The 57,671-nt window shown below is 30.0% G+C and carries 58 protein-coding genes (2 of these 58 running past the window's edge); 19 read left to right on the top strand and 39 right to left on the bottom strand.

Features of this window, described 5'->3' with window-relative positions; all coding sequences use genetic code 11:
• Positions 1-582, top strand: the end of a protein-coding gene (dnaK, locus tag UXY25_RS09070; protein WP_320815687.1) for a molecular chaperone DnaK. 1,305 nt of this gene lie to the left of the window's left edge; the window shows 582 of its 1,887 coding nt (coding positions 1,306-1,887); its start codon lies off the left edge, out of view; it ends in the stop codon at positions 580-582.
• A gap of 115 nt (positions 583-697) precedes the next feature.
• The gene (locus tag UXY25_RS09075) at positions 698-1,321 is read left to right on the top strand and encodes a hypothetical protein (protein ID WP_320815688.1); all 624 of its coding nucleotides are present in this window, start codon (positions 698-700) and stop codon (positions 1,319-1,321) included.
• A gap of 55 nt (positions 1,322-1,376) precedes the next feature.
• Here the strand turns inward: UXY25_RS09075 and UXY25_RS09080 are convergent, their stop codons facing one another.
• The 11 genes from UXY25_RS09080 to recG all read right to left on the bottom strand — a co-directional run bounded on the left by UXY25_RS09080 (position 1,377) and on the right by recG (position 15,192).
• The gene (locus UXY25_RS09080) at positions 1,377-1,706 is read right to left on the bottom strand and encodes a hypothetical protein (protein WP_320815689.1); all 330 of its coding nucleotides are present in this window, start codon (positions 1,704-1,706) and stop codon (positions 1,377-1,379) included.
• Positions 1,707-1,905: 199 nt separating this feature from the next.
• Positions 1,906-3,591, bottom strand: a complete 1,686-nt coding sequence (locus UXY25_RS09085) for a sodium:solute symporter (RefSeq protein ID WP_320815690.1) — start codon at positions 3,589-3,591, stop codon at positions 1,906-1,908.
• 109 nt (positions 3,592-3,700) lie between these two features.
• Positions 3,701-6,145, bottom strand: coding sequence for a PIG-L family deacetylase (locus UXY25_RS09090; protein ID WP_320815691.1), 2,445 nt, complete (start codon positions 6,143-6,145; stop codon positions 3,701-3,703).
• A gap of 88 nt (positions 6,146-6,233) precedes the next feature.
• Positions 6,234-6,770: a mechanosensitive ion channel domain-containing protein gene (locus tag UXY25_RS09095; RefSeq protein WP_320815692.1), complete on the bottom strand. Its 537-nt coding sequence runs from the start codon at positions 6,768-6,770 to the stop codon at positions 6,234-6,236.
• Positions 6,763-7,344 (bottom strand): Maf-like protein, encoded by a 582-nt coding sequence (locus UXY25_RS09100; RefSeq protein WP_320815693.1) that lies wholly within the window; start codon positions 7,342-7,344, stop codon positions 6,763-6,765. The genes UXY25_RS09095 and UXY25_RS09100 overlap by 8 nt, the downstream gene beginning before the upstream one ends.
• Positions 7,337-8,257: a geranylgeranylglycerol-phosphate geranylgeranyltransferase gene (locus UXY25_RS09105; protein WP_320815694.1), complete on the bottom strand. Its 921-nt coding sequence runs from the start codon at positions 8,255-8,257 to the stop codon at positions 7,337-7,339. Before UXY25_RS09105 ends, UXY25_RS09100 begins: the two co-directional genes overlap by 8 nt.
• Positions 8,258-8,310: 53 nt before the next feature.
• Positions 8,311-8,838, bottom strand: coding sequence for an HAD-IIIA family hydrolase (locus UXY25_RS09110; RefSeq protein ID WP_320815695.1), 528 nt, complete (start codon positions 8,836-8,838; stop codon positions 8,311-8,313).
• Entirely contained in the window at positions 8,822-9,580 is a 759-nt protein-coding gene (locus tag UXY25_RS09115) for a Rossmann-like and DUF2520 domain-containing protein (protein ID WP_320815696.1), read from the bottom strand. Before UXY25_RS09115 ends, UXY25_RS09110 begins: the two co-directional genes overlap by 17 nt.
• An 84-nt stretch (positions 9,581-9,664) precedes the next feature.
• A complete protein-coding gene (gene pheT / locus UXY25_RS09120) occupies positions 9,665-12,091 on the bottom strand; it encodes a phenylalanine--tRNA ligase subunit beta (RefSeq protein WP_320815697.1) in 2,427 nt (808 codons plus the stop codon).
• Between the two features lie 86 nt (positions 12,092-12,177).
• A complete protein-coding gene (locus tag UXY25_RS09125) occupies positions 12,178-13,041 on the bottom strand; it encodes a bestrophin family protein (RefSeq protein ID WP_320815698.1) in 864 nt (287 codons plus the stop codon).
• 45 nt (positions 13,042-13,086) lie between these two features.
• Positions 13,087-15,192, bottom strand: coding sequence for an ATP-dependent DNA helicase RecG (recG, locus tag UXY25_RS09130; RefSeq protein ID WP_320815699.1), 2,106 nt, complete (start codon positions 15,190-15,192; stop codon positions 13,087-13,089).
• Between the two features lie 112 nt (positions 15,193-15,304).
• Between recG and UXY25_RS09135 the strand changes: the two genes are divergently transcribed.
• Both UXY25_RS09135 and UXY25_RS09140 read left to right on the top strand, forming a co-directional pair.
• Positions 15,305-17,383 carry a M1 family metallopeptidase gene (locus UXY25_RS09135; protein ID WP_320815700.1) on the top strand — a complete coding sequence of 693 codons (2,079 nt, stop codon included), beginning with the start codon at positions 15,305-15,307 and terminating at the stop codon, positions 17,381-17,383.
• Complete coding sequence (locus UXY25_RS09140; protein WP_320815701.1) at positions 17,384-18,292, top strand: patatin-like phospholipase family protein; 909 nt, start codon at positions 17,384-17,386, stop codon at positions 18,290-18,292. It begins immediately after the preceding gene.
• Here UXY25_RS09140 and UXY25_RS09145 read toward each other — a convergent pair whose 3' ends face one another.
• Positions 18,293-18,814: a hypothetical protein gene (locus UXY25_RS09145; protein WP_320815702.1), complete on the bottom strand. Its 522-nt coding sequence runs from the start codon at positions 18,812-18,814 to the stop codon at positions 18,293-18,295.
• Positions 18,815-19,001: 187 nt separating this feature from the next.
• Between UXY25_RS09145 and UXY25_RS09150 the strand changes: the two genes are divergently transcribed.
• From UXY25_RS09150 to UXY25_RS09165, 4 genes are read left to right on the top strand one after another with little or no spacing between them, the layout of a single operon-like run.
• On the top strand, positions 19,002-21,335 hold the full coding sequence (locus UXY25_RS09150) for an ATP-dependent helicase (protein ID WP_320815703.1): 2,334 nt from the start codon (positions 19,002-19,004) through the stop codon (positions 21,333-21,335).
• Between the two features lie 20 nt (positions 21,336-21,355).
• A complete protein-coding gene (locus UXY25_RS09155; RefSeq protein ID WP_320815704.1) occupies positions 21,356-21,976 on the top strand; it encodes an L-threonylcarbamoyladenylate synthase in 621 nt (206 codons plus the stop codon).
• Between the two features lie 32 nt (positions 21,977-22,008).
• Positions 22,009-22,512, top strand: a complete 504-nt coding sequence (locus UXY25_RS09160) for a hypothetical protein (RefSeq protein WP_320815705.1) — start codon at positions 22,009-22,011, stop codon at positions 22,510-22,512.
• A gap of 10 nt (positions 22,513-22,522) precedes the next feature.
• A complete protein-coding gene (locus UXY25_RS09165; RefSeq protein ID WP_320815706.1) occupies positions 22,523-23,542 on the top strand; it encodes a carboxypeptidase-like regulatory domain-containing protein in 1,020 nt (339 codons plus the stop codon).
• Positions 23,543-23,591: 49 nt separating this feature from the next.
• On the opposite strand, the gene UXY25_RS09170 is transcribed toward UXY25_RS09165, so the two are convergent.
• Together UXY25_RS09170 and gcvT are read right to left on the bottom strand one after the other, a co-directional pair.
• The gene (locus UXY25_RS09170; protein ID WP_320815707.1) at positions 23,592-24,314 is read right to left on the bottom strand and encodes a YebC/PmpR family DNA-binding transcriptional regulator; all 723 of its coding nucleotides are present in this window, start codon (positions 24,312-24,314) and stop codon (positions 23,592-23,594) included.
• A 94-nt stretch (positions 24,315-24,408) separates the two neighbouring features.
• Positions 24,409-25,491: a glycine cleavage system aminomethyltransferase GcvT gene (gcvT, locus tag UXY25_RS09175; protein ID WP_320815708.1), complete on the bottom strand. Its 1,083-nt coding sequence runs from the start codon at positions 25,489-25,491 to the stop codon at positions 24,409-24,411.
• Between the two features lie 165 nt (positions 25,492-25,656).
• On the opposite strand from gcvT, the gene hutH reads away from it, so the two are divergent.
• The 3 genes from hutH to UXY25_RS09190 all read left to right on the top strand — a co-directional run bounded on the left by hutH (position 25,657) and on the right by UXY25_RS09190 (position 29,009).
• The gene (gene hutH, locus UXY25_RS09180; protein WP_320815709.1) at positions 25,657-27,159 is read left to right on the top strand and encodes a histidine ammonia-lyase; all 1,503 of its coding nucleotides are present in this window, start codon (positions 25,657-25,659) and stop codon (positions 27,157-27,159) included.
• 59 nt (positions 27,160-27,218) lie between these two features.
• Positions 27,219-27,713 carry a hypothetical protein gene (locus UXY25_RS09185; protein ID WP_320815710.1) on the top strand — a complete coding sequence of 165 codons (495 nt, stop codon included), beginning with the start codon at positions 27,219-27,221 and terminating at the stop codon, positions 27,711-27,713.
• Between the two features lie 213 nt (positions 27,714-27,926).
• Positions 27,927-29,009: an ice-binding family protein gene (locus tag UXY25_RS09190; protein ID WP_320815711.1), complete on the top strand. Its 1,083-nt coding sequence runs from the start codon at positions 27,927-27,929 to the stop codon at positions 29,007-29,009.
• A 93-nt stretch (positions 29,010-29,102) separates the two neighbouring features.
• Here the strand turns inward: UXY25_RS09190 and UXY25_RS09195 are convergent, their stop codons facing one another.
• The 6 genes from UXY25_RS09195 to UXY25_RS09220 form a co-directional block, all read right to left on the bottom strand.
• Entirely contained in the window at positions 29,103-29,468 is a 366-nt protein-coding gene (locus UXY25_RS09195; RefSeq protein WP_320815712.1) for a DUF1304 domain-containing protein, read from the bottom strand.
• A 12-nt stretch (positions 29,469-29,480) separates the two neighbouring features.
• On the bottom strand, positions 29,481-29,870 hold the full coding sequence (locus tag UXY25_RS09200) for a hypothetical protein (RefSeq protein WP_320815713.1): 390 nt from the start codon (positions 29,868-29,870) through the stop codon (positions 29,481-29,483).
• A complete protein-coding gene (tpiA, locus tag UXY25_RS09205; RefSeq protein ID WP_320815714.1) occupies positions 29,871-30,620 on the bottom strand; it encodes a triose-phosphate isomerase in 750 nt (249 codons plus the stop codon). It lies immediately after the preceding gene.
• Positions 30,620-31,117, bottom strand: a complete 498-nt coding sequence (locus tag UXY25_RS09210) for a TlpA disulfide reductase family protein (protein ID WP_320815715.1) — start codon at positions 31,115-31,117, stop codon at positions 30,620-30,622. Before UXY25_RS09210 ends, tpiA begins: the two co-directional genes overlap by 1 nt.
• A gap of 98 nt (positions 31,118-31,215) precedes the next feature.
• Positions 31,216-32,331: a BT_3928 family protein gene (locus UXY25_RS09215; RefSeq protein WP_320815716.1), complete on the bottom strand. Its 1,116-nt coding sequence runs from the start codon at positions 32,329-32,331 to the stop codon at positions 31,216-31,218.
• Between the two features lie 25 nt (positions 32,332-32,356).
• Positions 32,357-32,899 carry a DUF1599 domain-containing protein gene (locus tag UXY25_RS09220; RefSeq protein WP_320815717.1) on the bottom strand — a complete coding sequence of 181 codons (543 nt, stop codon included), beginning with the start codon at positions 32,897-32,899 and terminating at the stop codon, positions 32,357-32,359.
• Positions 32,900-32,989: 90 nt separating this feature from the next.
• Between UXY25_RS09220 and folP the strand changes: the two genes are divergently transcribed.
• Together folP and UXY25_RS09230 are read left to right on the top strand one after the other, a co-directional pair.
• Positions 32,990-33,811: a dihydropteroate synthase gene (folP, locus tag UXY25_RS09225; protein ID WP_320815718.1), complete on the top strand. Its 822-nt coding sequence runs from the start codon at positions 32,990-32,992 to the stop codon at positions 33,809-33,811.
• The gene (locus UXY25_RS09230; RefSeq protein ID WP_320815719.1) at positions 33,808-34,518 is read left to right on the top strand and encodes a hypothetical protein; all 711 of its coding nucleotides are present in this window, start codon (positions 33,808-33,810) and stop codon (positions 34,516-34,518) included. The genes folP and UXY25_RS09230 overlap by 4 nt, the downstream gene beginning before the upstream one ends.
• Positions 34,519-34,565: 47 nt before the next feature.
• Here UXY25_RS09230 and UXY25_RS09235 read toward each other — a convergent pair whose 3' ends face one another.
• The 5 genes from UXY25_RS09235 to uvrA all read right to left on the bottom strand — a co-directional run bounded on the left by UXY25_RS09235 (position 34,566) and on the right by uvrA (position 39,696).
• Positions 34,566-35,048, bottom strand: a complete 483-nt coding sequence (locus tag UXY25_RS09235) for a hypothetical protein (protein ID WP_320815720.1) — start codon at positions 35,046-35,048, stop codon at positions 34,566-34,568.
• Between the two features lie 80 nt (positions 35,049-35,128).
• A complete protein-coding gene (locus tag UXY25_RS09240; protein ID WP_320815721.1) occupies positions 35,129-35,557 on the bottom strand; it encodes a hypothetical protein in 429 nt (142 codons plus the stop codon).
• 3 nt (positions 35,558-35,560) lie between these two features.
• Positions 35,561-36,034, bottom strand: a complete 474-nt coding sequence (gene rlmH, locus UXY25_RS09245; RefSeq protein WP_320815722.1) for a 23S rRNA (pseudouridine(1915)-N(3))-methyltransferase RlmH — start codon at positions 36,032-36,034, stop codon at positions 35,561-35,563.
• A gap of 33 nt (positions 36,035-36,067) precedes the next feature.
• Entirely contained in the window at positions 36,068-36,661 is a 594-nt protein-coding gene (locus UXY25_RS09250; RefSeq protein WP_320815723.1) for a hypothetical protein, read from the bottom strand.
• 245 nt (positions 36,662-36,906) lie between these two features.
• Entirely contained in the window at positions 36,907-39,696 is a 2,790-nt protein-coding gene (gene uvrA, locus UXY25_RS09255; RefSeq protein WP_320815724.1) for an excinuclease ABC subunit UvrA, read from the bottom strand.
• A 324-nt stretch (positions 39,697-40,020) separates the two neighbouring features.
• On the opposite strand from uvrA, the gene UXY25_RS09260 reads away from it, so the two are divergent.
• Positions 40,021-40,605: an RNA polymerase sigma factor gene (locus UXY25_RS09260; protein ID WP_320815725.1), complete on the top strand. Its 585-nt coding sequence runs from the start codon at positions 40,021-40,023 to the stop codon at positions 40,603-40,605.
• A gap of 49 nt (positions 40,606-40,654) precedes the next feature.
• Positions 40,655-40,798, top strand: a complete 144-nt coding sequence (locus UXY25_RS09265) for a hypothetical protein (protein WP_320815726.1) — start codon at positions 40,655-40,657, stop codon at positions 40,796-40,798.
• 20 nt (positions 40,799-40,818) lie between these two features.
• Here UXY25_RS09265 and UXY25_RS09270 read toward each other — a convergent pair whose 3' ends face one another.
• The gene (locus tag UXY25_RS09270) at positions 40,819-41,475 is read right to left on the bottom strand and encodes an endonuclease III (RefSeq protein ID WP_320815727.1); all 657 of its coding nucleotides are present in this window, start codon (positions 41,473-41,475) and stop codon (positions 40,819-40,821) included.
• A gap of 70 nt (positions 41,476-41,545) precedes the next feature.
• Here UXY25_RS09270 and bcp point away from each other — a divergent pair, with 70 nt between their 5' ends.
• On the top strand, positions 41,546-41,998 hold the full coding sequence (bcp, locus tag UXY25_RS09275; protein ID WP_320815728.1) for a thioredoxin-dependent thiol peroxidase: 453 nt from the start codon (positions 41,546-41,548) through the stop codon (positions 41,996-41,998).
• Between the two features lie 28 nt (positions 41,999-42,026).
• On the opposite strand, the gene UXY25_RS09280 is transcribed toward bcp, so the two are convergent.
• Positions 42,027-43,490, bottom strand: coding sequence for a TonB-dependent receptor (locus UXY25_RS09280; RefSeq protein WP_320815783.1), 1,464 nt, complete (start codon positions 43,488-43,490; stop codon positions 42,027-42,029).
• Between the two features lie 115 nt (positions 43,491-43,605).
• Between UXY25_RS09280 and UXY25_RS09285 the strand changes: the two genes are divergently transcribed.
• The 3 genes from UXY25_RS09285 to yaaA all read left to right on the top strand — a co-directional run bounded on the left by UXY25_RS09285 (position 43,606) and on the right by yaaA (position 45,757).
• Positions 43,606-44,370 carry an MBL fold metallo-hydrolase gene (locus UXY25_RS09285; RefSeq protein ID WP_320815729.1) on the top strand — a complete coding sequence of 255 codons (765 nt, stop codon included), beginning with the start codon at positions 43,606-43,608 and terminating at the stop codon, positions 44,368-44,370.
• 12 nt (positions 44,371-44,382) lie between these two features.
• Positions 44,383-44,877: a hydrolase gene (locus UXY25_RS09290; protein WP_320815730.1), complete on the top strand. Its 495-nt coding sequence runs from the start codon at positions 44,383-44,385 to the stop codon at positions 44,875-44,877.
• A gap of 121 nt (positions 44,878-44,998) precedes the next feature.
• Positions 44,999-45,757, top strand: coding sequence for a peroxide stress protein YaaA (gene yaaA / locus UXY25_RS09295; protein ID WP_320815731.1), 759 nt, complete (start codon positions 44,999-45,001; stop codon positions 45,755-45,757).
• Positions 45,758-45,765: 8 nt separating this feature from the next.
• On the opposite strand, the gene UXY25_RS09300 is transcribed toward yaaA, so the two are convergent.
• The 12 genes from UXY25_RS09300 to UXY25_RS09355 form a co-directional block, all read right to left on the bottom strand.
• Positions 45,766-46,251, bottom strand: coding sequence for a GNAT family N-acetyltransferase (locus UXY25_RS09300; protein ID WP_320815732.1), 486 nt, complete (start codon positions 46,249-46,251; stop codon positions 45,766-45,768).
• A gap of 666 nt (positions 46,252-46,917) precedes the next feature.
• Positions 46,918-47,442: a CIA30 family protein gene (locus UXY25_RS09305; protein ID WP_320815733.1), complete on the bottom strand. Its 525-nt coding sequence runs from the start codon at positions 47,440-47,442 to the stop codon at positions 46,918-46,920.
• Positions 47,443-47,519: 77 nt separating this feature from the next.
• A complete protein-coding gene (gene fumC, locus UXY25_RS09310) occupies positions 47,520-48,917 on the bottom strand; it encodes a class II fumarate hydratase (protein ID WP_320815734.1) in 1,398 nt (465 codons plus the stop codon).
• 166 nt (positions 48,918-49,083) lie between these two features.
• Complete coding sequence (locus tag UXY25_RS09315) at positions 49,084-49,500, bottom strand: PaaI family thioesterase (RefSeq protein ID WP_320815735.1); 417 nt, start codon at positions 49,498-49,500, stop codon at positions 49,084-49,086.
• A 135-nt stretch (positions 49,501-49,635) separates the two neighbouring features.
• Positions 49,636-51,009: an FAD-binding oxidoreductase gene (locus tag UXY25_RS09320; protein ID WP_320815736.1), complete on the bottom strand. Its 1,374-nt coding sequence runs from the start codon at positions 51,007-51,009 to the stop codon at positions 49,636-49,638.
• A gap of 752 nt (positions 51,010-51,761) precedes the next feature.
• Positions 51,762-52,526 (bottom strand): tryptophan synthase subunit alpha, encoded by a 765-nt coding sequence (gene trpA / locus UXY25_RS09325; RefSeq protein ID WP_320815737.1) that lies wholly within the window; start codon positions 52,524-52,526, stop codon positions 51,762-51,764.
• An 18-nt stretch (positions 52,527-52,544) separates the two neighbouring features.
• Positions 52,545-53,732, bottom strand: coding sequence for a tryptophan synthase subunit beta (trpB, locus tag UXY25_RS09330; RefSeq protein ID WP_320815738.1), 1,188 nt, complete (start codon positions 53,730-53,732; stop codon positions 52,545-52,547).
• On the bottom strand, positions 53,716-54,327 hold the full coding sequence (locus UXY25_RS09335; RefSeq protein WP_320815739.1) for a phosphoribosylanthranilate isomerase: 612 nt from the start codon (positions 54,325-54,327) through the stop codon (positions 53,716-53,718). Before UXY25_RS09335 ends, trpB begins: the two co-directional genes overlap by 17 nt.
• Before the next feature lie 26 nt (positions 54,328-54,353).
• Complete coding sequence (gene trpC / locus UXY25_RS09340; RefSeq protein ID WP_320815740.1) at positions 54,354-55,142, bottom strand: indole-3-glycerol phosphate synthase TrpC; 789 nt, start codon at positions 55,140-55,142, stop codon at positions 54,354-54,356.
• 2 nt (positions 55,143-55,144) lie between these two features.
• Positions 55,145-56,137: an anthranilate phosphoribosyltransferase gene (trpD, locus tag UXY25_RS09345; RefSeq protein ID WP_320815741.1), complete on the bottom strand. Its 993-nt coding sequence runs from the start codon at positions 56,135-56,137 to the stop codon at positions 55,145-55,147.
• Between the two features lie 49 nt (positions 56,138-56,186).
• Entirely contained in the window at positions 56,187-56,750 is a 564-nt protein-coding gene (locus UXY25_RS09350; protein ID WP_320815742.1) for an aminodeoxychorismate/anthranilate synthase component II, read from the bottom strand.
• Positions 56,751-56,768: 18 nt separating this feature from the next.
• On the bottom strand, positions 56,769-57,671 hold the 3' portion of the coding sequence (locus tag UXY25_RS09355; protein WP_320815743.1) for an anthranilate synthase component I family protein. The gene runs 498 nt beyond the window's last position; 903 of the gene's 1,401 nt are visible here — the last part of the coding sequence; its start codon lies off the right edge, out of view — the gene reads right to left on this strand; the stop codon is at positions 56,769-56,771.

Here is a 57,671-nt window from a genome sequence, read left to right on the forward strand (position 1 = left end):
CAAGGTGCTAGACCAATGGCTGCTGACAATAAAACAATCGGTCGTTTTAACTTAGATGGTATTCCACCAGCAGGTAGAGGAGTTCCTCAAATTGAAGTTACTTTCGATATCGATGCAAACGGAATCATTAAAGTTTCTGCTACTGATAAAGGAACTGGAAAATCTCACGATATTCGTATCGAAGCTTCTTCTGGTTTAACAGCTGAAGAAATTGAAAGAATGAAAAAAGATGCTGAAGCAAATGCTGGAGCTGATAAAATTGCAAAAGAAAGAGTTGAGAAATTAAACGAAGCTGATGCAATGGTTTTTCAAACTGAAAGCCAATTGAAAGAATTAGGTGAGAAATTATCTGACGAACACAAAACAGCTATTGAATACGCTTTAACAGAATTAAAAATGGCTCACGAATCACAAGATTTACCAGCTATTGATACTGCTTTAGCAAATGTAAACGCTGCTTGGAAAACTGCAACTGAAGCTATGTATGCTCAAGGTGAGCAAGGACAAGCTCAAGACGCACAACCACAAGGTGATGCATCAGGGGATCAAACACAAGATGTTGATTTTGAAGAAGTAAAATAATTTACAACTTACAAATAGTTTAAAAAACCGAATCAGAAATGATTCGGTTTTTTTATTTTTAAAAGGTTAATCACTTTAGTTTTTTTGTATATTAGAACCATAAATTTAAACTATTATGAAAAACTTTGTGTTTCTATTTTTGCTATTATTTTTTTCAACTCTGTCATTTGCTCAGAAAGGGAAATCAAAATCTGCTTCAAAAAGTGTTGTACTATCAAAAGCGGATAATATTTCTGCTGAAATTATAACAGTAAATAAAGATAAAAAACTGGTTCTTTTTATTAAAGGTGTCTCAATAGACACTTTAGAAGTAAAGAAAGCTATTCCAAGTAATTTTAAACCTGAAAATTTTATAATTAAAGGTTTTACTGCTAATGGAAAGAAGTTTTATCATGTAACATGGAAAGAAAAAATCAATTCAGTTACTAAGTTGAAAACAGAAACTGGTCTTGTATCTGAAGATCAAATTTGGGATGTAGAAACAAAAACATTATTATTAGGTAACACGCATAAAGCTTTGAATATTAAAGAAAAAGTATTTTTAGATAAAAATAAAACGGCCTCTCACGATGTTGAAAAAAACAGAAAAGAAGGTTTTGATTTTGTTTTAAATACTGACGGTTCTTTTAATTTAAGTACAAAAACTCAAAACAGTATTTATGTTTACAATACCGAATCTAATAAGTATGTTCTTAAATCAGCACCAAGTTCAAAATCAACTTCTAAAAAGAGAAGATAAAATATTTTTTTTTATAAAAGGAAACCCTGCAATTGCAGGGTTTATTGTTTTACTTCTATTCAATTTGCCACTCAAAATATTCTTCTTCATTTGAAAGAACTATTCTTTCTGACTTTCCATTTATAATTTTCCAATGTGCAGAATATGTTCCGGCACCATCTGAAAAATATGCGAATAAAATATAATAATCTTTCTTTTTTTTGAGTTTGAATTGAGTTTCAAAAAGTTCTCCAGAAAAGCTTGGGTTGAACATTTTTGAAGTTTCTAATTTGATTACATTATTATTTATAATTACTTCTAATTTTGTTAATTCATTTTTTGGAAATTCTATTCCTCTATCTGAACCATACCATTCTTGATTATCAATTTTACATAAATATTTCAATTTATTTTGTAGACAAAATTTATACGTATGGTTCTCTTTTATAAAATTTTGAATTTCCCAATTTAGGAAAGCTTTTTGGTCGAGCTCTATACTACCATTATTTTGACCAAATATATTTGAGATAATGAAAGTAAAAAAAATAAATATTTGCTTTTTCATAGATTTTAATTAAAGAATTTTCATCTATTCATCTATTCATCTATTCATCTCTTTTATTCAGTACCTTTTGAATACTTAATGACAAAATGATTGTCAATAAAGCGCCGATAAAGTTCAACCATAAGAAACTTACTATGTCTAAATAGAAAATATAGAATATAGTAAGTTGACTGATACAAGCCGATATAAAAATAGCTTTTGCTTTTACATACTTTATATAAAACCCAACTAAGAATATTCCTAAAACTGTTCCGTAAAATACAGAACCAATAATGTTTACCAATTGTATAAGGTTTTCAAACAAAGAACTAATACATGCAAAACCAATTGCAACTAATCCCCAAAAAAGAGTGAATAATTGCGTTGCATACACATAATGTTTATCTGATTTTGTATCGTTATTTCGTTTGTAAATATCAATTGTCGTTGTGGCTGCTAATGAATTTAATCCGGAAGCACTTGAAGACATTGCTGCACTAAAAATTACCGCTAATAAAAGGCCAAGTAATCCTTTTGGTAAATAATTAATGATGAAATAAAGAAATACATAATCTTTATCATTTGTTTCTGAACTACTATCTGCTTTATTAATTAGTACTTTGGCATCTTCTCTTAATTCTTTTTCTTTCTGATTTAAAACAACTATTTGCTTTTTTAATGTTGGGTTATCAAACTCATTGTATTTGTATTGCTCAATATATATTTGATTGACTACTTTTTTCTCTTCATTAATAAATTCTAATTTCTTTTCTAAAGCTTGATATGATTCTTTATATTCTGAATTGTTTACTTTAGTAACATTATTTGGATTAAAATGTAGAGGTGTACTGTTGAATTGGAAAAAGACAAAAACTAAAACACCAGTCAGTAAAATAAAAAACTGCATAGGAACTTTTAGAAAACCATTCATGATTAATCCCATTTGGCTTTCTTTTACTGACTTTCCTGATAAATATCGACCAACCTGCGATTGATCGGTACCAAAATAAGAAAGCATTAAGAAAAATCCACCAGTTATTCCACTCCAAAAAGTATAACGTGTTTCTGGATTATAAGAAAAATCTAAGATGTCCATTTTTCCATTCGCACCCGCTATATGTAATGCTGTTGTAAAATCTAATTCTGCAGGCAAGTAATTTAGTATAAGAAAAAAGGTAATGAACATTCCACTGATAATTACAAACATTTGTTGTTTTTGTGTCATGTTTACTGCCTTTGTTCCACCAGTTACTGTGTAAACAATAACCAATAATCCTATAACTACATTTAGTAGTGTTAGATTCCAACCTAATAATGCCGATAGAATAATTGATGGCGCATAAATGGTTAAACCAGTACCTAAACCTCTTTGAATAAGAAATAAAATAGCTGCTAATGAACGCGTTTTAACATCAAAGCGTTGTTCTAAATATTCATAAGCGGTATATACTTTAAGTTTATGGTAAATAGGAATAAATGTATAGGCAATAACAACCATTGCAAGGGGTAGTCCAAAATAAAACTGCACAAAACCCATTCCGTCATGGTAAGCCTGACCAGGAGTTGATAAAAATGTAATTGCACTGGCTTGCGTTGCCATTACAGAAATTCCAACAGTATGCCAAGGCGTTTCGTTATTGTCTAAGATATAGTCTTTTACATTAGCACTTCCTTTGGTTTTATAGGCTCCATAAATAACAATAAAAAGTAGGGTAGAGGATAAAACAATCCAATCTAAATATTCCATTTAAGAGAAAATTTCCATTAATAAATAAAAAACTAAAATATATAATGCATTTAAGAGTAAAACTAAACTATAGCTTTTTTTCCACTTATGTTTTTGATTTTCCATACTTTTATTCTAATGCTATTATGTTTGCCAATAAGCGATAAGCTCCACTAACTCCTTCTGGAAGTTCTCTAAAAAAACTTAAACCTGTATAAATATAATTTCCTTTCCCATATTTTGCAATAAGTAAAGCACCTTTTTTATTAGATTCGCCATCATCATGTGAGGCTAAAATAGGAATAAATTTGTTACTCCATTCAGATGGATAATATAAACCTTGTTCTTGAACCCAATTTTTAAAATCTTCATCTGTAATTTTATTTGGTTTATTAAGTACTTGATGATTTTTACTTAAAAAAGTAACAGGCGCATTTTCATTGGTAACTCTATCTCTCGAAATTTTCAAGTCATACGGAGCTATTTCAGTAGTTACCATATTATTAGTTGTGTTGTATTGGACAATTAAATTTCCTCCATTTTGAACATAATCAAATAAGATTTTGTTCTTGTATTTCAACTCTTCAATTACATTAAAAGCCCTAATTCCAAGAATTACCGCGTCAAATTTTTGTAAATTTTCAGGTGTAAGTTCATTAACATTTAAAATCGTTACATTATAATTTAAATTTTCTAAATTTTTAGCTACTTCATCACCAGCGCCCATTAGGTAACCAATGTTTTTTCCTTTTGTTTGAATATTTAGTCGGACTATTTTAGCTTCAGAATTTTCAAGAATAGTTTGTTTAGGAATGTGGGCGTAATCAATTTGCACCAATTCATTTGTAAATTCTTTACCTTCAATATTTGCTATAATATTAAGAGTTGAAGTTATTTCTTTTTCAGATGGCGTAATCTTAAAAACAATTGTTTGTTCTTCGTTTTTAGAATTTATTGAAAAAGGAATTTGTTTTGGAAAAATAGTCCAATTGCCATTCGCTTGGAGATTTACAAAACCCGATACATTGTCTTTATGCGCTTTAATTTTTACTTTGAACTCTTTCGCTTGGTTGGTGTTGAAAATAGTTACTTTAGACAAAGCTTCTGTTGTAACTTCAGGTAGAATTGTAAAAGGCATATAGGTTTCACCATTTTCAGGCATGTTCTTTTTGTACATTAAGTTTTTAACGAATTCTATAACTTCACCTTCGATTTCTAGTTTAAAAACAATTGGATATTGCAATTCTTCTTGTGGTAAAATTCGAATAGATTTATTGCTAACACTATACATTCCAATCGTCGCTTTTTCTTTCAGCCAAAATAAATTAGAATAATCAAAAGTGCTTGGTACAGTATTCTTGTCAACAGTAAAACTAAAGTTGGTATTGAATTTTAATACTTCATTCTTTAAAATTTCATTCGAATTAAAAACGTTTACAGAAATTAATTTTGCATTCGAATTACTTCTGTTTGTAGCTTCAAAATTTATGGTGAAATTTTCTGATTTCGTAACTGATTCATGATTACTTACTGCTTCTAAATATAAACCACTACAAGCTTCTATAATTAATAAAAGCTGATTCTGCTTTATTGTTTTCCAATGATTATCTTTCAAATTTGAAATTAATCGATAGGCTTTTATAAGTTCTGGAATATGAACTGAAGGATTATTAAAGTTGAAATTTGTTTGTACTTTATTCAAAATTGCTCCAATTTCTTTTCCGCCTTCAACACGATTCCACGAAGTGTCTATACCTTCAAAAATATTTCCAGAAGTTGGCATTGTTCCTTTTAAAAGTTCTAGATATTCAGTTTCACTTCCTCTAGAGCCAGTTGTTCCAAAACCCTGACATTTATGTTGACTTCTACTTAAAGCGGCTATTTCATAATTGCTTAATCCTTTAGGAGCGAAATAAACATTCGCATCTATAGCTACTAAATTTGATTTATCGGCTTTTTCAAAATTTTCTTGACTTCCGTAAAACCACCATGAAGTATTGAAGAAAACTCTTTTAGGCTTTGTTTTTAAGACTTCGTAAGCTTCTAAGCTTAAAATTGCTGATGCAGTATGATGACCGTGAGTTGTTCCAGGGGTTTTATGATTAAATCGATTGATGATAATGTCGGGTTGAAAAGTTTCAATAGTTTGTATTACATCTTCTAAAACTTGTTCTTTATTCCAAATGGTAAAGGTTTCATTTGGTTCTTTAGAATAACCAAAATCATTTGCTCTTGTAAAAAATTGCTTACCACCATCAATTCTTCTGGCAGCTAATAATTCTTGGGTTCGTATTGCTCCTAATTTCTCTCTTAATTCGTTACCAATTAAATTTTGTCCGCCATCGCCTCTTGTCAATGACAAATAAGCCGTTTCAGCATGATAATGATTAGAAAAATAAGATATTAAACGAGTGTTCTCATCATCAGGATGAGCTGCTACATATAATACTTTACCTAGAAAATTAAGTTTTTCAATTTGATGGTGTATTTCATTTGAACTCAGTTTTTTTGGAGCTTGAGAAAAGCTTTTAAAACCAATAAGTAAAAGTAAAATTAGCGTAAATTTTTTAATCATAGTATTTGTATTGTATCCAAAAATAACGAAATAAAAAAAAGGAAGCTTTTTCAACCTCCTTTTTAACATTATTTTAGATATTGATTACTTAATCTGTATGTTCCTCAAGGTTTCTTTCTAATTTAATTACAGAAATTCCCTTTTGCATCAATAAATTATTAGGATAAGTAATTATACCTCTTTCTTTGGTTTTCAATAAAATATAAAATGCTTTTATATCTTCAATTTCACCTCGGATTGGATAATCTTTATCATGAATTTCTATAATGTCTCCAATTTTGAATGGATAGGAGAAAAATATTATGATTCCGGAAGTTATGTTACTTAGAATTGACCATTGAGCAAATGAAGCAACTCCAACAACCGTAAAAATTGATGAAATAAAAAGGAATATTTGGTCTTTTTTCACTCCCCAAATAATAATAATCGAAATGAAACTTAAAATGCCTAAAAGGATATTTATGTATTTAATTACTAGATTGGTTCTATGTTCTAGAGTATCATTTAAAGAAGCATATTTTTTTATTGATTTAGCTACTATAAATTTTAAAAGTAAAAAGAAAACAATTACTCCTATTGAAAGTAATTCTTCATGCAAATATTGATTTTCAATAATTTTAAACATATTCTATTAATTTATCATATACTTTATCTACAGGCATTCCTACAACATTTGCATAAGAACCTTCAATTTTTGAAATGGCAATTAAACCTATCCATTCTTGAATTCCGTACGAACCTGCTTTGTCAAATGGTTTGTAATTGTCTAAATAATAGGTAATAGCTTCGTCAGAAATCTCTTTGAAAGTAACTTTAGTAACTTCAAAAACAGTTTCTGTTTTTACACTTGTTTTAAAACAAACAGAAGTAATTACTTCATGTGTTTTACCTGACATTGATTGTAACATTTCAAATGCATCTTGATAATTTTTTGGTTTACCCAATGCTTTTTCTTTATGCCAAACAATTGTATCACTAGTAATTAGGACATCATTTACATTTAAATGAGTAAAAGCAGCAGCTTTTAATTCGGCTAAAAAATTAGTGATTTCTTCAGCTCTTAAATGCTTTGGATAGACTTCTTCAACTTCTTTTAATTGAATTGTAAAATCAATGTCTAATTCCTTAAAATATTGTTGCCTTCTGGGTGAACCTGAAGCTAATATTATATTTTTATGTTGTAATTTTTTTCTAAGCATTTGTCAAACAATAATTTACCACAAGAATTGAAATGATTCCGAAAAACAAAATTACTTTTAAAACTGTACTTAAATGATGAAATTCTGCTTTTGTTTTTGCAGCTATTATTTTAATTGCGAAATAGAGTAGTGGTCCAACAATTAAAAGCAAAGCATAATATAAAACATAATCAAATTGCAATAAATTCTGATTCAAATAATAAAGAAACAAACCAATTGATAATAAGACAATTACAAAAAGAAGTTTTGTTGTTTTATTAACTCCTAAAAGAATTGCTAACGAATTAACACCAGAAGCTTTATCGCCATCCATGTCTTCTAAATCCTTAACAATTTCTCTCATAAAGTTAATTATAAAAGCAAAAATAGCATAGTCTAATAAAATACTGAATATTTTACTCATTTGCTCTTGATTTCCATCGTGAATTGCCGGAAACAAATCGAACATTCCTAGAATTAATAAACTCAGTGATAGAATGACTGAAACTACTATATTTCCAACAATAACAATATGTTTTAAACTGGTAGAATAAATATATAATAATGCTGCAATTAAGATAAAAATGGTAGCAAAGCTTGGTTTTCCAATGATATTTGAAAGATAAAAACCAATTCCAACACCAATTAAATTAAACACAACATATAAATTATAAGCCATAGCTTCTGAAATAGAAACACCTACAATTCTAGACTCTGGTTTTGCAATTTCATCATTTTCTTGATCTATAATATTATTGATAATATAACCTGCTGCCGCAATACAAACAGTCGATAATACTAAAAGGGCAAATTGAAAATCACTTAATGATAAATAGTTTTCGGTAATTTTTTTTAAAAAACCATACCTGAAAATAATTTGCATAAATGCAATCATTAGTAGGTTTTGTATGCGTATAAGTTTTAATATTTTCATTTTTTATATTCTAATTTTCTTGAAGCTTATTTTCATTTTTTCCTAATCACTAATTAATCATACTTAGCATCAAAGTGCGACATCCACTTACCTTGTACTTTCATTACTTGTTCTATTACGTCTCTTACGCAACCTTTTCCGCCATCAATATGAGAAATGTAAGTACTTATTTCTTTAATTTCTGGAGCAGCGTTTTGCGGGCAAGTTGGTAAACCTACTAATTTCATCACATGAAAATCAGGAATATCATCGCCCATGTATAAAACTTGTTCTCGTTTAATGTTATACACATCAATGAATTCTTCAAACGTTTCTACTTTATTTGGAACACCAAGATGAATATCGGTAATTCCTAAATTGCGTAAACGCACACGAACACCTTCATTACTTCCGCCAGAAATAATACAAACGGTATATCCATTTTCTACAGCTGCTTTCATCGCATAGCCATCACGTATATTCATATGACGAAGCATTTCTCCAGTTCCTGTTACGTGAATTGTCCCATCGGTTAAAACGCCATCTACATCTAAAATAAATGTAGTGATATTATTCATTAATTCTTTATAGCTTTTTGACATTTTGTATCGATTGTGTTAATAGTTTATAAAGCTCTTGATAATTTGTTTCTTGTAAAAATTCAAGATGCTTGTTAATTGTTTTGGTATCGTTTCTTAAAGCCGGACCCGTTTGCGCTGCTTCAGGTTTTAATGTTGTTATTTTATTTGCCGTTTCAATGATTAAAGGTTGTAAAACTTCAAAAGGAACTTTATTGTCTTCACAAATTTGGTTTCCAATGGTGTACATGTGATTCACAAAATTACAGACAAAAACGGCTGCAACATGAAGGCTTTTACGTTGTTTTGAAGAAATAGCAAATACTTTTTTTGAAATATTTTGAGATAAGTTTTCCAAAGTTTTAAAATCTTCATCATTTTCAGCTTCTAAACAAATGGGAATAGATGAGAATTCAACTTCTTTGTCTTTTGAAAAAGTTTGAAGTGGATAAAAAACACCTTTTCTATTTTTAGCATCTAAAACAGAAAGCTCAGATGATCCAGATGTATGCACAACTAATCTATTGGTAAAAGGAATATTATTTGAAACTTCTGCAATTGCATTATCTGAAACCGAAATGATATAAACATCAGCTTCTATAATATCGTTATAACTAGATGTTATTTTGGATACTGGAAGTAAATGTTCTAATGAAGTCTTATTACGTGCAAATACTTGAACCAAAGAAACTTTTTCAGCGTCTTGTAACACTTTTATCAAATGCTGAGCTACATTTCCACTTCCTATTAGGACAACTTTAATCATAAGGCTAAAATAGTAAATACTAATGAAATTAAACAAAAAATCCCTAACTAAAGCTAGGGATTTATATTTATGAATCAATTGTGTTTATCTTAAGCTTGCTCCAAGTTGTTTTTCGAAATTTCCTTGTAGTTTACTCATTATTTTTTCAATTTGAGTATCAGTTAAGGTTTTTGAATTATCTTGAATAGTAAAGCTTACTGCGTACGATTTTTTACCTTCTGGTAAGTTTTTACCTTGGTAAACATCAAATAAGCTTACTTCTTTTAAAAGTGTTTTTTCAGTTTGTTTTGAGATTGCATATATGTTTTCAAAAGTAACCGATTGATCTAATAAAAGCGATAAATCTCTTCTCACTTCTGGATATTTTGGAATATCGGTAAACTTAATTTTATTCGAAACATATTTTTGAATTCTATTCCAATCAAAATCGGCATAAAAAACTTCTTGTTTAATATCGAAATGTTTTGAAATATTTTTCTTAACCGTTCCAAATTCCACAAGAATATCTTTTCCAATTGCTAATGAAATTCCTTCAGAAAACAAATCCATTTCTAACGGCAACGTTTTTATTTTAGCATCTAAACCAAGTCTTGAAAGAACAGTATTAACGTAACCTTTAAATAAGAAAAAATCAGATTTTACTGAAGACTGACTCCAACTTTCATTATTAGAATTTCCAGTAACAAACATGGTTAAGTGCTTATCTTCTTCATAACCGGAAGGAAGTTTGTGATATGTTTTTCCAAATTCAAAGAACTTTAAATCACTACTTCTTCTGTTGATGTTATATGATATTGCCTCTAAGCCAGAAAACAGCATTGATTGTCTCATTGCTGATAAATCGTTACTCAAAGGATTAAGCATCATTACATTAAACTCACATTTAATTAAATCTGAAAGCTTTGTGTATTCTGGTGATGTTAATGAATTAGCCATCATTTCGTTAAAACCTAATGCACAAAGTTGGTCTGCAATTATGTTTTGAACTTTATATTCTTCAGTTCTTGAAGAATTTGAAATTGTAGCATTTAATTTTTGTGAAAATTTAATGTTATTATAACCGTATACACGAAGAATTTCTTCAATAACATCAATTTCTCTTTGAACATCAACTCTATATGGAGGAATAGAAAGTCCAATTCCGATTTGTGAAATATTATTAATTTTAATGTCTAATGAAACAAGTATTTTTTTAATGGTATCTTGAGGTATTTCTTCACCAATAATTTTAGTTGCTTTATCAAAGTTTAAGAAAACCTGAAAATCTTCAATTTTCTTTGGATAAAAATCTACTATATCTGAAGTGATTTCTCCACCAGCAACCTCTTGTATTAATAGAGCAGCTCTTTTTAAAGCATATTCAGTAATACTTGGGTCAACACCTCTTTCAAATCTAAAAGAAGCATCTGTACTTAAAGTATGTCTTTTTGCTGTTTTTCGAACAGAAACCGGATTGAAATAAGCACTTTCTAAAAAGATAGATTGCGTATTTTCAGTTACTCCAGAATCTTTTCCACCAAAAACACCAGCGATACACATTGGTTCTTCAGCATTACAAATCATTAAATCTTCTTCATGCAAAGTTCTTTCCACATCATCAAGAGTTGTGAATTTTGTTCCTGCTGGTAATGTTTTAACAATGATTTTATTTCCTTTAATTTTACTAACATCAAAAGCATGTAATGGTTGTCCTAATTCATGTAAAACATAGTTTGTTACATCAACAATATTGTTTTTTGGAGTTAATCCAATTGCTTTTAATCTATTTTGTAACCAACTTGGAGATGGTTGAACTTTTATGTCAGAAATGGTAACACCACAATACCTTGGAGTTATTTTATCGTTTTCAACTGTAATATCAATTTTTACAGTTCTTTTGTCAACCTTAAAGCTACTTACTGATGGTGTAATTAATTCGATGTTTTTTCCTTTTAAAACCATTCCTGCTTTTAAATCTCTAGCAACACCATAATGACTCATTGCATCAGCTCTATTGGGAGTTAATCCAATTTCAAAGACTTCGTCTGTTTCAATTTTGAAAACGTCTTTTGCTAAAGTTCCAGGTTTAATTAATTCATCAAGAATCATAATTCCATCGTGACCTTGACCTATTCCAAGTTCATCTTCGGCACAAATCATTCCGTGAGATTCTTCTCCTCTTATTTTTCCTTTTTTGATTTCAAAAGAATTTCCTTCTTTATCGTATAATTTTGTTCCAATTGTTGCAACAGGAACTTTTTGACCTGCAGCTACGTTTGGTGCACCACAAACAATTTGAATAGGATTTCCATCACCTAAGTCAACTGTTGTAATTTTTAATTTATCAGCATTTGGATGTTGAACGCAAGTTAAAACATGACCTACGACAACTCCTTGAAGTCCGCCTTTTAAGCTTTCATATTTATCAATTCCTTCTACTTCTAATCCTAAGTCGGTTAATAAAATTTCCGTTTCTTCTGATTTCCAATCAGTTTTGATAAATTGTTTAAGCCAATTATATGAAATACGCATTTTTGTTCGAATTTTAAGGTTGCAAAGATAGACTAAAGTTTAAAAGTTTAAAAGTTTAAAAGAACCAAAGTTCATGAGTAATTTAGCTATAGAATTTCTTCTACATGTTTTTTAATATTAATCGCTAATTTCTCAGTTGGTAAATCGTTAGCGTCATTGCCAAAAGGATCTTCTATTTCTTCAGCAATTAATTCTAAACTTGCTAAAACATAAAATATAAAAACTACAACTGGAATTACGTAATAGCCTAAACTAAATACATATCCAAAAGGTAGTGTCATTACGTAAAAGAATATAAATTTTTTAATAAATGAACTGTAAGAGTAGGGAATAGGTGTGTTCTTAATTCGTTCACAAGCTCCACAAATATCAGTAAACGATTGAATTTCACTATTTAAAATAATTAACTGATCTCCTGAAATTTTCCTGCTGATATGCAAGTCATGTATTTTTTGAAATAACATTTTCGCAATTTGATTAGGTCTGTGTTTTTGGTGATCTATGTCTAAATTTAAATCTTCAAAAAGCATTTTCCCTGTTTCTTCATTAGATAAATGTTTTTGTAAAATAGATGCATATCCCGGAATTACTTTTCTGAAATAATTTTTATCGTGTTCGTCGTTTAATATTACCGATAATTTAATGGCTAAATTACGGCTGTTATTTACTAATGCTCCCCAATGTTTTCTGCCTTCCCACCATCTATCGTAAGCGGTGTTTGTTCTAAAAACCAATAATAATGATATTACAAAACCAAGCATTCCGTGCATGATGGTGATGTTTTTAACATGACTATCTTCTGAAAGTTTCCAATATTCGATCTCTAAATAAGCAACTCCGTATGAATATAAACCTATAGTAATCATCATAGGAATTAATTGTCTAAATGTATCTGCTTTATGAAATCTGAAAATAAAAGTAATCCAGTCTTTTGGGTTGTATTGAACCATTTTTTTGTGTTAAAAAGTTTATGTATTTAAAATGTCTTATGTTTATTAACTTATATAATTCCAGATGTTTTTTTTCTTGCTCAATTCTATAAAAGCTTTTCTTAAAGATGCATGTTCTGGTTTTTCCATAGGAGCATCTTCTTTTAATAATTTCACAGCTTCGTGTCGAGCTACTTGAAGTATTTCTTTATCTCTTACTATATCAGCAATTTGAAGATTGAGAACGCCACTTTGTTGTTTTCCCATTAGATCTCCAGGACCACGTAATTTTAAATCGACTTCTGCAATTTCAAAACCATCATTTGTGCGAACCATTGTTTCCATTCGAATTTTGCTGTCTTCACTTAATTTATGGCTCGTCATTAAAATACAATAACTTTGTTCAGCTCCACGACCCACCCTTCCTCTTAATTGATGCAATTGCGATAAACCAAAACGCTCGGCACTTTCAATTATCATTACCGAAGCATTTGGAATATTAACCCCAACTTCAATAACGGTTGTTGCTACCATTATATTGGTTTTTCCTGCAGCAAAACGACGCATTTCTTCCTCTTTATCTGCGGGTTTCATTTGTCCGTGTAAAATAGATATAGAGTAATCTGGTAATGGGAAATCACGGGAAATACTTTCGTAACCGTCCATTAAATCTTTATAATCTAATTTCTCTGATTCTTGAATCAACGGATAAACAATATAAATTTGACGGCCTTTTTTAATTTCATCTTTAATGAATTTCCAAACTTTTAGTCGGTTGTTGTCATAACGATGAACGGTTTCAATAGGTTTTCTTCCTGGAGGAAGTTCGTCAATAACCGAAATATCTAAATCGCCATATAAACTCATAGCTAAAGTTCTTGGAATAGGTGTTGCCGTCATTACTAAAATGTGTGGCGGAACTGTATTTTTCTTCCACAATTTACTTCTTTGTTCCACTCCAAAACGATGTTGCTCATCAATAACAGCTAATCCTAAATTTTTAAACTTTACTTTATCTTCAAGCAAGGCATGTGTTCCAATAAGTATGTCTAAAGTTCCATTTTCTAATGCCTCATGAATAAGTCTTCGCTCTTTAGTTTTACTTGAACCTGTAAGTATTTGTATGTTGATATTTAAATCTTTAGCAAGTTCGGTTAAACCAATGAAATGCTGATTGGCTAGAATTTCAGTTGGAGCCATTAAGCAACTTTGGTAACCATTATCTTTAGCTATTAACATGCTCATTAAGGCGACAATTGTTTTACCAGAACCAACATCACCTTGTAATAAACGATTCATTTGGGCATTACTTCCCATATCGTTTCTTATTTCTTTTATAACTCTTTTTTGAGCGTTTGTCAATTCAAAAGGCAAATGGTTTTTATAAAAATCATTAAAGTTTTCGCCTACTATTTCAAACTGATGTCCTTTAATTTTATGCTTTCGAATTAGATTTTTAGTAATTAATTGCAATTGAATAAAAAACAATTCTTCAAACTTTAATCGGAATTGAGCTTTGTTTAATAAATCTTGATTTTTAGGGAAATGAATATTAAATAAAGCTTCCTTCTTGGTAATGAGTTTTAAACTCTCAATTAAATACAAAGGTAAAGTCTCACTAAATAAATTTTGCGTTTCAATAAATAATTGTTGCATTAACTTATTTATGGTTCTGCTTGTAATCCCTTTATTATTTAGTTTTTCGGTACTAGGATAAACAGGTTGCATTGCCGAACGAAGACTTGCTTTGTGTTCTGCTAAAAGTTCCATTTCTGGATGCGCCATGTTAAAAGTGCTTCCAAACTGGGCTACTTTTCCAAAAATCACATAAACCTCATTGATTTTTAAGCCTTCACGAATCCATTTATGTCCTTGAAACCAAACCAATTCCATTTGCCCAGTATCATCTACAAAAGTAGCGACTAATCGTTTTCCTCGTTTTTGCTCAATCGTTTTAATATTGATTATTTTTCCAATAATTTGAACTTCAGAACTGGTATTTTGTAACTGATTGATTTTAAAGTAATGAGTTCTATCGATATAACGATTGGGAAATAAATGAATTAAATCTCCATATTTATGAATGCCTAATTCTTTACGTAATAAGTCGCCTCGTTGTGGACCAACGCCTTTTAAGTATTCAATTGGAGTTTCTAAGAGATTATTGGACATTTAAATTATTAGGCTTATTAAAACTTATATAGCGAAGATAGTTGATAAATTATTAATTTGGAAATGACTTATTCTGAAAATGCCTTATATTCGTGACATAAATCAAATTTACATGATGTTTCGATTTCTTTTTATCTATTTTTTTACCATTACAGCTTCTGCTCAGCAATTTAAAACGGTTGATTTTATTCAATGCAATGCTTTTTTAGAACCAAATCAGTTTGAGAAAATTATTTCAGGAACAATTCAATATGAGTTTAAGGTTTTAAGTACAATTGATACCATTAAAATTGATGCTAAAAACATGAATTTCACTAATGTAATGATTAATGGGAAAACGGTCAATTTTAAAAATTCGGATACAACTTTAGACTTGTTTGAAGGTTTTCAAACTGGAAAAAACAATTTGGTTTTTAATTATTCAGCTAAGCCCAAACAAACTTTATATTTTATTGGCGAAGATGATGATTTACAAATTTGGACACAAGGTCAAGGTAAATACACAAGTCACTGGTTGCCTAGTTTTGATGACGTAAATGAGAAAGTTGTTTTTAATTTATCTGTTGATTTTAGAAACGATTTTGAAGTACTTTCAAATGGGGTTTTAACAGATAAAAAATACAACTCAAAAGGAAATATCATTACTTGGAATTATTCAATGCAAAAACCAATGCCTTCTTATTTGGTAATGTTAGCAATTGGAAAATTCATAAAACAAGCCGATGTCACAAAATCAGGAACACAGTTGGAATATTATTTAGATAGAAACGATACTGATAAATTTGAACCAACTTATCGCTATTCTAAGCAAATGTTTAATTTCCTGGAAAAAGAAATAGGAGTGAAGTATCCTTGGGTAATTTATCGTCAAGTTCCTGTTCGTGATTTTTTATATGCTGGAATGGAAAATACAACTTCTACGATTTTTGCACAAGATTTTGTAGTAGATAATATAGGTTTCAACGATAAAAACTATTTAAATGTAAATGCGCATGAATTGGCTCATCAATGGTTTGGAGATTTGATTACGGCTAAAGAAAGTAAACATCATTGGCTTCAAGAAGGTTTTGCAACCTATTATGCACTATTAGCTGAAAAGGAAATATTTGGCGATGATTATTTTAATTACGAATTGTTTCAAATGGCTGAGCAATTACAGATAGCAGCAAAAAATGATACTTTTCCAATTTTGAATGAAAAGGCAAGTTCACTTACTTTTTATAAAAAAGGAGCTTGGGCTTTACATTATTTACGCACTCAAATTGGTGAGCGAAAATTTAAAAAAGCAGTTAAATGTTATTTAGAAGAATACGCTTTTAAAAATGTTGATACTGACGAGTTTTTGGCTAAAATTAAAAAAGTATCCAATTTTGATACGGATAAGTTTAAAAAAGAATGGCTTGAATCGGCCGATTTTAGATGGAACGACGCCATTTCAATTTTAAATAGAAATGCATTTATTGTCGATTTACAAAAAGTAAAAGAATTAGAAATTTTGTCTTTTGATGATAAGAAAGATCAATTACTGACTTTAATGAAAAAGAACAGTTATTTTCCTGTTCAACAAGAAATTCTTTTACAAACCTCAGTTGTAGATTTTGAACATAAAAAAGAATTAGTTGATTTAGCATTTGAAAGTAATAATTTAAAAATTCGTCAGGCTTTAGCACAATCGTTTATTAAGATTCCTTCTGATTATAGAGAAAAGTTTGAAGGATTATTAAATGATAAATCTTATGTTACTAAAGAAATAGCTTTATTTAGACTTTGGTCTAATTTCCCGGAAGAAAGAAATAGATATATTAACTTCTTTCAAAACCAAAACGGTTTAAATTATAATTTAAAAATTGCTAACTTAACATTGCAGTTAGTTTCACAACAAGTTGTCGTTGAAAACAAGCAAAAAGCGATTCTTGAATTGGAACAACTAACAAAAACTCCATATGAATCGGGAGTTAGACAAAATGCCTTAGAAACTTTGATTAACTTTAAGCTTATTTCAAATGCTGTACTTATTTCATTAATTGATGCCTCAATGCATCATAAATGGCGTTTTGTAAGTTATGCGAAAGCAGAAATTAGAAAACTAGTTTCAATTGAAGAATCAAATCAGCAATTAAAAGAATTATTACCTTTATTGAATGAAAATCAACAAAATAGATTGAATTCTTTTTTTAACGAGACAAAATAAATGAAAGCATTAGTAATATCAGGTGGAGGAAGTAAGGGAGCATTTGCAGGAGGAGTTGCTCAATATCTTATTCAAGATTTAAAACATGATTATGATTTATATTTAGGTACTTCAACCGGGAGTTTACTAGTTTCTCATTTAGCTTTGGGTAAAGTAGACAAAGTAAAAGAAATGTATACTTCGGTTAACCAAAAAAGTATTTTTAGTAATTGTCCGTTTGTTGTTAAAAAGAGGTTTGGAGAAGAAATAATTGTAATTAACCATTGGAATGTTTTAAAAAATTTTTTAAATGGCTCTAAAACATTTGGAGAAAGTGAAAATTTAAAAAAATTAATCAAAAAAGAATTTACGCCATCTGAATTTGAAATTTTAAAAGCTTCAAATAAAGAAATCATTATTACCGTTTCAAATTTATCATTAAATACTGTTGAATATAAATCTATAAACGAATGTAGTTACGAAGATTTTTGCGAATGGATTTGGATTTCCTGCAATTATATTCCGTTTATGTCATTAGCTAGAAAAAACGGTTGTGATTATGCCGATGGAGGTTTTGCGGCAATGATTCCTATTGAAGAAGCTATTAGAAATGGCGCAACGCATGTAGATGCTATTATTCTTCACACAGAAAGCACTTTGTTTAATAGAATGCCAGCAAGAAGTGTTTTTGCATCTTTAACCAATTTATTTGCTTTTATGATGGATAGAATTGAGTTCCAGAACATTAAAATAGGTAAATATGAAGCAATTATTCATGGAGCAACTATAAATTTTTATTATACACCCACAATGTTAACCACAAATTCTTTAGTTTTTAATAAAGAACAAATGAAAAGGTGGTGGCAAATAGGTTATGAATATGCTAAATCTAAAGATGTTGATGTACAAGAAATAATTACCGAAGAATAATTAAAAAATCGTTTTTAAATCTTCTTTTAAATAGCTAATTGCAATTACACTTGGCGATTCAGTTTCTGTCATTTCAATTAAAATAGCTTCACGCAATTTTTCTGCAGAAACAATTTCTTTTTCAATAGATTTTCTTCTAATTAATTGAATAGTAGAATTTTTAGCTTTATTAATAATATCCCAAGTATTTGAAGTTAAATACACTTGTTGTGTTAAATTATGCTCAAATTCTGTTTGAATAGAATGAATTAAAAAAGTTGCATAATCTTCTTTGCTTGTATTTGGAGGAGAAACTCTCAATAATAATTGTGCAGGATTAATACGTTCTAAAAACAAAACCATTCTTTCATAAGCTTGAAGTCTTATAGGTAAAGCCTGACTTTGGTTTTCTTTTAATAGTTCAAAACGTCTTCTGTTTTCTTCATTTTTAAAAAAAGAGTGGAATAAAAAATACGCAACTCCACCTGTAATTAAAGCGGGTAAAGTATAAGCAGCTAATTCAATTATTTTTGTACTATCCATTTTTTTAAATTTTATTCATGCAAAGAAAATGTATTATATATCAAAATCAAAATACAATTTCAATTACCAAGTAAACTAAAAGCTATAAGACATAATTTATAACTTCAAATGGTTAATAACTTCATTTGTAATAACAAGTTCAGAAGCGTATTTTTGTAAATTAGTAAATCTTATATAGATAATTGTAATGCAAAAAATAATTGCCCAACTAAACGAAGCCCAACAAGCTCCTGTTCTTCAAAAAGACGGACCAATGATTGTAATCGCTGGTGCAGGTTCTGGTAAAACTAGAGTTTTAACGGTGCGTATTGCCAATCTTATGCATCAAGGAGTTGATCCTTTTAATATTTTAGCATTAACATTTACGAATAAGGCAGCTCGTGAAATGAAAAAGCGTATTGCCGATATTGTAGGTAGTAACGAAGCTAAAAATCTTTGGATGGGAACTTTTCATTCGGTTTTTGCAAAAATTTTAAGAATTGAAGGCGAAAAACTAGGTTATCCTTCAAATTTCACCATTTACGATACACAAGATAGTGTTCGATTAATTTCGGCAATTATCAAAGAAATGCAATTAGATAGGGATGTATATAAACCTAAACAAGTTTTAGGTCGAATATCGAGTTATAAAAATTCACTTATTACTGTAAAAGCATACTTCAATAATCAAGATTTACAAGAAGCTGATGCAATGAGTAAAAAGCCACGTTTAGGCGATATTTATAAAAATTATGTAGAGCGCTGTTTCAAATCAGGAGCAATGGATTTTGATGATTTATTGTTGAAAACCAACGAATTAATCAACCGTTTCCCTGAAGTTTTAGCAAAATATCAAGATAGATTCCGTTATATATTAGTAGATGAGTACCAAGATACGAATCATTCTCAATATTTAATTGTTAGAGCTTTGTCAGATCGTTTTCAAAATATTTGTGTTGTTGGTGATGATGCACAAAGTATTTATGGTTTTAGAGGTGCAAACATCAACAACATTTTAAATTTTCAAAAGGATTACGATAATGTTCAACAGTACCGATTAGAACAAAATTATCGTTCATCTAAAAACATTGTAGAAGCAGCAAATAATATTATTGATAAGAATAAAACCAAACTTGATAAAATTGTTTGGACCAATAACGATAACGGACCAAAAATTAAAGTACACCGTAGTTTAACAGATGGAGAAGAAGGAAGGTTTGTAGCAGCAACAATTTTCGAACAAAAAATGCAACAGCAATTGCATAACGGTCAGTTTGCCATTTTATACAGAACCAATGCTCAATCTCGTGCTATGGAAGATGCTTTGCGTAAACGTGATATTCCGTATCGTATTTATGGTGGTTTGTCTTTCTATCAGCGTAAAGAGATTAAAGATGTTTTATGTTATTTACGATTGGTTATCAATCCTAATGATGAAGAAGCATTAATTCGTGTCATCAATTACCCAGCCAGAGGAATTGGTAACACAACCATTGAAAAATTAACTGTTGCGGCAAATCATTACAAAAGATCTATTTTCGAAGTTTTAGAGCATATTGATAAAATAGATTTAAAGCTAAATTCTGGAACACGTAATAAGTTACAAGACTTTGTAACTATGATTAAGAGTTTTCAAGTTATTAATGAAACGCAAGATGCTTTTTATTTAGCCGATTTAGTTACTAAAAAAACTGGATTAGTTCAAGAACTTAAAAAAGACGGAACTCCAGAAGGTATTACTCGTATTGAAAACATTGAGGAATTATTGAACGGTATAAAAGATTTTATTGAAGGTCAAAAAGAGATTGATGGAGCTAGAGGAGCTTTAGCAGAATTCATGGAAGATGTTGCACTTGCTACGGATTTAGATAATGATACTGGCGATGATGATAGAGTAGCTTTAATGACGATTCACCTTGCAAAAGGTTTGGAGTTTCCTCATGTGTTTATTGTTGGTCTTGAAGAAGATTTGTTTCCAAGTGCTATGAGTTTAAGTTCTCGAAGCGATTTAGAAGAAGAAAGACGCTTGTTCTATGTTGCACTTACAAGAGCAGAACATCAAGCTTATTTGACTTATGCGCAATCGCGTTATCGTTGGGGAAAACTGGTAGATAGTGAACCTTCTCGTTTTATTGAAGAAATAGACAGTCAGTATTTAGAATATTTAAATCCAGAAAATAATTCAGGATATCGATATAAACCTATGATGGATGTTGATATTTTTGGAGATATTGATAAATCTAAATTACGCACAGCAAAACCCGTTTCTAGTAAGCCACCAGCTTATTTAAATACACAAGCAAATGACAAACCTAATATTCGTAAATTAAAACCAGTTTCTGGCGTTAGAACGCAAGGAAATACAAATTTATTTGATTCTAATTTAGCGATAGGAAATGTTGTTATGCATGAGCGTTTTGGAAAAGGTCAAATCGTTAATATTGAAGGAATGTCTGGTGATAAAAAAGCAGAAATTAAGTTTGATGTTGGTGGAGTTAAAAAGTTATTATTGCGTTTTGCAAAATTAGAAGTTATTGGATAATCAAATTAAATCGATTAGTTATGGCAGAATTTATTAGAATATACGAAGATAAGCCTAGTGAAGCTGCTATTAAAAAAGTGGTTGATGTTTTACGAAATGGTGGTTTAATTATTTATCCAACAGATACGGTTTATGGTTTAGGATGTGATATTACCAATACAAAAGCATTAGAACGAATTGCAAAAATCAAAGGAATAAAATTAGAAAAGGCGAACTTTTCATTCATTTGTAATGATTTGAGTAATATTTCTAATTATGTAAAACAAATTGATACTTCGACTTTTAAAATTTTAAAAAGAGCTTTACCAGGTCCATATACTTTTATTTTGCCCGGTAATAATGATTTGCCTAAAGAATTCCGTAAAAAGAAAACAGTTGGTATTCGTGTTCCAGCAAATAATATTGCTTTGCAAATAGTTGAATTGTTGGGAAACCCTATCGTTTCTACATCGATTCGCGATGAAGATGAAGTAATTGAATATTCAACGGACCCAGAATTGATTTTTGAGAAATGGGAAAGTAAAGTAGATTTAGTAATTGATGGTGGTTATGGGGATAACGTAGCTTCAACAATTATCGATCTAACTGGCCATGAACCAGAAGTAATAAGAGAAGGAAAAGGAAGTTTAGATATTTTGTAAAATAATATATATAATTTATAATAACTTTTTATATGCACATAAATAAAATTATAATTTTATTATTACTAAGCTTTACAGTATTTAGTCAAAGTGAAATTAAAGGAAAAGTTACTCTTACTGATTCAATATCGGATTATTCCTTTATTTATGTATTATTAAGAACAAATGATACAATTTATACAGGTTCTCAACTTGATAAGTTGGGTGATTATAAATTAGCAAAGAAAGTACCAAATGGTAAATATGAAATTGTTGTTAAACATTTGACTTATAAAGATTTAATTTTAAAGAATATAATTGTTGATGATAAAGATTTGGTAATGGATATTAATTTTCCAGGTCCTTGTGAGTATAATGAAAAAACACCTCAAAAATGCGTAAATGATCATACTGATAATATAATTCCAATTGTATATGGTTATCCGAATAAGAGGCTAATGAAAAGGGCAAAAAAAGGGAAAGTCCATATTGGAGGATGTATTGTTTCTCAATGCGATTCATATTTCTATTGTAAAATTCACAATAAAGAATTATAATTATTTTGCTATGAATAAAACGTTATTAATTCTTGTTCTATTTTTTTCTACTTATATAAATGCTCAAACCGTTACAGGAACCGTTCTCGATTCCCATGAAGAACCTATTTTGGGAGCTTCTGTTTATTTTGATGGAACATTATATGGAACAACTACAGATATCGATGGAAAGTTTTCTTTCAATATTAAATCAAGTATAAATGCACCATTAGTGGTTAGTTTCGTTGGTTTTGAGAAGATTTATTTAAAAGATGTCAATTTTAATAGAAGGTATAAATTCATTTTACAAGAATCTACCGAAACCTTAAAGGAAGTAGTAGTTTTAAGTAATGAGTTTTCAAGAAAACAAATGATGACTGTTTTTAAAAAGCAATTTTTAGGAGTTACAAAAGCAGGTAAAAAATGTACTATTGAAAATGAAGAGGAGTTGTATTTCATTTATGATAAAAAGGAATTAACACTTAAAGCCTTTGCAGACAAACCTTTAATTATTAATAACCCATTTTTGGGTTATAAAGTTTATTTCGATTTAAATTCTTTTGATGCTAAATTTCATAAATACAGTATGAATAATTCGGCGATTTATTCAAGTATTTATGTTGGAACTTCTCGTTTTGAAGAAATTTCTAACAGCGTTAAAATTATTGATAATAGAGAGAAAACTTTTAAAGGTTCTTTCTTAGAATTCTTTAGAAATTTCGCAAAAATGGAATTTAGAAGAGATAAGTTTTTACTTTTTTATAAAGCTTTTCAAGATGATCCAAACAATCATTTTACTGCAATAGATTCTTTAGATGTTACGCATATTAAAATAGTTCCTCAAGAAAGAGGTTTAAAATCAAAAGATTTTGTCGCAGAATTTAGTCTTTTATATGATAGAAGAGAACAGTCTAAAATTATTTTCCATACCGATAATTTTATAATTGATAAATACGGTTTGTTTTCTAACTATGAAAAAATTTACTTTTCTGGAGCACTTTCTGAAAAGAAAGTAGGAGATATGTTGCCTTCTAATTATGGAATAGAATAAATTTATTCAAAAAAAAACCGCTGCAATTGCAGCGGTTTTTTTATATAAATTAATCTTCAGTACTTTCTTGCATGGAATGATAAACGTTCATAACATCATCATCTTCTTCAATTTTTTCTAATAGCTTCTCAACGTCTGCAGCTTCATCAGGAGTAAGCTCTTTTGTTACTTGTGGAATTCTCTCAAAACCAGAAGAAAGGATTTCTAAACCTCTAGTTTCTAATTCTTTTTGAATTGCACCAAAACTTTCAAAAGGTCCGTACATTAAAATGCCGTCTTCATCTTCAAAAATTTCTTCTACACCAAAATCAATCATTTCTAATTCTAATTCTTCTACATCCTGACCTTCAGCCGGAATTCTAAAATTACAAGTATGGTCAAACATAAATTCAACCGAACCTTGTGTTCCAAACGTTCCGTTGCATTTATTGAAATAACTTCTAACGTTAGCAACCGTTCTGTTGTTGTTATCTGTAGCAGTTTCAACTAAAATTGCAATTCCGTGAGGTGCATATCCTTCAAACAATACTTCTTTATAATGAGCTGTATCCTTATCAGATGCTTTTTTAATAGCACGTTCTACAGTATCTTTTGGCATGTTTGCAGACTTTGCATTTTGCATTACTGCTCTTAATCGTGAGTTCGTATCAGGGTTTGGTCCACCTTCACTAACAGCCATTGCAATATCTTTTCCTATACGAGTAAACGTTTTAGCCATTGCTGACCAACGTTTCATTTTACGTGCTTTTCTAAATTCGAATGCTCTTCCCATTTCTTATTTTTTAATCAGTGCAAATTTAATAATTTCAATTTCATAAATCAAGAACAAGAATAAATTTGAAAATTGAACTTGATTTTTTGAATTGTTATTTTTTATAAAAAGGTAATTTTACCACTTTTGCAGCAATGTCTTTATTTCTAATTCTAATAAAAATTTCTGTATCAACTGCAGATAGAGTAGTAGGTACATAACCTAAACCAATTGCTTTACCAAGTGATGGCGACATAGTTCCAGAAGTTACAATTCCCACAACATTTCCGTTTGCATCTACAATTTCATAATCGTGACGAGGAATTCCTCTTTCTGTTAATTCAAATGCTACTAATTTTCGAGTAACACCAGCTTCTTTTTGTTTCTTTAAGTTTTCAGAATTTGTAAACTCTTTATCAAATTTGGTAATCCAACCTAAACCAGCTTCTAAAGGTGAAGTTGTATCGTTAATATCATTACCATATAAACAGAATCCCATTTCTAAACGCAAAGTATCTCTTGCCGCTAAACCAATTGGCTTAATTCCAAAAGAAGCTCCTGCTTCAAATATTTTGTTCCAAATGGTTTCCGCATCTTCATTTTTAAAATAAATTTCAAAACCTCCAGAACCAGTATAACCTGTTGCAGAAACTGTTACATTATTTACTCCAGCAAATTCTCCAATTTGAAAAGTATAATAAGGCATATTAATTAAATCAATTGAAGTCAATGATTGCATTGCTTCAGCTGCTTTAGGTCCTTGTATTGCTAATAAAGAATAAGATTCAGATAAATCTTGCATCTCAACACCTAGATTGTTATGCTTTGAAATCCAATTCCAGTCTTTTTCAATATTTGATGCATTTACAACAATCATATAATGATTATCAGCTATTTTATAGATGATTAAATCATCAACAATTCCACCATCATTATTTGGTAAACAAGAATATTGTGCTTTACCATCAACTAATTTAGATGCATCGTTTGAAGTAACTTTTTGAATCAATGCAAGAGCATTTTCTCCTTTTAAGAAAAATTCTCCCATGTGAGAAACATCAAAAACTCCAACACCAGTTCTAACGATTTCGTGTTCTGCATTTACACCTTCATATTGAACAGGCATATTATAACCTGCAAAAGGAACCATCTTAGCACCTAGACTTTCATGAATATGAGATAAAGCTGTATTTTTCATTATATTAAAGTATAAAATTTCAAGTGGCTAATTTATTAAAAATCTTAATTTTTGTAGGTATAAAAGCTAAGTTTTATTCCAATAAAAAATAAAATGATGATTATCTTAACTAAATCTTGGATTTTAACAATTGTTTGCTGAATTTTGGGCTTATAAAACTACAACATGGAAACCATACATTATATAAGTACTGATTTATTATCTATTGAGAAAATTAACGAAATAATTTCTCATGATTTAAAATTAGAACTATCAGAAGAAGCTCGTATTAATATTGAAAAGTGCCGTAATTATTTAGATGAGAAAATGAAATCTCACGATAAACCAATTTACGGAATTAATACTGGTTTTGGTTCGCTTTGTAATGTGAAAATTTCGAATGATAATTTATCTAAACTTCAAGAAAACTTAGTTAAATCACATGCTTGTGGAACGGGTGATGAAGTGCCTCATGAGATTGTAAAGTTAATGTTGTTGCTTAAGATACAGTCTTTAAGTTACGGACATTCGGGTGTTCAGTTAGAAACAGTAGAACGCTTAGTTACTTTTTATAATAATGATATTTTACCTGTTATATATACACTAGGTTCTCTTGGAGCTTCTGGAGATTTAGCTCCTTTAGCTCATTTATCATTACCGCTTTTAGGAGAAGGAGAAGTGTATTATAAAGGATTTAGACAACCGTCTCATAAAGTTTTAGAAAGTTTAGGTTTAAATGCTTTAGTTTTAAAATCTAAAGAAGGTTTAGCCTTATTGAATGGAACGCAATTTATGGCTGCTTACGGAGTTTACAGTTTAATTAAAGCAAGTAAATTATCGTATTTAGCCGATTTAATTGGAGCTATTTCATTAGAAGGTTTTGATGGAAGAAAAGAGCCTTATACTGATTTAATTCATTTAATTCGCCCGCACAAAGGTCAGGTTGTTACGGCTGAAAAAATGCTTGAATTCCTTGATGGAAGTGAAATTATTGAACAAGAAAAAGAGCATGTACAAGATCCCTATTCTTTTAGATGTATTCCACAAGTACACGGAGCAAGTAAGGACACAATTGATTATGTTAAGAAAGTGTTCCGTATTGAGATCAATTCTGTTACCGATAATCCCAATATATTTGTAGGTGAAGACCAAATTATATCTGGTGGAAACTTCCACGGTCAACCATTGGCTTTAGCACTTGATTTCTTAGGATTAGGTTTAGCCGAATTAGGAAGTATTTCAGAAAGAAGAACCTACCAATTAATTTCAGGATTAAGAGGTTTACCTGCCTTTTTAGTAGATGATCCAGGTTTAAATTCAGGATTTATGATTCCGCAATATACTGCAGCAAGTATTGTAAGTCAAAACAAACAATTTGCAACACCAGCAAGTATTGATAGTATTGTTTCGAGTAACGGACAAGAAGATCATGTAAGTATGGGAGCAAATGCAGCTACAAAAACACTTAAAATTGTAGAGAATCTAGAACGTATTTTAGCTATTGAATTATTAAATGCTTCACAAGCTTTAGAGTTTAGAAGACCATTAAAATCGAGTGATTTTATTGAAATGTTTATAAAATCATACAGAGAAGAAGTTTCTTTTGTAAAAGAAGATAGAATTTTGCATTATGATATTGAAAAATCAATTCAATTTTTAAATAGTTTTCAAATTGATATAGAGGATTAATTGTAGTTTAAATTTATTACTATTTTTTTTTTTTAAAATAATAACACATATATTATTAAGTGAAAAATTATATCTATTTAGAAAAAGTTTCTTTACTGAAAAATATTATTGGAAATTTATTTTTGATTTTAGGACTTTCTTGTTTAATATTCATAAATAATTCAAAACAACCAAATTTTATTTTATTATGGGTGTTTTTTTTATTTATTGGTGCATTCTTAATTTCAACTGAAGGAATTGAAATTGATTTCAAAAAAAATACTTATAGAAAAGTTTTATCAATGTATGGGATAAATTACGGCTTGTCTTGGGATTATTTTCCAAAAATTGAATATATATCACTATTGGAAACTAAAGTAAAACAAAAAATTGGTGGATTAACATTTAGATCAACAGCAACAGCAACATTTGTTGAAAAAGTTGTGAAAATTAATTTATTTAACGAAAATAATAGACCACAAACAATTTATTATGCAAATAATATAAAAGAGGCACTTATTATTTCTGAACAAATTAAAGCTGCATATAATGTTGAAATTAAGAGGAACTTTTAAAAAGAAACTTTTACTTAAAAAAAATCAAACTCAAAATTCCTAAAAGTCACAGGAATTTCTTTTTCCTAGAGATAATAATTTCTCATATGTTTACTCTAATATAAGTAAGTGTGAATAATGTAACTTAATGATTTTGTTATGTAACATCAAACCTATAAAGCGGTTCTACATTTGTAATGTGATAATTACGAAACTTCACAAATACAAATAAATATGAAAATTAAAAATCTTTTATCAGCCTGTGCGATAGCAATGGTTGTTTTGTTTACTAGTTGTTCAAATGACGACAACACGCAATCGAATCCTCCTGTCGCTCCAACTGTGACTTTAACTAGTCCGTTAAATAGTGATACAAACGTTGCGAGAAATAAAGTTATTACTGTAAACTTTAGTACAGCAATGGATGCATCATCTATTAATACTACAACGTTTACATTAAAACAAGCTGGAACTACAGTATTAGGAACTGTTTCATATGCTGGAACTACTGCAAGTTTTACTCCATCAACTGTACTTGCAGCTAATACCATTTACACAGCTTCAATAACTACAGGAGCAAAAAATTCAGCTGGTACAGCTATTAGTTCTAACAAGCAATGGTACTTTACAACAACCACTAATACTGCAGTAGGCTTATCAGCTGTTGGTCTTGGTACAGCAGGAAACTATGTAATTCTTGCAAAAACTGCAATCAATAACGTTCCAACTTCTGCAATTACTGGAGATTTAGGATTAAGTCCTGCAGCGACATCGTTTATAACTGGATTCTCTTTAACAGATTTTACAGGTTATGCAACGTCTGCACAAGTTACTGGGAAAGTATATGCAGCTGACATGGTTTCTCCAACGTCAACAAATCTTACTACAGCAGTTCAAAATATGATTACAGCTTATAATGATGCAGCCGGACGTCCTTCTCCTGATTATGTTGAATTGGGAACAGGAAATATAGGTGGTAGAACATTAACTCCAGGTCTTTATAAATGGACTAGTACTGTAACAATACCAACTGATGTAACTATTTCAGGAACTGCAGATGATGTATGGATTTTCCAGATTTCTGGTGATTTAACAATGAGTGCTGCAACAAATGTAACTTTACAAGGTGGTGCAAAAGCTTCAAACATTTTCTGGCAGGTAGCTGGTGAAGCAACTTTTGGAACGACTTCTCATTTTGAAGGTGTTATTTTGTCAATGACAGGTATTACTTTTCAAACAGGAGCTTCTTTTAATGGAAGAGCATTAGCACAAACTGCTGTAATTCTTGATGGAAACACAGTAGTACAGCCACAATAAATTATAGTATTAAATAATATAAAAAAGAGGTGTTCTTATAGAGCACCTCTTTTTTTTTAATCAAATCTTGAGTATCTTACTTTAAGTTTGTTTTTACTTAAGAAAAATCAAACTTAAAATTCCTAAAATAGCAGGAATACCTTGTACATAGAAAACCTTTTTAGAAATACTATAAGCGCCGAAAATAGCAGCAATTGAAACACATGTTAGGAAAAATAAAGCAATATTATTACTCCAAACAACATCTGTAATAAATAAGGACCAAATTAACCCCGCAGCTAAAAAACCGTTATATAATCCTTGATTGGCAGCCATTGTTTTTGTTTTCTCAAATAAATCTTTGGGAAAATTTCTAAATACTTTATAGGCTTTTGTAGTCCAAACAAACATTTCTAGCCATAAGAAATACAAATGGAGTAGTGCTACAATTACAATTATAATTTGAGAAATGATATTCATAATTAAGATGTTTTATTCTAAAATTGTTACTTCCGAATATATTATCATTTCTGGATATTCTTTCATTGTACTTCTTAATACAATAGATTTTTCTCGAATATCTGTTATTTCAACATATAAATACCCTGCAAATTCTTTGTTTTTCTCTAACGTTTCCTTTGTAGGATATAATGTGTACATACAATCTGAAATCCACTTTACATGAAAAGCATATACTTCTGCTTCACCTTCAATTTCTTCATATTGAATATTTCCTTTTCGTTTAATTAGAAAAACGTTTCCTGAATCTTTATCTACATATTTAAAAGTTCCGTTTCTATATTTTTTACAATCGTTTTGACCGTAAGAAATTGAAGTCAGCATTAATGCTAAGACTAAAAGTAATTTTATTATATTTTTCATTTAAAAAGAATTTACAATTGCTAAGAAATCATCTGCTTTTAAAGCGGCACCACCTATTAAACCACCATCTACATCTTTTTTAGAGAATATTTCTTTTGCGTTTTCTGGTTTTACACTTCCACCATAAAGAATAGAAACGTTTTCGGCAACATCATTACCAAATACTTTATCCACTAAACTACGAATGAATGCATGCATTTCTTGTGCTTGTTCTGGAGAAGCTGTTTCACCAGTTCCAATAGCCCAAACAGGCTCGTAAGCTAAAATAATATTTGACCAATCTTTTTTCTCTAGATGAAATAAGGCATCTCTTAATTGGTACTCAACTACATTAAAATGATTATCAATTTGACGGTCTTTTAACTCTTCACCAAAGCAAAAAATAACACGCATTTCATGTTTCAGCGCTGTATCAACTTTAAGTGCTAACAAAGCGTCTGTTTCATGAAAATAAGCTCGTCTTTCACTATGACCAAGAATTACAGTGTTTACACCAATATCAGTTAACATTGATGCAGAAATTTCTCCTGTATAAGCGCCACCTTCTGCCTGATGCATGTTTTGTGCGGCAACAGTAATAGTATTCCCTTCTGTTATTGTAACTGCTGTTTGTAGATTTACAAACGTTGGAGCAACTATGATTTCAGTTGAAGTATTTTGTTTTTTTAAAGTGATTTCTTCTATTAAAGAAATAGTCTCTGAATGCGTTTTATGCATTTTCCAGTTTCCTGCAACAATATTTTTTCTCATTATTTTAATGAATTTAATGTTTCTGCTATTTTTTCATCGTCTGCTTCAATAGCTTTAAATAAGGCTATTTTTCCGTTCTTATCAATTACCATATAGCGTGGAATCCAGTTTAATTTTACTGCTTTTCCAAAAACGCCTTTCATTCCATCTGAAGTTAAATAATGCTCACCTTGAACGTCATATTTAGCAATCCCTTTTGTCCAGGCTTCGTAATTTTTATCCATTGAAATGAATAGGTAAGTAGCATCTGGGAATTTTTCTTGCAATGCTTTTACTTTAGGCATTCCTTTAATACAATCTGAACACCATGAAGCCCAAACATCTATAACAATAGTTTTTCCTTCGTATTTTTTTAAAATATCTTTAAATGCAATAGATTCATTAGAAGTATCTACCATTACATTGTCTAAAGCTTCTTTTTTAAATTCTGTTTGTTGAGCTTGTGAACAAGAAAGTGTAAATAATGCTAATGAAAGCAATGAAATAATTTTTTTCATAATAATTTATTTTTTGATTTTTATAAAAATACGGTTTGTAAATTCAGGTTTTCTTAATTAAATCTAAATTCTATTCGTATTGTTAGCTATCGAACTTATTATTTTAAGTCCAATTTATCAATATCATTAAAATGTACTTTTTGTACAATTGTTCCTTTTTCTAAAAGTACAATACTAGGATTTGCTCTTTCAACTGTTTTTAAAGTTGTTGCATCACAAAAGTAATAATCAAATGTGTGTTTGAATTTATTTTTATAAGCTGTAATAGTCTCTAGATTAGAAGAAGTAATTCCAATTACTAAATACCCTTTTGCAATTGCTTTTTGATGTAATTCTTCTAAAATTTCCATTCCTTTATCTTTTGATTTATCTAAATCATAAGAAATAAACATCATTACTTTTGGTTCTTCTAAAACACTGTCGGTATAATCGTTATCATCTTTTTCAATTGTAAAATCATGAATTGGCGGAACATAACCTTGTTTGATTAATTTATCTTTTCTGTCTACAAATTCTGCACCTTCAGGAATTTTACCAGCCATAACATCTGCATAACTAATCTCTGTATCGATACCATTTATTTTATAAATGAAAATCATTTCATATTCACTCTTTTCAGCACCTGCTGGAATTTCCATTCCTTTTTTAATGTTTGTACCTACTTTATAGGCTCTAAAATCTTTTAAAGGCAAATGTTGTAAAACATAGAATGCCATGAATAAACATAAAGAATAAGAAGCAAAAACGGTTAAGTTAATTGGTATTTTATTTAATATTGGGTTTATGAATTTTTTATTGAAGTAAAGAATTAGAATAAAGAATAATAACACAATGTCTTTAATAAACGATTCCCAAGGTGTTAGTTTTAATGCATCTCCAAAACAACCACAATCTGTTACTTTGTTGAAATAAGCAGAGTAAAAGGTAAGAAAGGTAAAAAACACAATCATTGCTAATAAACTCCAAACTGTGAATTTCGTTTTGAAACCTATTAAAAGCATAACGCCTAAAACGACTTCAAAAATGACTACAAAACATGCAATTATTAATGCAAATGGAATTAAAAATTCAACGTCTAAAACATTTGCGTTAAAATATTCTTCTAGTTTATAAGAAAAACCAATAGGATCATTTAGTTTAAGTAAGCCAGAAATTATAAATAAAAATCCAACTAATACTCTTGCTATTTGTGTAATTATATTTCTAAAATTCATTTTGTAAGTGTTTTAATTCTAAAATTTATTTTGCAATATTCATATGTATTAAAGCAAATACCGAATAGTTAATCATGTCTTGATAATTGGCATCAATTCCTTCAGAAACTAATGTTTTTCCTTTATTATCTTCAATTTGTTTTACTCGAAGTAATTTTTGCAAAATTAAATCGGTTAAACTGCTTACACGCATTTCGCGCCAAGCCTCACCATAATCATGGTTTTTATCTTCCATTAATTGCTTTGTTATGGCAATTTTTTCATCGTATAATTGAACAGCTTCATCATATTTTAAATCAGGTTGCTCAGCAATACCTTTTTCAATTTGAACCAAAGCCATAATGCAATAGTTTATAATTCCAATAAATTCAGAAGCTTCGCCTTCATCTACTTTACGCACCTCATTTTCTTGTAAACTTCTTATGCGTTGTGCTTTAATAAATATTTGGTCAGTTAACGATGGTAAACGTAGTATCCTCCAAGCTGTTCCGTAGTCTTTTGTTTTTTTTGTAAACAAATCTCGACAAATTGCTATCACAGCATCGTATTCTTGTGACGTATTCTTCATTATTTCGGTATCTTTGTAGTAAGTTTCTTCAAAAGTAACATTATTTTTTTGGAATGAATAATGAAGATTAACGAATTTTGATTTTAAAGTATGACTATTAATTGCAAAGGAAACCTTATTGATTTATCTACACCTAAAATAATGGGGATTTTAAATATTACTCCCGATTCATTTTATGATGGCGGTTCTTATAATAACGAATCTGAAATTTTATCGCAGGTAGAAAAAATGATTAATGATGGCGCCACTTTTATTGATGTTGGTGGTTATTCGAGTAAACCTAATTCAGAATTTGTTTCGGAAGAAGAAGAGTTGAACAGGATATTGCCTTTAGTTCAGCTCATTTTAAGTAAGTTTCCTGATGTTTTACTATCAATAGACACGTTTAGAAGTAATGTAGCTAAACAAGCCATAAACAAAGGCGCAGTACTAATTAATGATATTTCTGCAGGTTTGTTAGATGATAAAATGTTGGTAACCGTTGCAGATTTACAAGTGCCATATATAATGATGCATATGAAAGGGACTCCACAAACCATGCAATCGTTAGCCAAATATGATGATGTAGTGAAAGAAGTAATGTTCTATTTTTCGGAAAGAGTTAACGCTGCTAGAAAACTTGGAATTAATGATGTAATCGTTGATCCTGGATTTGGCTTTGCTAAAACACTAGAACATAATTACGAAATCATGCAAAAGTTAGACTTTTTCTCTATTTTAGAATTACCAATTTTAGTTGGAATATCTAGAAAGTCAATGATTTATAAATTATTAGAAAATTCTGCACAAGAAGCATTAAATGGAACAACCGTTTTAAATACGATTGCACTTCAAAAAGGTGCTCAAATTTTACGAGTTCACGATGTGAAAGAAGCTCAAGAATGTATTAAAATATATACTCAATTAAAATGAAAAAAATAAGCATAACCTTAGCCGTATTTTTATTGATTGTTTCTTGTAAAAAAGAAGATGTTCAATTGCCAAAAGCAGATGTTTCTGTGATCAAAGAACTTACAGATCATTCACCAATTTATATGTTTTATAAAAACGATAGTGTTGTTGATGTCAATAAAAACAATTCTATAAGTACAACTAATTGGGTTTTTAATATTGATAAAAGACTTTCAATAGGAGTAGTTATTCCTGAAGTAATGTTGCTTCAACATAAAAAGGCAAATTCATCACACAAGAAAGAAGGAGCTATCAATGTATTTTCTTATGCAGATAGTATTGGAAAAAATTTAGCATTCTTACCTTTTACAGATGTTCAATATAAAATGAATAAAGAGTTTTCGAAGTTTTTTATTAAAAAGAATGCTGAAGCTTATATGCCTTATCACAATTTTACCATTAATTTTAATAAAGAAAATAAAATTACAGTTGACGGTAATGATATTGAAAGAGAAGAGTTAATTCATTTTATAAATGATTTTGCTGACTTTATGAGTGAAGGAAAGACGACAATATTGCATTTAAACTTTGATAAGAGATTGTCTTACGGACAATACATTCAAAATAAAATATTGATTTGGAGATTAAACTCTGATAGGATTCAAATTTCCTCTTATGAATTCATTTATGATGAAAATGAATTACCCGAGTGTAATTGTAAATTATAGATATAAAAAAAAAAAGCCTTGCAATTGCAAGGCTTTTTTTTATGTTTTTATTTGAATTCAGACATTTCGTCTTTCTTTTCTTTCTTTTCAAGTTTCTTTTCAAATAATTTGTTGATTTGCTCTAAATTAAATGCTTTAGTAACACCTGTAGTTTCATTCTTTTTGTTTTTAACCATAAACTGAACAAAAGTTTGTCCTAAGTTTTTAGAGTAGTGTAACCAAACGAAATCTTCAGGTAATTCTAATTTAATGTCTAATAATGGCTCTGCATTAAAACCATCAACAATAATTTTGTTTAAAGCTTCATAATCATTATTTAAATCTTTAAAGTAAAAAGACTTAGAATTGATTGCTTCTTCATTTTCAACATTTTTATAAAAGAATGTATATTTATTTCCTTCTGTTAAAATAAAGATGTCATTTTGTCCAACAGAACCTAATCTAATAATAGGAGTAGTCTCAATTACTTTAATTTGTGCATTAGATAAGAATGTTATAAAAAGGACGCAGGCAAGAATAATTTTTTTCATGTGTAGTTATTGATTAATCGGTTAAGTTTAATTTTTGCTAAATATATATTAAAATATATAAACCGAGAAATAAATTATAATTAAAGTATAATTTCTTTTTCAATTTTCTTAATTATTCTTTCTTTTGGTATTATTACTGCCTTTTTTATTTCAATAAAAAAATTTATTTTCTCAAAAATATGACCTCTTTGTCCGCCTTTTTTTACAATTTTAATAAAGTTTGTAATTTCTGTTTTTGAATAGTTTTTAATATATTGTTTTCGAATTCTCTTAGTAACACTATTTTTAAATTTTAAAAATTCTTTATTTAGTAGCTCTTGATATTTAAGAGTATCCAATTTGTTTTCAGTTAATACTACTTTAAAATTAGATTTAGTGTCTTCAAAAATTTCGTCAATTGCTTCATCAATTTGAACTAATTCAAACAAAGTATCTACTTCGTTATTTTTCTGGCTATAAGTTGTTGAGATATTTATTATAAATAATAAAAGTAAAAAATATCTTGTCATGATTTATTGATGATGATAAGGTTCGTTTCTTAAAATGGTAAAACCACGGTATATTTGTTCAATTACAAACAATCGAACCATTTGGTGTGAAAAGGTCATTTCTGACAATGAAACTTTACCTACAGCTTGTTTATAAACGGTATCACTAAAACCATAAGGTCCGCCAATTACAAAGACTAACGTTTTAATTCCTGCATTCATTTTCTTTTGAAGAAATTCAGAAAAACCAACACTCGAAAACGTTTTACCATTTTCATCCAAAAGAATTAAATGATCAGTTGGTGTAATTTTTGCCAAAATTAATTCGCCTTCTTTTTCTTTTTGTTGGGCTTCGCTTAAATTCTTTACGTTTTTTATATCGGGAATAATCTCTAAATCAAATTTTACATAAAATGACAAACGCTTTGTGTACTCATCAATCAACGATTGTAAGTTATTATTGTCGGTTTTTCCTATGGTTATGAGTTTGATGTTCATTTGAGGATGTTTATTCGTTTATTTGGTTATTTGTTATTTTAAGATACTGAAATTTCCTTTGTAAGTTTTCATTCGCAAAGGAATTGTGTCATTTATATTTCTATAATAAAGTAAATGATCTTTAAACTTTATATCTTCAATACAAAAAGACGTTTTTTCATTAAAATTAGATTTGCTATTATAAATTAAAAACAAAGTGTCATTCTTTATTTGATAATTTCCTTTGTAGTTTTCAACTCCCCAAAAAATAGACTTTTCAATAAATTTGTTATTGTTTTTTAATTTTAAGGAAATTGTTCCACTTGCCGCTCCTTCATATTGAGTGAAATATATATCCTCACCATGAATTATTTTTTCAAAATTTATGAAACCAAAAGGATGCAGATATGTAAGTGTTAAAACAGTTGATGAAATAAGTAAATTTAAAACTCTAATTCTGTTTTTAAATTTTTCAGTAATACCTTTAATCAATCGATTAATAAAAACTATAATTAGAATTATGAAACATATAAGCGTTAAAAATGCAATAGCCATATCAAAAAGACCAGGAAGATTCTCCCAGAAGTAAGAAGTGTTTACAATTAGCAAAAGTATAATAGAAAAAAAGGATATTTTATATTTCTTCATTTTACAAATTATTTACTTTTGAGATTCCTCCTTACGTCGAAATGACAAGTTTGTGTTATTAAATTTAGTTAAAAATAAATGCTTTTGTCCTGCTGAACTTGTTTCAGCATCTTAATTATCTTTATTAGATTCCAAAATAAATTCGGACACGAGAGCTATGCTCGAACTGGCGAAGCAATGACAAGTTTGTGTTTAGTTTTTCCAAATAAACAAATAAACAATTAACCAAATCAACAAATCCACATTTAAAGCTTCTCCGCTAAATACTTACCAGTAACCGAATTTTTGTTTTTTGCTACTTCTTCAGGTGTTCCAAAAGCCATTAGTTTTCCGCCAAATTCACCACCTTCAGGACCAATGTCAATAATGTAATCGGCACATTTAATCAAATCTAAATTGTGCTCAATTACAATAATAGAATGTCCTTTATCAATTAAAGCATCAAATGACTTTAGCAATTTCTTAATATCATGGAAATGTAAACCGGTTGTAGGTTCGTCAAAAACAAACAAAGCTTTATCTTTAACAGTTCCTTTTACTAAGAAAGAAGCCAATTTAATACGTTGTGCTTCACCACCAGACAGCGTAGAAGAGGACTGTCCTAACTGCACATAACCTAAACCTACATCTTGTAAACATTGTAGCTTTTGAGTAATCTTATTTTGTTGGTGTTCGTTAAAAAAGTTTAATGCATCATCAATAGTTAGTTTTAAAATATCATCAATGTTTTTACCTTCAAAAGTAGCTTCTAAAACTTCTTTTTTAAATCGTTTTCCATTACACGTTTCACATTCTAAATGCACATCGGCCATGAATTGCATTTCAATGGTTACTTCACCATCACCTTTACAAGTTTCACATCTTCCACCGTCAACATTAAATGAGAAATGCTTTGGTAAATAACCTCTTAATTTCGAAACATTTTGTTTAGAAAATAAATCTCTAATGTCATCATATGCTTTTATATAGGTAACCGGATTTGAACGTGAACTTCTTCCAATAGGGTTTTGGTCTACATATTCAATATGTTTAATGTTTGAAAAACTACCCGCTAGTTCTGTAAACTGACCCGGTTTTTCTCCAACACCTTCTAATTTCTTTTGAATAGCTGGAAATAATATTTTTTTAACCAAAGTACTTTTTCCACTACCTGAAACTCCTGTTATTACGGTTAAACAATCTAACGGAAACGTAAAATCTTGGTTTTGTAAATTATTTTCTCTAGCGCCAATAATATCCACGTGATTTTTGAATTTTCTACGAATTTTAGGAACTTCAATTTTTTCTTGTCCGTTTAAGTATTTTGCCGTTAAAGAATCAGCCTTTAAAATTTCTTCATATGTACCTTGTGCCACTAAATACCCACCATTTGTTCCTGCTTCCGGACCAATATCAATAATCATATCTGCAGCTTTCATAATATCTTCATCATGTTCTACAACGATAACTGTATTTCCTATATCGCGAAGTTCTTTCAATACTTCAATTAATCTTTCAGTGTCTTTTGGATGCAAGCCAATACTTGGTTCGTCCAAAATATACATTGAACCCACTAAACTACTACCAAGTGAAGTGGCCAAGTTAATTCGTTGAGATTCACCACCAGATAAAGTAGCTGAATTTCTGTTCAGTGTTAAATAACTCAATCCTACATTGAATAAAAAACCTAAACGATTATTAATTTCAATTAAAAGTCGTTTGGCAACTTTTGCGTCGTATTCGTTTAACTCTAATGTTTTGAAGAATTCTATTAATTTAACAATTGGTAAATCAACTAATTCTGCAATGGTATTATTTGCTATTTTTATATAATTTGCTTCTGGTCTTAATCTTTTTCCTTTACAAGAAGGACATTTTGTTTTACCTCTATAACGAGATAACATTACTCTGTTTTGAATTTTATAATTCTTTTCCTCTAACTCTGTAAAAAAGGTATCTAAACCAGTAAAATATTTGTTTCCTGTCCAAATTAACTGTTTTTGTTCGGTAGTTAATTCAAAGATTGGTTTGTGAATAGGAAAATCAAACTTATAAGCGTTGTTTACCAATTCATCTCTAAACCAACTCATACTTTCACCACGCCAAGGATAAATGCCATTCTCGTATACAGAAATAGATGTGTTTGGAAAAACTAATTCTTCATCGACTCCTATAATACTTCCATAACCTTCACATTTAGGACAAGCTCCATAAGGATTGTTGAAACTAAATAAATGGATATTTGGCTCTAAGAAAGTCATTCCGTCTAAATCAAAATTAGAACTAAATGTATATCGATTTTCAGTGTTTAATTCTTGTAGAAAACATTCTCCTTTACCTTCATAGAAAGCAATTTGAACAGCATCTGCAAGTCTATTGAAAAATTCTTCTTCTCTCTTAACAACAATTCTATCAATGATTAATAAAATATCATTTGGATTAATTTTATCTGCTTCAATTTCGTCTAAACGAACCATTTCATTATTGACTAAAACACGAGCAAAACCTTGTTGTAATAAGACTTTTAATTTATCTTCTAATGGTCTTCCTTCTTCTAAATGAATAGGAGAAAGCAATAACCATTTGCTGTTTTCTTCAAAAGTTTCAATTTTAGAAGTAACATCAGAAATCGTATCTTTTTTAACTTCTTGTCCCGAAATAGGAGAGTAGGTTTTACCAATACGAGCAAATAATAATTTTAAATAATCGTAAATTTCAGTTGAAGTTCCTACTGTAGAACGAGCATTTGTAGTGTTTACTTTTTGTTCAATGGCAATTGCAGGAGCAATTCCTTTAATGTAATCCACTTTTGGCTTGTCTAATCGACCTAAAAACTGTCGTGCATATGAAGACAAACTTTCTACATAACGTCTTTGCCCTTCGGCATATAATGTATCAAATGCTAAACTCGATTTTCCTGAACCTGATAAACCAGTCACTACAACAAGTTTATTTCTAGGTATAGCAACATCTATATTTTTTAAATTATGCAGTTGAGCACCTTTTATTAAGATGTTTTTTTTCGGTTCTAGCTTTGAAAAGTCGGTTTTTATCATGGCAAAAAGTAAAGATTTGCAAATTTACACAATTTAAAATCATAAGCCAATAGAATAGAGTCTTTGAAAAAAATGATTTACTATTAATTAAAAAGTTTAATTTACAAAATGGTAACATTTATCTAATTAGTTTGCTAATAATTACCTTTTTTGTAGTTTATTTTGATAAATTTTAATTTTTTAAACAAAAAGGTTAATGAATATTTGGTTTTTATATATTTTTTGCTTTAAATTTGACTTTAATAATAATCTAAAAAAAATAGCCTATACCTAAAAATTACTTTTTTAAAAATTTACAACCCCAATAAATTAAAAGGTAATCTTATGGCTAATCACAAACTTTCTGATGGTGTTCTAGTAAAAAATTATATTGAAGGTGATGAAAACTCTTTGTCAATTTTAATAAAAAGACATCAATCTAAAATTTACGGATTTATTTATTCTAAGATTAATGATAAAGATTTATGTGAAGATGTCTTTCAAGACACCTTTATTAAAGTCATTAAAACCCTTAAAGCAAAATCCTATAATGAAGAAGGTAAATTTTTACCTTGGGTAATGCGTATTGCTCATAATTTAGTAATTGACCATTTTAGAAAGTCAAAAAGAATGCGCTTTCAAAGAGATACTGACGAATATTCTGTTTTTTCACTTATATCTGACACAAGTTTAAACGTTGAAAGTCAAATTATTTTAGAACAAGTCGAATTAGACTTAAGTAAACTTATTGAAGAACTACCTGAAGATCAAAAAGAAGTTTTAAAAATGCGTATTTACCAAGATTTAAGTTTTAAAGAAATAGCTGAAACTACTGGTGTTAGTATTAATACAGCTCTAGGTAGAATGCGATATGCTATAATAAACTTGAGAAAAGTTATAGAAAAAAACCAAATTGTTTTAACGAATTAAACAATAATATAATTTAGTTTGCGTTATAGATAAAAACATAACAAACTCTATGGCAAAACTTTACTCTAAAAAGAAATTAGCAATCAATAAAATGTTACCTAAAAAAGAAACGATTTCGTTTATTCTTAATTATTCAAAAGCTTTAAGAATTCAAAAAGTAGGTAATCTAACCTTTGAAATTATTGTTAATTAAAGAAAAGCCTCGTAATCAGATTACGAGGCTTTTTTGTTATATTGCTCTAAGACCGTTTTTCTTCCAATTGTCTTCGTAATTATATCTTTTTCTAAATTCCAACCTCGTGCAGGAGAATATTCTCTACCGTACCAAATGATTTGTAAGTGTAATTCGTTCCAAAGCTCCTCAGGAAAAATACGTTTTGCATCTTTTTCGGTTTGAACAACATTTTTTCCATTCGTTAAATTCCAGCGATACATTAAACGATGAATGTGTGTGTCTACAGGAAAAGCTGGAACTCCAAAAGCCTGACTCATTACAACACTTGCTGTTTTGTGCCCAACTGCTGGTAATTCTTCTAAAAATTCAAAACTTTGAGGAACTTCTCCGTTGTGTTTATCAATTAGTATATGTGATAAACCATGAATTCCTTTTGATTTCATAGGCGAAAGTCCACAAGGTCTTATAATCTCCTTAATTTCTTCCACACTCATTTTTATCATATCATACGGATTGTCAGCTTTGGCAAATAAAAGAGGTGTAATTTTATTTACTCTAACATCTGTACATTGCGCAGAAAGTAAAACTGCAATTAGCAATGTATACGGATCTTTATGATCTAATGGAATTGGAATTTCAGGATATAGTTTGTTTAACGTATTTATAACAAATGTTACTTTTTCATTCTTTGTCATTTTTGTATTTTTATCGTTTATTATAACTTTTAACAAAGTTACACTTAATACAAATTAAACAAAATATAAAATGACAACTTTAAAAATAGGGGATAAAGCTCCAAATTTCTCAGGATTAGACCAAGACGGAAATCAACATTCTTTATCTGATTATAAAGGAAAGAAACTTGTAGTTTTCTTCTATCCAAAAGCAAGTACACCTGGTTGCACTGCAGAAGCTTGCGATTTAAGAGATAATTTTGAGCGCTTTATAGCAAACAACTATTCAATAATAGGTGTTAGTGCTGATAGTGCTAAACGTCAGGCTAATTTCATTGAGAAAAACAGTTTACCATTTCCACTTTTAGCTGATGAAGATAAATCAGTTATTGAAGCGTTTGGTGTTTGGGGGCCAAAGAAATTTATGGGTAAAGAATATGATGGCATTCACAGAACTACTTTTGTAATTGATGAAAACAGTATTCTAACTGATGTAATTGAGAAAGTAAAAACAAAAGCTCACGCAGCTCAAATATTAGATTAATAAAAAATCCCGCAATTGCGGGATTTTCTTAGTTTGTTTTTTCTGCGATTTGCTTTTTAGGATCAAAACCAAAAAGATTATGTGTTTTAATTAATTCTGAAATTCCTTCAGGAAGCATGTCTTCCCAACCTTCATCATTATTAGAAATCATTTTTAATACTTTTCTAGAAAATATTTCAAGATTTTTTTCATCAAAATCGTTGATATCAACTACTTTACCATTGAATTTAAAGAATTTATATAATTCTTTCATTCTTGGGTGTACTTTCAAATTGTCAGAATTTACAATTGTTCCATCTTCTTCTTTCATTGGGTATAAGTACACTTTTAAATCGCGGTAGAATAATTTACCGAAAGCTTCTAATATTCCACCAGATAAATGACGATAGTATTTCTCATCAAAAATATCTACAAGATTATTAACACCCATTGCAAGTCCCATTCTTGCTTTAGTATAATCAGAAAAATATTCAACAACCTTAAAGTACTCTTGGAAATTAGAAATCATTACAGTTTGTCCAAGAGAACAAAGTAATTCAGCTCTGTCTAAGAAATCTCTTTCATCAATTTCTCCTTCTGCTTTCAAATTAGATAAAGTAATTTCAAAAATAACAAGTGTATTTTCAATATCCACCTTTTTTTCTTCAATAAACATGTTATATGACTTCATATACATGTTCATATTCACCTTAGTTACAGGTCTAAAGCTTCCTCTTAAAGCTAATATGTTTTTTTTGTATAAAACGGCTGCAGGTAAAATGTTATTTCCATCTGGTCCAAACATTACTGCATCTGTCATTCCGTTTTTAACCAACTGTAAACTCATTAAACGATTATCAACATCGGCAAAACGAGGTCCAGAGAAATTAATAGTATCAATTTCTAATTGGTCTTTATCTAAATGATCGTATAAGTAACGAAGTAATTTTTTAGGATCATTATACTTATAAAACGCTCCGTAAATTAAGTTTACACCTAATGTACCTAACGTTTCTTGTTGTAATTTTGCATCCGTTTCTTTAAAACGAATATGTAGTAAAATTTCATTATATTCTTCACTAGCATCAACTTGGTATTTGATACCAACCCAACCGTGACCTTTGTATTGTTTAGCAAAATCTATTGTTGCAACAGTATTTGCGTAAGTAAAGAATAATTTATTAGGATGTTTATCTCTTAATAAACGTTCTTCCATTAAGTTTGATTCATGCGTAAGCATTTTGCGCAACCTACTTTCAGTTACATATCTTCCATCTTCTTCAATTCCATAAATTGCATCACTAAAATCTTTATCGTAAGCAGACATTGCTTTTGCAATAGTTCCTGATGATGCACCAGCTCTAAAGAAATGACGAACTGTTTCTTGACCTGCACCAATTTCAGAAAATGTACCGTAGATATATTCATTAAGATTAATTCTTAAAGCTTTATCCTTTAAAGAAGGAATCTGCTCAATCATTTTATCTCCACTTAATTTAATGTCGGTTACAATACTTTTCATCTATAGCAGTAGTTTAGGATCAATTTTAGTAATCATGTAGTTGCAAAGTTAATGAATTTGTTAAAAATTAAGGTAATTATTATTATTTTTGTGTAAAAATATAACATTGAAGATTTATTTCTTAGGAACGGGCACATCACAAGGTATTCCAGTAATTGGGAGTAATCACCCTGTATGTTTAAGTGAAGATTTAAAAGACAAAAGATTAAGGGTTTCTGTTTGGGTACACTCAGATGATTTTTCTTTTGTAATTGATTGCGGACCAGATTTTAGACAACAAATGCTAACTTCTAAATGTTCTAAAATTGATGCCATTTTATTCACACACGAACATGCTGACCATACTGCTGGTTTAGACGACATAAGACCTTTTAATTTTAAACAAGGTGCTCTTTCCGTTTATGGACATAAAAGAGTAATTAAAAATTTGGAACAACGCTTTGGGTATATTTTTGAAACAGAAAATAGATATCCAGGTGCTCCGTCTGTTAATACGATTCAAGTTGTAGAAAACGAAGTATTTACGATTAATAATGTAGATGTTATTCCAATAAATGCATTTCATGGAAGTTTACAAGTTTTTGGATATAAAATTCAAGATTTTGTGTATTTAACTGATGTTAAAACCATTTCTAAACAAGAAATTAATAAAATAATTAATTGTAAAGTATTAGTTATTAATTGTTTACGAGAAGAGAAGCACAACACTCATTTTAATTTACAAGAAGCATTAGATTTTATATCTTTGGTTCAGCCAGAAAAGGCATATATAACGCACATTAGCCATTTATTTGGATTTCATGAAGCAATACAACAAAAGCTTCCAAATAACGTTTATGTAGCATATGATAATTTAGAAATTTCAATTTAACCAATATATATTATGAAAAACACATTCATGTACTTATTTATCTTTTCATTGTTGATAAATGTTTTTTTATACGTTAATTCTAATAAAATTTTAAAAGCAAAAGATGCTGAAGTTGTTAGAATGAAAGAAAATTTAAAAGCTTCAAATGTTGCTATCGATTCATTAAAAGCAAGTGATTATTTTTCAATTGAAACAGACCAAGATGCTCAAGATTATTTTTACAATAAAAATTTAGATTACCCAAAAGTAATGGCTAAAGTGAATGAAGATTTAAATTCATTAAACACAAACAAAAGCGGAAACAAATTAGTTCCTTATGAGTCAATTGAAGGAAAACCTTTTATTATTAATAAAGCAAAAATGCTAAACCATAGATGGATTATTGCAGAATATTCAAATTCTAATTTATGGGGACAAGTTTTAATTAAATATTTTCATAATGATGATAAGCCTACCGATTTTGAAACGGTAGAGACCGTTATGTATGAAAAACAACTAAAGAAATAACAAAAAAAGCTCCAATTTTGGAGCTTTTTTTATAAGAATTAATTATACCAAAATCGAGAATTACAATTTTAACGTATATGATATTATATCTTGAATTTGTATTTTTGAAAAAAGTTACCCTATGAAAATTGTTATATCGCCAGCTAAATCTTTAGATTTTGAAACCAAATTACCAACCGTTCGTTTTACGCAATCGGAATTTCTTTCAAAATCGGAGACTATACATAAAACGTTAAAAAAGAAAAAGCCAAAACAGTTGATGGAATTAATGTCTATTTCTGAAAAATTGGCCGATTTAAACTGGCAGCGCAATCAAGAATGGGCAATACCTTTTACTACCGAAAATGCTCGACCAGCAGTTTATGCTTTTAATGGCGATGTTTATACAGGTTTAGATGCTTATACGATTACAGAAGATAAACTAGACGTTTTACAAGATAAATTACGCATACTTTCGGGTTTATATGGTGTTTTAAAACCACTCGATTTAATGCAGCCGTACCGACTTGAAATGGGAACTTCAATCCCAATAGGAGCAAAGAAGAATTTATATGAGTTTTGGAAAAAAACGGTTACTGATTCTTTAAATAAAGAACTTTCTAAAGACGAACTGTTTATCAATTTAGCGAGTAACGAATATTTTAGCGCTGTAGATACAAAATCATTAAAAACAGCAGTAATTACACCCGAATTTAAAGATTACAAAGACGGAAAACTTAAAATGATAAGTTTTTTTGCCAAAAAGGCTAGGGGATTAATGGTACGTTATATTATTGATACCAACGCTGAAACTGTTGATGATTTAAAGCTATTTAATTATGATGGTTATGCTTTTGATGGTAATTTGAGTAAAGGAAGTACATTGGTTTTTACGAGATAAACATTTGTTTACACATTACATCTTGTTTTTTTTGAAGCATCAGTATTCATTATGCGCTCAAATTTTATTTTTCTAATGCCGTGATCCGTTTCCCATTGTTTGACTTCTTTAAAATGAAATTTCTTATACAATGCAGAAGCCGGTCCGTTATTTACACCAGTTTCTACCACAAAAAGAGAAGAATCAAATGTGTTCAAAACAAACTCCATTAGTTTTGAGGCAATTCCTTGTTTGAAAAAAGCAGGATTCACCACTAAACTTCTTATGTGAGTATACTCTTCATTATGAATAATTTCGACTACCGCAGCCAATTCTTTGTCTTTTAAGAACCCAAAAAAATGATTACTACAATTTACATACTCTTCAATAGGTCTTTTTAACGGAGGAAAGTCTATAGCGTTTAATAATTTTGCTTCTACTTTATAAGATACTTGAAAAACCGCACGTATTTTTTCAGCTATTTTTATATCCTTGTTTTGTAGTTTTTCAATCATATTTTGTACTCGTTTTATGTTTGCCAAAAGTTTTTCCTTACCTAAGTCATTACTTTTAACTGCTGTTACTTCAATTTAAATTAGTGTATACTAGGAATATTAAGGAAGTTAAATTTCTAGGCCATTTTACTTTTGTTAGTTCTTTACTCAGTTTGGTTCTTGTAAATCTAATTAATAACCACTAAAATAATCCAACTAAATCTTTCAAATTTTATACTTCATTCTAATTTATTAATTGATAAAATGAAAGTAACAATACATCACAACAAATGGAATTATAATCCAGAATAATTGCCAAACAATTAGAATCTTTTTTAATGATTTTGATATTAAAATTTGTAATATTCCTGCCAAACAAAAAAGTAAATAAATATATGTTGGCCATGCATTTCCTATGAACATTAAAAGATTAAGAATTACGCCAATTATCAAGATGAAAAAACCAAAATATCGAAGTAATAAATTTCTATTTTTCATGTTTAACGTTTTAGTTTCGATAATCAATATCAGCTAACTAGTTTGTATATACTAAGCCTTGTAAATATATATGAATGAAAAATATATTATTTTCCAAATATACTTAAAATTAGTATTGAGTACTTAAGAACTTATGATTGTACAAAAAAACGAAAGTTTGGCAGTTGAGATAGATAATATGTTAAAACATTATTTTAACTCAATTTTATTTAAAACTAGTTTAAAAGATTCGTTCTTTTTATTTCCAATTAAAAATACTATTTCTTCAAATGAATCACTGTTGAAATTAGGTAAATCAAGCTTGCTACCTCTAAACGAAGGATATAAATCACTCAATTTAATATTTATGGTTTCCCATTTTCCTGTAGTTTTAAAAGTTATAATATAGGAATAATAAGCGTTTGATTTATCTTTAATTCTAAATTGGTACGCTTTACCATCGCCTTTTAAACGAATGCTAATTGTGCTTTGTGGGTTTGCTTTTATTGCATCAAATCCATAACGCACAGATGAAAAACCGCCATTGTTTTCTAGAGAAACGGTTCCCTCAAAAACACCATTGCCTTCAGTATCTATAGAAAATTTCCCTTGAGATACGCCGCCCATTACGCCATCGTCTATTATTCTCCAGTCTCTTGGTGAAGAATCTTTGTTAAAGTTGTAAATTATTGTGCTGTTCATAAATGCGAAGAGTAGAAGTAAGGTTAGTTTCATGGTGTTCTGTTTTTACAACCTAAATGTAAGCCAATAAAACCTTTTTTAAATGAATTTAACAGGCTTTTATAATGTGTTTAATCCATTGTGCCACACATATCTTCTGGTTTTACCCATTTGTCAAACTCTTCATTGGTTACAAGGTTTAATGCTGCAGCTGCTTGGCGTAAGGTTATGTTTTCTGCGTATGCCTTTTTTACAATTTTGGCAGCATTTTCATAGCCAATATGTGTGTTGAGCGCTGTTACAAGCATTAAAGAGTTTTCTAAATGTTCTTTTATTACAGGAATATTAGGCTGAATTCCTATCACACAATTTGTGTTGAACGAAGTACAAACATCGCCTAACAAACGCGCTGATTGTAACACATTTGCAATGATAAGTGGTTTAAACGCATTTAGTTCAAATTGGCCATTTGAGCCGCCTATTGAAACGGCAACATCGTTACCCATAATTTGCGCACAAACCATTGTTAAAGCTTCCGCTTGTGTTGGGTTTACTTTGCCTGGCATTATAGAAGAACCGGGTTCGTTTGTTGGAATTATAATTTCGCCTATTCCACATCGCGGTCCAGAACTCAACATGCGAATATCGTTACCAATTTTCATTAACGAAACGGCACAACTTTTCATTACTCCAGACAGTTCAACCATTGCATCATGGGCAGCAATTGCTTCAAATTTATTGGGTGCAGTAATAAAGGGCAAATTAGTAATCTCGGCAATTTTTTTGGCAACTAAAACATCATAACCTTTTGGAGCATTTAATCCTGTTCCTACAGCTGTTCCGCCAAGCGCTAGTTCTCTAACTTTTTCTAAAGCATTTTTAAGTGCTTCTATTCTATTTGTTAATTGTTTGGTATAACCCGAAAACTCTTGTCCTAATGTAAGTGGAGTAGCATCCATAAAATGGGTACGCCCTGTTTTAACGATGTCTTTAAAATCTTTCGATTTAGTATTTAAAGTTTCTTTTAATGCTATAATTGCTGGAAGTGTATGTTCTACAATTCTTTTATAAGCTGCAATATGCATCGCTGTTGGAAAGGTATCGTTAGAAGATTGCGAATTAATAACATCATCATTTGGGTGAATGAATAATTGCCCTTCGCCTAGTTTATTTCCTTGTAGTACATGCGCACGATTAGCAATTACTTCGTTTAAGTTCATATTGGTATGCGTTCCAGAACCCGTTTGCCAAATTACCAATGGAAATTCGTTATCTAATTTGCCAGCAATAATTTCATCACATACTTTTATTATCAAATCCTTTTTATTGCCATCTAAAACACCTAATTTGTGATTTGCCAATGCTGCTGCTTTTTTTAAATAAGCAAATGCATGAATTACCTCTAAAGGCATAGAGGCTTCTTGCCCGACATTAAAATTAGTACGGGAACGTTCGGTTTGGGCTCCCCAATACGCATTAATTGGAACTTTAACTTCGCCCATTGTATCTTTTACTATTCTATATTCCATATGAGATTTTTTTTGTCTGAATGGTGTTTTTTAATGGTTGCTTGTAACGGTTTGTATTTTATACGTAGCGTGTAAAAAGGTACTACATTTAGATTAAATACAACCTAATTGTGAAGTCTTTATTTGCGATGTTTTATACACTGTGTTACCAAGCGTTATTTTTCTACTATTTGAGTTTTATAATGGCCACCGTCAAAGTACTAGAATTTATAATTTGACCAGATTCATTTGTTATCTCAATCTTCCAGAAGTGTGTAGTACGACCTTTATGTGTGATTTTTGCCTTCGCATAAACATTTCCAGACCTAACTCCTTTGAGATGATTTGATGCAACGTTTAGTCCAGCCATTGTCTCTAACTTTTGATCAATAAGGAAATAGGAACCAAAACTTCCAAGAGTTTCAGCTAAAGCCGCACTTGCGCCACCGTGGAGAAAACCTAATGGAGTCATTGTTCTTTCATCAACAGGCATAGAGGCCTCAATGAAATCATCTCCAACTTTCAAAATCTCTATACCAAGATTTTCTATAAGGTTATTCTTGCAAAGTTTATTTATCTGATCTACTGTAGCTTGAATTTTCATATATGCTCTTTAGGATTATAATTATAATTACACTTTAATATTTAAAACCTTATAATTGTTAGTAAGAAAATCCCAAGGGAAAGCTTGGGATTTATACTATTTTTCAAATAGTTTGTTGTGCAAGAAAAGAATTTTTTACAAAGAGGGTTTAATATTCTGATTTACCCTAAACAAATTAGTTGGGTCGTACTTGTTCTTAAGTGTTACTAACCTTTCATAATTTTTACCATACGTTGCTTTTACACGCTCTTCTGTTTCATCCATCATAAAATTTGAATACGCTCCACCTGATGAATATGGATGTAATGCTTCCCAATAATCTTTACACCATTTTGTGATTTTAGTTGCGTTTGCTGGCTCAGGATCAACACCTACAATTACTCCTGCATAGTTGGCATCTCGATAAGCCCAAGCAGTTTCTTCATTCCTAACTCTACTTGCAGCACCACTAATAGGATATAAATGCATTTGAGAAAGCGGGGTTGGAATATTTGATCCAAATTTTAAATGCTGTGCTCTGATTTCAGGTCCTAATTCAGTAAAAAAGTCAGCTCTCCAATACCATTGTAGACCGGGAGGAAATAGCCCGTCAAAAAGTGTTTGTACTGAAGGATAAGGCATTTCACCAACATGTTCGAAAAGCGGATTTTTAGCTAATATTGGCTTGAAGGCTTCTTTTGCTTTATTCATATCGCCTGTATAACACCATACTATTCCACAAAATTGTTTGTTGTGCAAATGTTCGGGAAATGGTGGCCCGGGAATAATCATTGTTGCAATAAACCCATTTAACTCGTCTGGAGCATTAAGGATAAAATTATGGTACCATTCCATAATTTCTTCTGTTTTTTCTATTGGCCAAAGTGTTGGCCCACCAAAAACATTTTTTACTGGATGTGCCTGAAATTTGAACGAAGTAACAATTCCGAAATTTCCACCTCCACCTCGAATCGCCCAAAAAAGATCTGCGTTTTGGTCTTTATTTACAGTTACAATCAATCCATCGGCCAACACCATATCGGCTTCAAGCAAATTATCAATGGTAAGTCCATATTTTCTAGAAAGATGACCAATACCTCCACCAAGTGTTAATCCTCCAACTCCAGTTGTAGAGATAATTCCAGCAGGAACGGCCAATCCAAATGGATGCGTAGCGTGGTCAACTTCTCCCCAAAGATTACCACCACCAACACGTACAGTATTGGTTGATGTATCTACCCTCACAAATTTGAGACAAGACAAATCAATTACTAATCCATCATTACAGAGCCCTAATCCGCCTCCATTATGTCCACCACCTCTAACTGCAATAAGAAGTTTGTTTTCTCTCCCAAAATTTACAGCGGCCATTACATCAGCCACATCCACGCACTTTACTATTATGAGCGGTCGTTTGTTTATCATGGCATTGTAAACTTTTCGAGCATCATCGTATCCTTTGTCCTGAGGCTCTATTAAAGCACCTCTTAAGTTTGCCTTAAATTCCTGAATAATAGTTTTGTTTATCATAATATGTATGTTTTACGATTATAAATAAGTAGGTTCTATATCTATTGTAATAGAATTAGAAGTAAATGATAAAATAGCTTAATACAATTTTTTCATTTCATCTTAGTCGGTCAAATTTAATTGCTGACTTTGTTATGCACTATTAGTTACGTGTTTTTAAATGCCTAATGAAGCAAATAGAAACCGATCAGAAAATAGGTAAGGGTTTTAGTAAATATACTAGAACTATATAGACTCTTATTAATCAATTTTTTTATAGTAGTTCTATTTTTTGAAGACAGGGTAAAAAGGAAGCAAGTTTTGTTATTGTAGCAAACAGTTTTAGATTCTGATATTCTCCCACATTAGATTATTTGAGGTATAATATTTTTTTGGTGTCTATAAATACTGCAAAAATTGTTAGTTTTTTTGAATGAATAAATAAAAACTTATAATTAGCGCAGTAAGATTACCAATTGCCTACAATTTTTTTAAGAATTAGATAACTTATTGAAGATTGTATTTTTTGTTAGTGTTACTAGCATTTTTATAAAATTTACATTTCAATATAGTCATTTTTACCAACAGGAATAATTTTTTCTCATAATCTAAAGGATCTATATTTCTAATGTTACAAAGGAAGTAAAGCAAAATTTAACCAAAATCTTGTGTTTTAATCATTTTTCTTTACGATATATTTGAAACATTATTTTTTAATAACGTGATGTAAATTTTGTATAATGCTTATTTTCAACAAGGTACGAAAAAATGAGCTATATTCTGATTTTTTGAACAAAATCTTTGATCCTATTAATTGGATTATTTCCTATAAACGTAATAAAAGCACTTCCAATAATTGCCCCTTTTTGATGTTTTGTAGCTTGTGAAAATGTTTCCTTGTTATTTATTCCGAAACCAACAATTTGCGGGTTTTTTAGATTTAAAGAAGCAATGCGTTTAAAATAATCTATTTGTTCATCACCAAAACCACTTTGACTTCCTGTAACCGCAGCAGAACTAACCATATAAATAAAACTATCTGAAATTGCGTCAATTTGAGTAATGCGTTCGTTTGAAGTTTGTGGCGTGATTAAGAAAACATTTTTCAAATTGTATTTTTCAAAAATTGCTTTGTATTCTGTTTCGTAAACATATAAAGGTAAATCGGGAATAATTAAACCATCGATTCCAACTTCAGCACATTTTTTACAAAATTGTTCCATTCCAAATTGCATCATAGGATTAAAATAGCCCATAATTATTAGAGGAATTTTTACTGATTTACGAATGTCTTTTAATTGCTCAAATAGGAGTGAAGTCGTCATTCCGTTTGCAATAGCTTGTGTCGAACTTTCTTGAATAGTTGGTCCATCTGCTAAAGGATCAGAAAATGGAAGTCCAATTTCAATCATGTCTACACCATTTTGTTCCAACTCTTGAATAATAGAAATGGTATCGTTTAAATTTGGATAACCTGCTGTAAAATAGATAGAAAGCAGTTTCTTATTTTCTTGTAATTTTATATTTATTCTGTTCATTTTGCTATTTTCTTTAAATTAAAATCCGAAATAATCTATATAGGTATTCAAATCTTTATCACCTCTTCCTGATAAATTAATCACCACAATATCAGTCGGTTTGAATTGTTTTTTATCTAAAACCGCAAAAGCATGAGCTGTTTCAATAGCTGGAATAATACCTTCCATTTTTGAAATCTCCAAACCCGATTGCATGGCTTCACTATCGGTAATAGCAATGAATTCAGCACGATTAGAATCATGTAAATGAGCATGTAATGGACCAACTCCAGGATAATCTAAACCAGCCGAAATAGAATAAGGTTCCGTGATTTGTCCATCATCCGTTTGCATCAATAAGGTTTTGCTTCCATGAATGATTCCGATTTTTCCTAAAACAGATGTTGCAGCACTTTCACCAGAATCTACTCCATGACCAGCTGCCTCAACTGCAATTAGTTTTACCGATTCGTTTTCTAAAAATTCATAGAAAGCTCCTGCAGCATTACTGCCTCCACCAACACAAGCAATCACATAATCAGGGTTTTCTCTTCCTTCTTGTTCTTGTAATTGCTCTTTGATCTCTTTAGAAATCACACTTTGAAATCTTGCGACCATATCAGGATAAGGATGAGGACCAACAACCGAACCGATGATGTAAAAAGTATCCACAGGATTATTAATCCAATCACGAATGGCTTCATTTGTTGCGTCTTTTAAAGTTTTTGAACCAGAAGTAGCCGGACGAACTTCCGCACCCAACATTTTCATACGCGCTACATTAGGAGCTTGACGTTTGATGTCCACTTCACCCATATACACTATGCATTCTAAACCCATTAACGCACAAACCGTAGCCGTTGCTACACCATGCTGACCAGCACCTGTTTCAGCTATGATTCGAGTTTTTCCCAAACGTTTAGCCATTAAAATTTGTCCGATAGTATTGTTCACTTTATGTGCACCAGTGTGGCATAAATCTTCTCTTTTTAGATAGATTTTTGTTTTGTATTTATCTGATAAACGTTTGGCAAAATACAATGGAGTAGGTCTTCCTACATATTGTTTTAATAAATCATTACATTCTTCTTGAAAAGAAGGTTCAGCCATTATTTTCAAGTAATTTTCTTTTAATTCTTCTACATTTGGATACAGCATTTCAGGAATGAAAGCACCTCCAAATTTGCCATAAAACCCGTTTTGGTCTACGTTATATTTCGTTTTCATATAGGGACTTTTTAAATTTTTTAATTTTAGTTGAATTTTTATAGCCGGGTTTAGTTTCAAATCGGCTATTCACATCAATTGCAATACATTTTTTTGCTACTTCAGTTTTTAAGAAGTCTTTTATAGCATCGATTTCTGTTTTTCCAATTCCACCACTTAAAAAAAATGATTTTTCATAAGGATATTTTTCTAATACTTTCCAGTTGAATGTAATACCGTTTCCTCCAGGTAACTTTCCTTTGGTATCGAATAAAAAATAATCAACAAATGCAACATATTCTTTAACTGAATTGAAATTGAATGTATTGTCAATCGAAAAAGCTTTGATGACTTCAACTCCTAATTTTTTTACATTTTTGCAAAAAATAACTGATTCATTTCCGTGAAGTTGAATTACATCAAGTTTAAACTGATTTACTTTCAAAATAATTTCATTAATAGAGGCATTTACAAAAACCCCAACTTTTTTTATTTTAGGATCCAGTTTTGGAATTTCATTTAAATCAAATTTCCGACTTGATTGATCCCAAAATATGAATCCCAAATAATCAGGTTTCAATAAAGCAATATCCTGAATGTTTTCAGGATATTTCATGCCGCATATTTTTAGTTTTAATTGGTTCATTTTAAAGAAATTTTTCGGATAAATTCATTGGCTTCTTTACCTGGATTATCAGTTTTCATGAAATGTTCTCCCATTAAAAAACCTTGATATCCATATTTTTGCAATTCTTTCACTGCTTCAATCGAACTGATACCACTTTCAGAAACTTTTACAAAATCATCTGGAATTTGATGAGCTAATTCTTTGCTGTAATCTAAACTTACTTCAAATGTTTTAAGGTTTCGATTATTTACTCCAATCATATCTAAACTTGTCATAATTGATTTTTCTAATTCTTCCTGGTTGTGTACTTCTAGTAAAACTTCTAAGGCTAAACTTTGAGCAAATTCTGACAAATGTTTGATTTCTTCACGAGATAAAACAGCTGCAATTAATAATATTGCATCTGCTCCGTTTGCTTTAGCCTCTAACAATTGATATTCGTCAACTACAAATTCTTTTCGCAATAAAGGAATATTCACAGAAGCCTTAGATAATAATAAATCTTCTAAAGAACCACCAAAATATTTGCCATCCGTTAAAACAGAAATACCACAAGCTCCCGCATTTTGATAACCTAAAACTACATCTTCAACAGTATGATTATTATTGATAATTGACTTTGAAGGAGAACGACGCTTGTGTTCTGCAATAATTCCTGAAAGACTATTTTTAAGTAATTTAGCCATTGAATTAGTTCTTCCGTTAAATAAAACAGAAGCTTCTAATTGAGAAACAGGAATGATGCTTTTCTTTAAAGCAACTTCTCGTTTTTTGTCGGTTATGATTTTATCTAAAATATTCATGTTTAGTTGCTTATTTTAATTAAGTGATTCAGTTTTTCGAATGCTTTTCCGCTAATTAAACTTTCTTGTGCTTTGGCTAAAGCATTTTCATAGCTTGATTTTTCTATTGTTTGAATGGCAATTGCTGCATTTGCACAAACGACATTATTTTGTTCAGAAGAACCTTTTCCAGAAATGACATCATGGAATATTTTTGCAGCTTCATCAATTGTATTTCCTCCTTTAATGCTTTCTAACCTAATAGGTGAAAAATTAAAATCGTTTGGTTTTAAAATTTGTTCTGAATGATTGGTAATAATCTTTACATCATCGGTTAGTGAAACTTCGTCAAAGCCACTTAATCCGTGTAAAATACTATAATTAGTTGTGGTATTTTGGTACAAATAAGTATACATTCTAGCCAATTCTAAACTGAAAACACCAACCATTTGATTCTTTGGAAAAGATGGATTTACCATTGGTCCAAGCATATTAAAAAATGTTTTAACTCCTAATTCTTTACGAATTGGTCCAACATTTTTCATCGCTGGGTGAAATAGAGGTGCGTGTAAAATAGCAATGTTAGTTTCTTCTATTGATTTGGTTAAAAAATCAATGTCATTTGTGAATTTTACGCCCATTTTTTCCATTACGTTACTCGAACCAGAGATAGAGGAAACTCCGTAATTACCGTGTTTTGCGACTTTGATTCCAGCTCCAGCAACAATGAATGATGCCAAAGTTGAAATGTTGAAAGTGTCTTTTCCATCGCCACCAGTTCCACATAAATCAATGGTATTGTAGGCTGAAAAATCAACTGGAATACATAATTCTAACAAAGCTTCTCTAAAACCCGAAAGTTCTTCAATGGTAATGCTTCGCATCATGTAAACGGTTAAGAAAGCTGAAATTTGACTTTGATTGTAATTTCCTGTAGATATGTTGACTAATACTTCTTTAGCTTCAGCTTTTGAAAGTATTTCATGATTGATTAATCTATTTAATATTGTTTTCATTTTTGTAAAGTAATTTGTGAAAAGTGATTAGTAATTAGTTTTTAGAAATCTAATTCTTAAGCCAATTCTCTAATATTTTTTTACCATTTGGAGTTAAGACACTTTCCGGATGATACTGTACACCACGAACATCATAAATAGCATGTTTCATTGACATTATTTGTCCGTTTTCATCGATACTAGTTACGATTAAATCTTCTGGCAGGTTTTCGTTTGAAACTACCCAAGAATGATATCTTCCAACTTCTGTTTCTTTAGGTAAATCGTTAAAAATAAAATCGTCTTCTGTTTGTGTGACTTTCGTTGCAACACCATGATATACTTTATCTAAATTGGTTAATGTCCCTCCAAAAACTTCTCCAATTGCTTGTAAACCAAGGCAAACACCAAAGATGCTTTTGGTTTTAGCATATTTTTTGATTACATCTTTTAACAACCCTGCTTCATTAGGAATTCCTGGTCCAGGTGAAAGCAAAATTTTATCGAATTTTTCTAGTTCTTCTAATTCAAATTCATCGTTACGATACACAGTGACTTCTGCATTTAAATCTTCTAGATAATGAACTAAATTGTATGTAAAACTATCGTAATTGTCTATGACTACTATTTTCATTTTGTTGACTGTATTGAATTAAATATTTTCTGCTAAATCTAGGGCCGTTTGTAAGGCACCTAATTTATTATACACTTCTTGTGTTTCGTTTTCTTCTAATGAATCGGCTACAATTCCTGCTCCTGCTTGAAAGTGTAAGGTATGATTTTTACTTAAAAAACTTCGTATCATAATGGCGTGATTAAAATTACCTTCAAAGTCCATAAAGCCAATTGCACCGCCATAAAAACTACGATTTGTTTTCTCAATAGATTCAATTAATTGCATGGCCTTGTATTTAGGAGCTCCACTTAAAGTTCCTGCAGGAAAGGTTTTAGCAACTAATTCCATAAACGGTCGATTGGGTTTTAATTGTCCGGTTACTTTGGAAACTAAATGTATTACATGAGAGAAAAACTGTACTTCTTTGTATTTTTCAACTTTCACATCGTTACAACTTCTGCTTAAATCGTTTCGTGCTAAATCAACTAGCATTACATGCTCGCTATTTTCTTTTTTGTCTTCGTTTAATTTTTTGGCAAGTTTTGCATCGTCTTCATCATTACCGGTTCGTTTAAAAGTTCCAGCAATTGGATGAATTTCAGCATGATTATCTTTAATAACCAATTGTGCTTCAGGCGAAGATCCAAATATTTTAAAGTTTCCATAATCAAAATAGAATAGATAAGGAGAAGGGTTTATACTTCTTAATGCTCTATAAACATTGAACTCATCACCTTTGAAATCTTGCGAAAATCGACGAGAAAGCACCAATTGAAATACATCTCCACGTTGGCAGTGCTGTTTTGCTAACGTAACATATTCTTTAAAATCGTTATCGGTTAGATTAGAAATAACTTCTCCAGATTTAAAAAAGGGAAATGAAGCGAAGTTTTTAGTTTGTAATAATTGCTCAACTTCTTGAATATTATTTTCATTACT

The organism is Flavobacterium sp. (genome assembly GCF_034111225.1).
Classification (GTDB): domain Bacteria; phylum Bacteroidota; class Bacteroidia; order Flavobacteriales; family Flavobacteriaceae; genus Flavobacterium.

Excerpts from the sequence above, each read along its gene's own strand:
- UXY25_RS09075 (WP_320815688.1), top strand. The coding sequence starts at position 698 with ATGAAAAACTTTGTGTTTCTATTTTTGCTATTATTTTTTTCAACTCTG.
- UXY25_RS09085 (WP_320815690.1), bottom strand. The coding sequence starts at position 3,591 with ATGGAATATTTAGATTGGATTGTTTTATCCTCTACCCTACTTTTTATT.
- UXY25_RS09090 (WP_320815691.1), bottom strand. The coding sequence starts at position 6,145 with ATGATTAAAAAATTTACGCTAATTTTACTTTTACTTATTGGTTTTAAA.
- UXY25_RS09095 (WP_320815692.1), bottom strand. The coding sequence starts at position 6,770 with ATGTTTAAAATTATTGAAAATCAATATTTGCATGAAGAATTACTTTCA.
- UXY25_RS09100 (WP_320815693.1), bottom strand. The coding sequence starts at position 7,344 with ATGCTTAGAAAAAAATTACAACATAAAAATATAATATTAGCTTCAGGT.
- UXY25_RS09105 (WP_320815694.1), bottom strand. The coding sequence starts at position 8,257 with ATGAAAATATTAAAACTTATACGCATACAAAACCTACTAATGATTGCA.
- UXY25_RS09110 (WP_320815695.1), bottom strand. The coding sequence starts at position 8,838 with ATGTCAAAAAGCTATAAAGAATTAATGAATAATATCACTACATTTATT.
- UXY25_RS09115 (WP_320815696.1), bottom strand. The coding sequence starts at position 9,580 with ATGATTAAAGTTGTCCTAATAGGAAGTGGAAATGTAGCTCAGCATTTG.
- pheT (WP_320815697.1), bottom strand. The coding sequence starts at position 12,091 with ATGCGTATTTCATATAATTGGCTTAAACAATTTATCAAAACTGATTGG.
- UXY25_RS09125 (WP_320815698.1), bottom strand. The coding sequence starts at position 13,041 with ATGGTTCAATACAACCCAAAAGACTGGATTACTTTTATTTTCAGATTT.
- recG (WP_320815699.1), bottom strand. The coding sequence starts at position 15,192 with ATGTCCAATAATCTCTTAGAAACTCCAATTGAATACTTAAAAGGCGTT.
- UXY25_RS09135 (WP_320815700.1), top strand. The coding sequence starts at position 15,305 with ATGATGTTTCGATTTCTTTTTATCTATTTTTTTACCATTACAGCTTCT.
- UXY25_RS09140 (WP_320815701.1), top strand. The coding sequence starts at position 17,384 with ATGAAAGCATTAGTAATATCAGGTGGAGGAAGTAAGGGAGCATTTGCA.
- UXY25_RS09145 (WP_320815702.1), bottom strand. The coding sequence starts at position 18,814 with ATGGATAGTACAAAAATAATTGAATTAGCTGCTTATACTTTACCCGCT.
- UXY25_RS09150 (WP_320815703.1), top strand. The coding sequence starts at position 19,002 with ATGCAAAAAATAATTGCCCAACTAAACGAAGCCCAACAAGCTCCTGTT.
- UXY25_RS09155 (WP_320815704.1), top strand. The coding sequence starts at position 21,356 with ATGGCAGAATTTATTAGAATATACGAAGATAAGCCTAGTGAAGCTGCT.
- UXY25_RS09160 (WP_320815705.1), top strand. The coding sequence starts at position 22,009 with ATGCACATAAATAAAATTATAATTTTATTATTACTAAGCTTTACAGTA.
- UXY25_RS09165 (WP_320815706.1), top strand. The coding sequence starts at position 22,523 with ATGAATAAAACGTTATTAATTCTTGTTCTATTTTTTTCTACTTATATA.
- UXY25_RS09170 (WP_320815707.1), bottom strand. The coding sequence starts at position 24,314 with ATGGGAAGAGCATTCGAATTTAGAAAAGCACGTAAAATGAAACGTTGG.
- gcvT (WP_320815708.1), bottom strand. The coding sequence starts at position 25,491 with ATGAAAAATACAGCTTTATCTCATATTCATGAAAGTCTAGGTGCTAAG.
- hutH (WP_320815709.1), top strand. The coding sequence starts at position 25,657 with ATGGAAACCATACATTATATAAGTACTGATTTATTATCTATTGAGAAA.
- UXY25_RS09190 (WP_320815711.1), top strand. The coding sequence starts at position 27,927 with ATGAAAATTAAAAATCTTTTATCAGCCTGTGCGATAGCAATGGTTGTT.
- UXY25_RS09195 (WP_320815712.1), bottom strand. The coding sequence starts at position 29,468 with ATGAATATCATTTCTCAAATTATAATTGTAATTGTAGCACTACTCCAT.
- UXY25_RS09200 (WP_320815713.1), bottom strand. The coding sequence starts at position 29,870 with ATGAAAAATATAATAAAATTACTTTTAGTCTTAGCATTAATGCTGACT.
- tpiA (WP_320815714.1), bottom strand. The coding sequence starts at position 30,620 with ATGAGAAAAAATATTGTTGCAGGAAACTGGAAAATGCATAAAACGCAT.
- UXY25_RS09210 (WP_320815715.1), bottom strand. The coding sequence starts at position 31,117 with ATGAAAAAAATTATTTCATTGCTTTCATTAGCATTATTTACACTTTCT.
- UXY25_RS09215 (WP_320815716.1), bottom strand. The coding sequence starts at position 32,331 with ATGAATTTTAGAAATATAATTACACAAATAGCAAGAGTATTAGTTGGA.
- UXY25_RS09220 (WP_320815717.1), bottom strand. The coding sequence starts at position 32,899 with ATGAAGAATACGTCACAAGAATACGATGCTGTGATAGCAATTTGTCGA.
- folP (WP_320815718.1), top strand. The coding sequence starts at position 32,990 with ATGACTATTAATTGCAAAGGAAACCTTATTGATTTATCTACACCTAAA.
- UXY25_RS09230 (WP_320815719.1), top strand. The coding sequence starts at position 33,808 with ATGAAAAAAATAAGCATAACCTTAGCCGTATTTTTATTGATTGTTTCT.
- UXY25_RS09235 (WP_320815720.1), bottom strand. The coding sequence starts at position 35,048 with ATGAAAAAAATTATTCTTGCCTGCGTCCTTTTTATAACATTCTTATCT.
- UXY25_RS09240 (WP_320815721.1), bottom strand. The coding sequence starts at position 35,557 with ATGACAAGATATTTTTTACTTTTATTATTTATAATAAATATCTCAACA.
- rlmH (WP_320815722.1), bottom strand. The coding sequence starts at position 36,034 with ATGAACATCAAACTCATAACCATAGGAAAAACCGACAATAATAACTTA.
- UXY25_RS09250 (WP_320815723.1), bottom strand. The coding sequence starts at position 36,661 with ATGAAGAAATATAAAATATCCTTTTTTTCTATTATACTTTTGCTAATT.
- uvrA (WP_320815724.1), bottom strand. The coding sequence starts at position 39,696 with ATGATAAAAACCGACTTTTCAAAGCTAGAACCGAAAAAAAACATCTTA.
- UXY25_RS09260 (WP_320815725.1), top strand. The coding sequence starts at position 40,021 with ATGGCTAATCACAAACTTTCTGATGGTGTTCTAGTAAAAAATTATATT.
- UXY25_RS09265 (WP_320815726.1), top strand. The coding sequence starts at position 40,655 with ATGGCAAAACTTTACTCTAAAAAGAAATTAGCAATCAATAAAATGTTA.
- UXY25_RS09270 (WP_320815727.1), bottom strand. The coding sequence starts at position 41,475 with ATGACAAAGAATGAAAAAGTAACATTTGTTATAAATACGTTAAACAAA.
- bcp (WP_320815728.1), top strand. The coding sequence starts at position 41,546 with ATGACAACTTTAAAAATAGGGGATAAAGCTCCAAATTTCTCAGGATTA.
- UXY25_RS09290 (WP_320815730.1), top strand. The coding sequence starts at position 44,383 with ATGAAAAACACATTCATGTACTTATTTATCTTTTCATTGTTGATAAAT.
- yaaA (WP_320815731.1), top strand. The coding sequence starts at position 44,999 with ATGAAAATTGTTATATCGCCAGCTAAATCTTTAGATTTTGAAACCAAA.
- UXY25_RS09300 (WP_320815732.1), bottom strand. The coding sequence starts at position 46,251 with ATGATTGAAAAACTACAAAACAAGGATATAAAAATAGCTGAAAAAATA.
- UXY25_RS09305 (WP_320815733.1), bottom strand. The coding sequence starts at position 47,442 with ATGAAACTAACCTTACTTCTACTCTTCGCATTTATGAACAGCACAATA.
- fumC (WP_320815734.1), bottom strand. The coding sequence starts at position 48,917 with ATGGAATATAGAATAGTAAAAGATACAATGGGCGAAGTTAAAGTTCCA.
- UXY25_RS09315 (WP_320815735.1), bottom strand. The coding sequence starts at position 49,500 with ATGAAAATTCAAGCTACAGTAGATCAGATAAATAAACTTTGCAAGAAT.
- UXY25_RS09320 (WP_320815736.1), bottom strand. The coding sequence starts at position 51,009 with ATGATAAACAAAACTATTATTCAGGAATTTAAGGCAAACTTAAGAGGT.
- trpA (WP_320815737.1), bottom strand. The coding sequence starts at position 52,526 with ATGAACAGAATAAATATAAAATTACAAGAAAATAAGAAACTGCTTTCT.
- trpB (WP_320815738.1), bottom strand. The coding sequence starts at position 53,732 with ATGAAAACGAAATATAACGTAGACCAAAACGGGTTTTATGGCAAATTT.
- UXY25_RS09335 (WP_320815739.1), bottom strand. The coding sequence starts at position 54,327 with ATGAAATATCCTGAAAACATTCAGGATATTGCTTTATTGAAACCTGAT.
- trpC (WP_320815740.1), bottom strand. The coding sequence starts at position 55,142 with ATGAATATTTTAGATAAAATCATAACCGACAAAAAACGAGAAGTTGCT.
- trpD (WP_320815741.1), bottom strand. The coding sequence starts at position 56,137 with ATGAAAACAATATTAAATAGATTAATCAATCATGAAATACTTTCAAAA.
- UXY25_RS09350 (WP_320815742.1), bottom strand. The coding sequence starts at position 56,750 with ATGAAAATAGTAGTCATAGACAATTACGATAGTTTTACATACAATTTA.